This window comes from Streptomyces sp. NPDC001750 (genome assembly GCF_042892615.1).
GTDB lineage: Bacteria > Actinomycetota > Actinomycetes > Streptomycetales > Streptomycetaceae > Streptomyces.
Genome location: NZ_JBIAUE010000026.1, coordinates 1 through 55,443, shown reverse-complemented (window position 1 = coordinate 55,443; position 55,443 = coordinate 1). Strand labels below are relative to the sequence as shown.

Sequence of the window (55,443 nt, the reverse complement as noted above, 5' to 3'; positions counted from 1 at the left end):
CGTCAGCTCGACGTGCCGTCCTTCCGCGACCCGGTGCTCCACCACCGTGTCCTCGTCCGCCCACCTGTCGGACTGCACGCCGACGCCCCACTGGCCGTCGGCGACCATCGCGATGTCACCCACGGTCCACGGCCGCCCGGCAGCGCGGATCTTGCGCTCCAGCCCGGCCCCGTCCCAATGTCTGCCCGACTCCGTCATCTCTGCTCCCTCTTCGACCCCGTACGGCCCGCTGCCGTAACTCGGTTACGACGACCCCGGCCGTCGTTCCATTCCCGTGCCGCCGGCGTTCTGGACGTCTGCCCGTGATCAGTTCGCCCACGGCAGACGGGCATCCCGGGAAACGACTACGGACTTCGGCACACCCCATGTCAACGTACGGGTGTCGGGAAAAACCGCAGGTCAACGAAGGGATCGTCCAACCGTGAACGCCTCTGCCACCCTCCAGCCCGCCGTCGTCGGCCCCTCCGTGGAAGACCGCCACTGGCTGTCCTCGGACCACTGCGCGGGCCCAGTGCTCGAACTCCTCCACGCCCTCGACTGGACAGTCGTCGACACCCCGGAGGCCAACGTCCACGCGACGAGCCCGGACGGCCGCGTCTACGTCGGCTGGCTCCCTGAGGACCCCGCCGCCTGGACACGCGACATCGTCTGGCGGGTCCAGGTGCAGCCCACCGAAGGCGACGCATGGGTCCAGGAGTTCGGTACCCACACCCCCGCCGAGGCGGTAGCCGGGTTCGTCGCCGCCCTCGTCGCGCACTCCCCGCGCTGAATCGGTGAGCGGGCTGCACCACCGGCCCGGCCCGCTCACCGGCACCTGTTCTCGGGTCCCCCTGCAGGCCGACCGGCCCGTCCACGGTCGCTGGCCCAGCAGGAGGTCCGATCGCACGCATGCTCCTGGCCACCCGTCCCGGCTACCGCCGTCAGTGCGCCTTCGCCCGTCGCTGCACCTGCTACTACCTGCCCGGTCAGTACAGCCGCCACGCCAAGCCTCTTCGCCGGCGGGCCGCCCGCCGAGCCGAACGACGCCAGTGGCAGCGCGACCACTCCGAATGACCGAGCCCTCTGACGTTCGCCACCGCGGCCGTTCGAAGGCTCCTCCCCAACACGAGGAACTCGCCGTGCCTTTCCACGCCCCGCTCACCAACCACCACGCCGACGGCACCCTCTGCCCGGCGGACCACACACCAGCTCCGGCAAGCCGCTTCACGCCGACTGTTCGGGGCGCTCGTACACCCAGGCCGTCTGCTCGTGCGGCAACTGGGAGATGAAGCAACGCGGCAAGGGCTACGTCAACGAGTGCCGCAAACGAGTGCCGCAAACGGCACCTCGCCAGCCACATCCCGAGGCCGAAGGTCCTCCGGGACCTGCTCCGTCTCGACGTTTCCTGATGCTCCGACCCGCCCACCCGTACCGCTCTCGGAGGCTTCCTTGCCCCAGTACATGACTGTCGGCCATCTACTCCGCCAGCTCCAGGCCCTTGATCCCACCCTGCCGATCCGCCTCGCCGTCAACCCCGACTTCCCCTTCACTCACTACGTGGGGACCGAGGTCGTCGTCCAGGACGGCAAGGCGTTCATCCCCGACGACGGCCAGGAGGACTACCTCCCCACGTCGGTACGCGACGCCCTCACCTGGTCCTGACCCTTTCCACTTCTCTCCGGAGGCTTCTATCTCGTCGCACACCCTTCCGCTGCACCGCCTCGCCGTACATCCCATGCCGGACGGCGTACGCGGCGCGCTGGTCCAACGCGTCTCCACCCGGCACGACGGCCCACTCGACGTCACGTGGCTCGCCGCCAGAACCCCGAAGCTCCCCCTCGGTCGCATTCGCCTCCACTGGGAGCACGCCTCTCGCTCCGGCTGGAACGTCACCGCCCACCTGGGCCTGGCCACCACCGAGGTACACCTCGCCTCCTGGCCCGCCGCCCCAGACGACTGGCCGCGCCTGGTCCGCCCGACCCTCCACGAAGTGACCGGCCTGTGTGCCGCCCTCGCGTTCGCGACTGACGCCCTCGACCTCTCGAACCGCCTCGCCGAGGTCTGAACCGAGAACCTCAGACGGCCGCCCCTCGCCGATCAGGCAGGGGCGGCTTTGACGTACGCCCGGCCGCATGTGCGTACGCTCTCACCCCCGAGGAGGAGGACACCTTGGCCGACGACCAGCCGCACTGGGGATACCCCGTGCGAAAAGGAGTCGCTCGACTGTCCCGGACCTCTCGCCGTCGGCGATTGCTACTACCTGCACTGACTCTCAAGGCGTCTGCCGGCCGCTGGTGACGGACGACCAACCAGGCGGCCTTCTCCCCCACTGCGCCCCGGCTGTCACCCCCGTCCGGCACCATGGGCGCCATGAAGATGCCCCGCGTCAACTGCCACGACTGCGGCCGGGATGTCGCCGCGATCCCCGCCGGCGTCGGCCTGTGGAAGATCGCCCGGCACGACCACCCCGGGATGCACCGCGATTTCCAGGGCGTCCTCGTGTCGTGCAGCGCCTCGCTCCGGGCCGTGGAGCTGGCGGACATCCACCAGCTCCAGCTTCCCGAGCAGAGCGCCGAGGACGAGCACCCGGCGCTGTTCTAGCGGCGCTGCCCGGCTCGCGCATCAGGTGGCGTCGAACACCCGCAGGATGGTTTCACCCCTGGAGTCCCGTGTGGAGGCGCCGTCTTACTACCCGGCAGCCTCGGGGGCTGGGGTGATGATGACGTCCTTGAACAGGTACCAGGGCTCGTAGCCGCTCCGCGTGCACTTGATCCGAAGTCGGACGGCTTTGCCTTCGTAGTCCTGGCACCAGTGCTGGGCCGCTTGGGGGTAGTCCATCCAGAAGGGCGGCTGGGTATCGCGCATGTCCCGCCGCATGGCGTCGCCCGGCTCCAGCGGGCCATTGCTCCACGCAGTCCGCCCCGGGTCGGCGACGCCATCGATGCCCGGGATGAAGTGCAGCGGGCCCCAGATCTGCTTCGCGATGTCCTGCGCCGTGGGCGGACGCCCAGGCGATGCTGTCCGTAGTAGTCCGTCGTCACGGATGTCCACCGTGATGTCGTCCAGACCCGGCAGACCACTGGGCCCTCTCAAGACGACGAACAGCGACGCTCTGTCGGTACCCGCGCTGGGCCTGCGGATCTCTACCTCCAGCTCAGGGAGCAGCTCCTCATGGCGCCGCTCCCGCTCAACAGCTGCCATCGACTCGGCCGTCGCCTGCGCGGCCACCGCCGCCTCGTACGACCTCTCGGCAGTCTCACGGGACTTCTCCGCCGTCGTGCTCGACCTGTGCGTTGCCTCCCACGACCCGAACGCCGCCACCGCCGCAGCAACCGCAGCGATCGTCGCCGCCCGGTCGTTGTCCAGCCACCCAGACCACGCCAGGACAAGCAAGGCACCCACGACGAACCCGGTGCCAAGCGCCCACCCTTCCGCTTGCCTATCTCATGCATGGCCGGACCCTACCGATTCGGGCGCTTGGCCGACGAAGACGCTGATGCCCCTCTTCGGCGAGGTGCCCGGCCTCGGCTTTCTGTACCCCGCTCGTCTACCCCAGGTAGATGCCGGCGAAAGCACCGTCGAAGCCGAGCGCGATGAGGCCCTGCTCGACGGTGGGGTAGGTCGTGCCGTACGGGCCAGCGATCAGGGCGTCGAAGTCGGCGCGGCTGATCTCGGGTTCGATCCACTGGTTGCTGCACCGGCAGCTGATCCAGACGTTGCGGCCGTGGCTGATGAGCAGCCAGTCGCGTCGGGCTCGGCAGGCCGAGCACATCACGGGGATGCCGCCGAGGGCGAGTTCGTGTGGGTGGCTGACGCAGCGTGTCGCGCCGGGACCGTCGGCAGGCTGCGTCTCGTACCGGAGTTGCAGCAGGGGGTCGGTGCCGGTGGGAAGGACGGGCAGCGCGGGTGCCGGCTCCGTGGTGCGGTCGGTGGTTCTGAGCACGAGCGTCATCTCCCGGTCGAGGGCTTCCTGTTTTCATCCGTAATAGCTGGTGGAACCGGCTGTCCAGAGGGTTTCGTGGAGTCCGGCCGGTCGGTGGCCGACCTTCCGGACGTGCTGATCAGCGGCGCGGTGGGCGGCTGCGCGGGTCATAGACGGCAGGGCGCGGCGCCACTGTGGGTGCGTTCCGTTCACTGGGGCGGTTGGCTGAGCTCTTGGTCGGGCGGATGCCGGCCTGCGGGCGACGGGGAGCTTCGCCCGGGTGGGCGGGGAGCTGGGCGAGGCGGCGCAGGCGCCAGACCAGGACATCGTTCACGTCGTCGGCGGTGTTGAGTTCGCGCATGTTGATGGCCTGTCGCAGGAGGGCTTCGGGGTCGTGGCCTGCCTGCTCGGCCTGGGCGAGGGTGGCGATCAGGGCGTCGGACTTCGTCGGCATGTCGTCTGCTCGTACGCCCTGCTCCGGCAGAGCCGCGCGGAGGGTGGCCTCGTGCGTCCGGCGTTGGGCCTCGGGGAGGACACGGCCCTGATCGTGCAGCACCCGCATCGGCGTGGCAGCGGCCTGACGGTAGGCCGTTCGCAGATGCTCGGCGGCCTGTCGGGAGGCATGAGCCTGCTGGGCGTGACCGCGGGCGGAGTGCCAGCGGGCGGCGGCGAGGGTGACCAGGACCAGGGTGGAGACGAGCATGGCGGTGGTGCCGCCGTCCTCGCCACGGCCGAGAGCGCCGCCGGCCTGAACGATTCCGCGGGCGGCCGAGCGGAGAGCCCGGGTGTCGGCGCGCTCTGCTCGGATGTGGCTGCGGGTCGCCCGCTCGAAGGCTCGGGCAGCTGCAGCCAGCTCTGCGCGGGTGGCGGCCGGGGAGGTCTGGGCGACCGCGTCCAGGAATTCCCCGACGCCGACGAGCTGGGCGGCGGCTTCATCAGCGCCGCCGTCTAGGAGGAGGGCGGCACGCTCGGCGATGCTGGTGGCGCTGCGTCGTTCTCGGGCGGGCGGGGACCAGTCCGCCCTGTCGCCGTCGGCCGAGGGCGTTGTGCGCTCGGCGGTACCGTCGGCCAGCCGGAGACGGATCTTCGGGAGGGACAGGTCGGGGGCCAGCTTGGAGCCGGGGTACCAGACCGGTTCACCGTTGCGGTTGCGGTCGCCGGGCAGGGCCACGTTGTAGCCGAGCGCGTCGCCGGACGGGGCGTGGCGCACTTTTACGCGCAGGCCCGCCTCGTGGAGCCGGGTGAAGAACTCCTTCTCGTCGTCCGCTCCGGCGACGGCCTGGCGGACGGCTTCGCGGAGCGTCTCGCGGGAGGTCTCGGGTCGGCCGGTGCGTTCGGCCTTGAACCTCTCGGCGCTGGTGGGGTTTTTCGCTGCGGTGCCGTCGCCGGCGTTGAGGCGGCGCAGGCCCATCTCCTTCTCGATGCGTCGGCATTCGGCCTGGGCCTTGTTGAAGTCGTAGTTGAGGCGGGGATTGCGCAAGTCGCCGCGGACCAGGGTGGCGACGATGTGGATGTGGTCTTCCGCGTGGCGGACGGCGATCCACCGGCAGCCGTCGGGATCACCGTCCGGGGCGATGCCGGTGGCGTGGACGATGCGCTGGGCGACGGCGTTCCACTCCTCGTCGGAGAGCCGCCGGTCGCCGGGGGCGGTCCGGACCGAGCAGTGCCACACGTGCTTGGCAGGCGCGCGATCGCCAGCCTGCTTGACCCGGAGGTCGAGGGCGGCGGTGAGGCGGGCGAGGGTGACGTGCGGGTCGGTGTCGCGGCCGGGGTCGGGGGCGAAGCCGTCCCAGGAGCCGACGAGGTGCGCGTCGGTGTGCTCCTCGCGCTTGCCGGGGCCGTAGAGGTAGACGAGGAGTCCGTGGGTGCGGGAGCCGCGTCCGATGTCGGGAACCATCACAGCCGCCTGGTCACCAGGTCGTTCGCCGCGTCGTCGATGCGGCCGATGGGCGCCCCCTGGTGCCGGTTGCCCGGCTGGTTCCCGAGCGCCCTCGCTCGGGAACCAGCCGGGCTTCCCCCGCCCTCTGGGGCGGGGGCAAGTGCGTACGACGGGCCGTAGGACCGTCGTACGCGATAGCTTGCTCCGCCAGGAGCCGTCGTGGGGTCACGCTTCTGTCCGGCGGTGGGGACCGCCGGGTCGTTGGTGGTCACCGGCTCGTCTCCGGGTCCTGCTGCTGGATTTCGCGGACGAGTTCCTCGATCCAGTCCATGGCCAGGACCGGGTGGTGCAGGGTCCAGGGGCAATCGTGCTGCTCTCGTTGCACGATCCAGGTGGTGTCGGGGCCGGACTGGGCGCGATGGAGGTGGCCGTGCTGGTGCAGGACGGTCAGCCAGGAGTCGACTTCGGCGGGTGTGGCCGGGCGGGTGCGCATCGGGTGCTCTCCGCTTCTGCTCTGGAGGGATGTGGGGCGAGTGTCCGGGAGCGGGTGACCGGCCGAGGTGACCGGCTCGGTCACCCCCTCCGTGAGGTTCGGTCAGTTCCGGGCGGAGGTGACCGGTTGTCGGTGCTGCTCGCGGAGCTGGGCCATCAGGGCGGTCAGGGTGTCGCTGGACAGCGGGATCTGCTGACCGCGGATCGCCTGGGCGACCACCTTGCGGGTCAGCTTGTCCTCGGCCCTGACCGCTGACCGGGCGATCTCCAGCAGTTCCTCGGTGTCCAGGTCAGGCCGTCGGTCACGGGTTGACCGGGTGTCCCGGTCATTGACCGGGGGTTGGGTGACCGGCCTGGCAGTGACCGGCTGTCGGCTGTCCCGGTCGCCGGCGGCCGGCTCTGTGCCGACCGGGCGGTCAGTTACCTGCGACACGATGTCTGAATGTCCGGGCAGGTCAGCGGCCTTGTGCTCCAAGTCGCGGTGGCCGGTGTCCGGGCCGGTGCTGCCCGCCGACGCGTTGTCCCCGGTCAGTGACCGGGGGCCCGTGCCCTCCTTGTCCAGGGACAGTCTCGGCCGGCCGGTCAGGGCAGTGACCGGCTGTCCGGCGCCGACCTGACCGACCTGCGGCTGCCGCTGACCGGGCCGGTCAGTCCGAGTGACCGGGAGACGTTCCGGGCGGTCGACCTGACCGAGCTGACCGGCCTGACCGAGGTCGTCGCGGTCATCTCGGTCACTGTCCTTGACCGGCCCTCGGGCAATGATGATGTACAGGTGGACTGCGCCGGCCAGGGCAAGCGGGGCGACGGTGGACAGCACCGCGACCACCGTGTCCCCGAGCCTCAGCCCAGTGGCCGGGGCAGCTTCCTCGTTGAGCCTGACCGCGTGCAGCGCGTTGGCCCAGATACTGGCGGCGGTGGCCGTACCGAAGAGCGTCCAGACGTAGAGCCGGGCGCGCAGGGGTGCGTCGCGCAGGACCAGCAGGGCCCGGATGCCGTAGGCGATGAACCCGTCGATCACCAGCGGGAAGAGGTAGGTCAGGAAACCGCGGACGTGGACGGCGATGGCCATCTGCTGGAGGGCGTCGTAGCTCAGGGCGCATCCCGCGCCGCCGAGGGCGATGACAACCGCGCGGTCCCATCCGGTGATGGGCGCCGTCTTGGGCGCATTCGCGATGGTCACGCCGCCGTCCCGAAGTCATCGCGGCCCAAGCGCTCGCCGCCGGACTCGGAGTGCGCGGTGGCCTGCGGCGTTTTCTTCAGGTCTCGGTTGCGAAGGGCTCGGCGGGTCTCGCGGTACAGCTTCTGGGCGTGCTCCTCGGTGACCTTCAGGAGCCAAGCGAGGCGCTGTTCGGACAGACCGTGCTGGTAGGCGGCGTGGACGACCGCGCGGCGCTCGGCCTTGGTGAGGTGGATGTCGCGCCCGGCGATGGTGGCGTTGACGCGGCTGTAGTCGAGGCGGCTGGCGAGCTTCTCGTGCAGCGGTGCGCGCTCCTCCTCCGTCATTCCTCCCCGGATGCCGTGGGTGTCGCCGCCTTCAAGGGCGGTGTCCAGGCAGGTGCGGCGGACCGGGCACTGGCCGCACAGCGACTTCGCTGCGGTGATCTTGGCGGTCTCGTCGGGCTCGGGGAAGAAGATCTCGGGGTCCACCGGGTTGTACCCGGTGCTCTGGCAGACAGCCTCGTCCTGCCAGCTGTGGTCGCCGAGCGGCCGGTGACGGGCAGGGCTGATCGTCGTGGGGTTCACGCGGTTGCTCCGATCACTCTCCGCGCACGGTGGGCGTCGGCGGAGAGGTATTGCTGGGTCGGGAAGTACGTGGGGCGACGCGCTGGGTGCGCGGCCCGGCGTGGCGGCCTGCGGCCGGTCAGGCGGCGTGGGGCTGGCGTCTGCGGTCGACGGGCTCAAAGGTGACCCGGGTGGTCATCTCGGCGAGTCGGGAGGCGACGCGGTCCCCGAGGTGTTCGCGGAGGTCGCGCATGGCGAGGTTGGTGGTGATCAGCGTGGGGAGCATCAGGTTGTACCGGCGGTTGATCAGCCGGTAGGTGATCTCCTCGACCCACTCGGAGATCTTGGCCGCGCCGAGGTCGTCCAGGATCAGCAGCGGGTAGCGGCTGACCGTCTCGAGTTCGCGTTCGGTGTCGCGTCCGGGGCGTGGGCGCAGGTCGGCGTAGAGGTCGGCGGTCGTGGTGGCCCGCCACCGGACGACGATGCCCGCTTCGACGAGGGTTCGGACCGCGCCGTACACCTGGTGGGTCTTGCCCGCGCCGGTGACGCCGGCCAGGAGCAGGCTGGGGCCGGTGGTGATCTGCCGGCGCGCGCCGGGGTTGGGTGCCTCGGCCTGGGCGATCACATCGCGGGTCCAGGTCAGTACCTCGGGGCGGTCGGCGCGGGCGGTCCGGTAGCGCGGGAGCATCCGGGCGTCCAGCAGGCCCAGCGGGGTGTAGGGCTGGTCCTCGTCCGGGGCCTCGGGGAGGTGCTGCGGGTCCATGCCCCGGTCGGTGAGGATCCTCTGCAGTCGCTGGAGGGCTCCAGCGCCGAGGAGCTCGGGCTCGCGGCTCATCACAGCTCCTCCGCGTAGGCGGCGGCCGCGTCGACCGGGTTGGTCCACGCTCGGTGCGTCGCGCCAGGCCGGGATGCCGTCTGGGCAGGGAAGCGGGCATTCATGGCGTCGTTCACCAGGCTCGGCAGCCGAGAGGGATGGCCCTGGATCTCGGCGTAGCGGGCGAGGCCGGCGCGGATGTGGTCGACGTCGATGCCTTCGACGAGCAGCTTCTTCAGCAGGCGACCGAGGTGCCCGAGGACGTCACCGGGCGGGCGCTCGGTGCAGGAGCCCACGTACTCGGCGAGGAGGTTCCCGGCGGTGACCGTGCCATCGGGCGCTGTGCGCCCCGTAGGTGAAGACGATCCAGGATCCATGATCCTGGATCCGGACGTCGAGGCTCCGGCGAGGGTTCGCGGAGGGTTCGTCGAAGCCTCCGCGAACCGGCCTTGACCTGCGGGTTCCCCTCCCGTTGCGGAGGCCGTCCCACTGGTGTCGGGATACGTGTTGTCGCCGGTGCCCGGTGCCATGGTGCGGTCGCTGTGCGGACGCGCGAGCTGTTCGGGGTGCGGGTCGACGGCTCGGCGAGGATTCGTCGAGGGCTCGTCGAGCGCTCCCCGGGTGTTCGCCTCGGCCTCGACGCAGACTCCCTTGCACGGGCCGCACCTCTTGTCGCTACTGTGGGCGACGCAGACCGGGAGACGGGACTGGCTGGGCCGGTCGATCTTCTGGTGCTCGTACCAGCCGGTGATGTGGAGATAGCGCTTGCCGTCGCAGCCGGTGTACCGGCAGATCAATCCGGCGTCGGCAAGCTGCTGGAGGTCCTCCTCCACATGTACGGGAGTGTGCTCGGCGCGCAGCGGCCACAGGAGGCCGGCGATGATCGCCGGGTTGTCCCGGTGCCTCCCGTGGTCGTCGGACTGGGTGAACAGGCCGATGTAGGTAACGACCGCGGAGACCGAGCAGGCCGCGACCCTTTCGTTGACGAACAGGTCGGGCTTGACTGTCCGAATGCGGGCCATCAGCCCTCCCGGCGAGCTCGACGACGCTCGAGCCGCTGGCACCAGCCCCGCGTCGAGGCTGCCGGGATTCCCCTGCTGGGTGGGTGCATGTGATACTCCGTCCTCATGGACGGGGCTGCGCGGTTGTCGCCTGCAAGCTGGCCACGCGGCCCCGGATCATTGGGTGCCCTCGGCGAGGGCAGCCGACGGATGCCCGGGAGTTGCCGCTCCCGGGCATCGTCGTTTGGCCCCACCCCGGCATGGACCGTTTTCATGGGTGGATGGCACGATGATCACACTAGACTGAGATGGGGCGCCGCTGTCAACCGGCGAAAATGAAGACAGGGCGACCATCCACCCCCATGAAGGCGACGCGACCGAAGGACGGCCACGATGGACCACCAGAACAACCCACCTGCGGCACAGGCGGGTGACGGGGCCACACTTGCCGGCCGCCTGGACCGACTGTTCACCACCGTCCACCCGAAGGGCCGCGGCCCGTACAGCTACGAGGAGGTAGCGTCAGGCATCCGCCGGCAAGGCGGTCCGACCATCTCCGCGAGCTACATCTGGCAACTGAGGACCGGCGCCAAGGACAATCCGACCAAGCGCCACCTCGAGGCTCTCTCCACCTTCTTCGGCGTGAAGCCCGCCTACTTCTTCGACGACGACGAATCGGAGAAGATCGCCGCCGAACTCGACGCGCTCGCCGCCATGCGCGATGCGGGCGTGAGATCAGTGGCTCTACGCGCATCTGGACTCTCCGACAAGAGCCTCAAGATCATTACCGAGTTCATCGAACGCGCCCGCGAACTCGAAGGCCTCGGGGTCCCCGACGAGGATTCGATCATCGATATGAATTCCAGTGGCAAACATCACGATGACGTGAAGTGATGCCCCATTAGCAAGGATTCGCCACCCCACTTGCGCATGATTGTCCACATTTTCCCGACGTAATCTACAGCCCTCCAGATGTGCGACCGGAAATGATTCATATACTCACCACGGCATCGCGGCGGTAAGTCGCACGTTCGAGAAGTTCGGAGTCGGAGGGCAGATGAAGTCCGGTCGTTCGGGGCCCTCCCAAGATCAGGGAATCCGACTCGAATCCGTCCTGGACAATCTCGACCTTCCCGACCCTTTCAAGATCGAGGAACTACTCGCCCGCGTATCCAAGAAGCGCGGCCGGCCTATCCACCTGCACACCTTCCCGGCGATCACTGGTGACGAACTGCCCTGCGGAGCCTGGCTCGCCACGGAGAAGGCGGACCACATCCTCGTGGAGGACGCCACCAGCCCTCTCCACCGGGACCACATCGTGCTGCACGAGATCAGCCACATGCTCCTCGGACACACGCCTCGCCAAACCCTCGGCCGCGCCTTCCACCACCTCGACACCGATCTCGTGACGGGTGTCCTTGGCCGCACAAGCTACGAGACCGAGGAGGAGCGGAGCGCGGAGACGCTGGCCGGCCTCATCGCGACCCGTGCCGCTCTGCGTGGAAACGGCGACCGGACCACCCCCAGCACCTTGCGCCGGCTCAATGCCGCGCTCAGCGACTCCTGAGACTCCCTGATAGATGATTGACGCGATACCCGCCGTCCTGCTCTGGGCCGTCACCCTCTGGCGTGCCCGCTCCGCCTTCCGGAGACCCGAACGACTCAGTCTCTGGCTGGCCTTCGCGGCACTCGCTCTGGCCATGACGGTCCGGCCGGTCGCCATCGCGGCGGCGGTCGACGAGCATCTGCACGTCACCAACCTGTCGTTTCTGATCAAACACATCTGCGGGACCGTCGCAGCAGCGTCGGTCCTCACCTTCGTCGCCGACATGGCCGAGTCGAAGACCGGGATCCGCGTATCCAGACTGCACAAGGCCGTGCCTGTCGTCACGGTCGTCCTGCTGGCTGCCTGTTTCTTCGCCACACCCCAGCCTCACGAGGCGGAAGATCTCCTGGCGGACTACGCCGACCACGCCACGATCCTCGCGTACGGCGTCGTCTGGACCTCCTACCTCGGCGCCGCCCTGCTGAGCGCCACGCTGCTCTGCTTCCGCTGGGGGCGCCGCCCCGACAGCGGACTCGTCGGCCGAGGCCTGATACTCATTGGCACCGGTACCGCCGTCGGCCTCATATACGCCCTTCACCGTGTCGCCGTGCTGTTCATCGACTACGTCGGCAGCAGTCCGCTCAATGAGCACGCCAACCACGTGCTCAGCACGGGCCTGCTCTTCCTGGCCCTGCTGCTGATCGTGCTCGGCAGCACCCTCCCGGCCGCCCCACGCATTCACTCCCGCGTCCGGGCCCACTGGCAGCTCGTCAGCCTCTACCCGCTGTGGCGAATCCTCACCGACGCCGTCCCGGAGACCCGGCTCAACACCCCACCAAGCCGCGCCGTCGACGCGACCAACCCACTGCGTACACACGACCGGCTGTACCGGCGCACCATCGAGATCCGCGACTCGGTCCTCACTCTCGCCGACCACGCGTCGGCGGAACTGCGCGGACGCGCCTACGACCACGCCACCTCACTCGGCTTCATCGGCGCCCACGCCGACATCACCGCCGAGGCCTGCTGGCTCGCCGTCGCTCGCGAGGAACGGCTCCGCGGCGCGGTCACCGGCTCCGGCGAGCCCATGCCTCCAGCCAGCGGAGGCCGCGACCTCGCCACCGAGATCCGCGCCCTTACCACCCTCAACACCGCCTACCGCTCCCGCGCCACGCAGGACTTCCTCCGCGCTCACCTTGAGGAGACACCGGCATGACCACCACCACGCAGCTTCCACCCACTGCCGCCGCTCCTGCCGAGCGGCGCTCCGCCCGCCTTATCACCGAGGTCCTGGCACCCGCCAACCTGGTCATCGGCGTCCTGCTGGTCATCGGCTGGCACTCCACCAACTCCCCTGCGGGTGCGGGCTGGGGCCTGCTGGCCGGCGCCTTCTGCGGCGGCCTGCCGATCGCCTACATCGTCGCCGGCGTCCGCCGGGGCCGCTGGAGCGACAAGCACCTCAAGGTCCGCTCCCAGCGGTGGATACCGCTCTTCGTCACCCTGGGTTCCGTCCTCGTCGGCACGGGCCTGCTCCTGGCTCTCGACGCGCCGCGCGAGGTCGTCGCCCTGGTCGCCGCCATGATCGCCGGCCTGCTGCTGACCATGGCAGTCACCGTCTGGTGGAAGGTCAGTGTCCACACCGCCGTCGCCTCCGGCGTCGCCGTCGTCATCACCATCGCCTACGGCTGGTGGGCCGCCCTCCTCTTCCTCGGCGTCGCCGCCGTCGGCTGGTCCCGGGTTTCCCTGCGCGACCACACGACGGCACAGGTGATCGCGGGGACCATCCTGGGGGGCACGGCGGCAGCTGTGGTGTTCGCGGGGCTACGCTGACCCGCCCGCCTCTAGCACACCAAGATCATCGGAGTCGTGATGGCGATCCTCCAAAGCCGACCGGCCGCCGCGAAAGCGAGGGGCGTCTTACCCGCGCAGCTTGATCCGGTGAGCATGAACAACGTGGTGCCAGAGTGCCAACAGCAGGGGATCTTCCACGGACCGGCTTCTCCCACCACATACCTTCGTCTGCTGCCGGCACTCAGCGCGGGCGGCGCTGACAGACGCGCTCCACACGGGAGACGATCGATGAGGCCCCGGACGCATCGCTCGTTCTGCCAGGGGCGCCTGAGCCGGGCTCCGTGGATACGGTCCATGCGTGGATGCGGGGCATACCTGAGATCTCTACCGAATCCGGGGCAGTTCACTCCATCCTCGCCATCACCGACTACAAGCGGGAACCCGGCATGGACCAGTGAAACCAACGGCTACGCACTTGCGCCATGCGCTGATCCCACCATGGTGTGAGGTCCACCCCCATAGCGCCCTCCTCGAACACCTCTTCCCAATCAAGGTACGTGGGCTCGTCTCGGTGCCAGATGTAGATGTCGATCTGGGGGTGCAGGATTCCGGCAAGGCGGCGGAACGCAGCGGGGGTTACACCGCCGAAGACACAGAGGACCCCACGATCGACACGTAGGTCTTGAAGCTTGCCGATGAACTCCTCAACGGTGCCGATGCTCACAGCGCGCTTATAGAGCTTGCACTCGAAGACGATCTGCATGGTCGAGCCGAGGGCCGGCACCGATGCCAGCACGTCAATCTGACGCTCGACCTTGCTGTGAACGCCCATCAGCTTCACGTCATGCTCGACCGTCACGTTGGCATCAAGCTTGCCGACCTGGTCTGCAACCAGCCGCTCGAACGATTGCCAGTTGTCGGCGTCGCTGGCCGAGAACGGCATCCTCAAGTACATGACATTGCCCACGCGGCAAGAGTAAGCGCAGGGTCTGACAGCCATCTCAAGAATGTGCCTGCCCCCATCAAGTCGGCGGGGCAGGTGGTGGATCACTCTCGCTTCCTCATCTCGTCCAGTACCTCGCGGACGGATCGGATTGCAGCAATCGTTTTCTTGGCAGTCGCTCACTCCGTCCCGGTTCTACCGTCTCACCTGAATCAGCGCGTGAGTTCCGCTCGTACGCCAGGCAGCCCGGGACCGTTCGAGGGCGTCCAGCGTTCCCTGCTCCAGGCCGACGATGACGTCGGACTTCAGAGTCCGGAGCGCCGCCACGGCCCCCGGGAAGTAGGCAGTGAGATCGGTGAAGGGCGCCGTGGCGTCCCACAGCTGGTCGCCCACCAGGCGACGGTAGTTGAGGTCGCCCTTCAGGATGGTGAGCGTGGCGCTCGCGAACTCGCCGCGAAGGTCCTCGGGCATCTCCCCGTACGGCAGCGGAGCGCAGAAGAACGGGTGGGTGCGGACCTCCAGGCTTCCTGCCGCCATGGCCTTCCACAGTCGGCCGCCGATCCGGTCGGCTTCGCCGGGCGCCTCGGTGAGGCGACGGAGGCAGTCGACGACGTCAGCCGTCATCGCGTCGGAGACGTAGTAGGGGTAGGGCTTGACGTGGAGCACGACCCGTTCGGCGTGCCGATGTTCGAGGAGGTGGTCGATGAGGATCAGATCCGGGATGAGCTCTCGTCCCGCGTTGTCCGCCACTACGGCGACGGTGGAGGACGCTCCGGCGGGCAGGAGCTGCCACAGCACCGCGCTGTCATCGGCCACCAGCGTGGAGGCAGCGGCGTCACCGACCGCCGGCTCCCCCGCCGCAACGCGGAAGCCGAGATCCGCGCGGTTGCCCCAGAGCGAGGCGTGGAGCAGGGCCGTGGCCCGCTCCTCGGTCGGCGCGTCCGCAAGCGCGTCGAGAGCTCGCAGCTCCTCTTCCACCGCGTCACCGCGCAGTTCGGCCTGCTTGAACGGCGCGAACGGATCAACTCCCTGCCATGGGCCGGTGCCGAAGTACTCGATGGCAGCGAGGAGCCTGCGGTAGAAGTAGCTCTCCGCCCACAGGAACGGGGCGTCGTACCACGAGCGTCCGAAGTGCTCCTGCCCCCAGTCCGCCCAGCGCTCGTGGTCGTGTTCCGCAGGGGCGAGCGGCTCGACCACACTGTTGGTGATCTCCTCCAGCAGGGCGTCGAGGGCCTCGTGCTGTCGGCGGCCGTACGGGAAGGCATCTCGTACCTGCTGGATGAGGGCAGGGTGGCGCTTGGCCAGCACACCCCAGGCGAACGAGCCGGACTCGTTGCTCAGGATGACCGGGGCACCGATGGGGCCGGCGTCGCGAACGGCCTCTTCGCCCGAGGCGCGGGAGGTCTTCTCTGTCATGGTCTCCAAGCCCTTCACTTCTCGCTCATGTGTCAATGATCCCCAGGGCTACGACGCCGGCCGCACTCCCCACCAGCACCTCGCCCGTCGTGGGTTCGAAGGCCGCGCAGTGCAGTGAGGCGTCCACCCGGACCTTGGCGATCTGCCGCTGCTCGCCGAGCGACCACACGCGCACCGTCCCGTCCGCCGCAGCGGACACAAGGCGGTCCTCGTTGCTCATGAAGCCCAGCATGAGGATGCGGCCCGTGTGGCCGGAGAGGTGGGAGGTGAACCGGTCCGTCCCCAGGCGACGTACCGCGATGTCGCCGGTTCCCGCCCCGACCGCCACCCGGTTGCCCGGACCGTCCACGGCGACAGCGCGGGCCCAGCCGCTGGGGCTGCTGAACCGGCTCCTGAACTCCCCTGTGGGGGCGTGCCACACGCGTACCGAGCCGTCACCACCGCAGGCTGCCAAGAGGTCCCCGCTGTCGTCGAAGGAGAGCGACCGCAGCCGACCAGCGTGCACGTCCTGGCTCCACAGCAGCGTCCCGGTGGGCAGATCCCAGCACCGGATGTGTCCATCGCCCGTGCTCGCGGCGACACGAGGTGTCGAACGGGCCATCGCCACGGCCCACGTACGCGGGGTGTCCTGGTTCAGGGTGAGCGACCAAGCGGTGTCGAGCAGCGACCAGACCCTGACCGCCCCGTCGCCGCATGCTGCGGCAACGTGTTTCTCGCCGCAGGCCAGGGACCAGACGCGTCCGTGGGCCGCCGGGAGTCTCCGGCTGACTGTCGCGGTCGTGGTGTCGATGACGCCGACGCCGCCGGCCCCGTCGCCGACCACGGCGGTGCGTCCACCGGCCGCGAACTGTGTGGACCATACGGTGTTCGAGCCGCTGGCCAGGGTCCTGAGCCTGCTCTTCCCCATGGTCCAGATGCGGACAGCGCCGTCCTCGCATCCGGCGATCACGGTGCCGTCGCCCGTTCTGGCGAGTGAGCGCACCCAGTCCACGCCTGGTGGGAGCTGGGTCTCGCCCACGGGGCTCTCCGCCGAGAACGCCTGGATCCTCGGTTCCTCGGTGGCGGAGACGAGGACATTGTCGTGCGGGGACAGAGCGACGGCGCGCACGCGCGCCTTGAGGTCGGTGATCCGGCGGGCGAGCGTGAGTTTTCCGCCGGTCGCGTCCCACACGGCTACGGAACGGTCGCCGGATCCGGAGGCCAGGAGGGAGGAGCCCGGGGCGAAGGCCACGGAGCGGACCCAGTCCCGGTGGGCCGCGCTTTCGTCCAGGAGGCGGCCGGTGCGCAGGTCGAAGAGGCGGACGAACTCGTCCTCGCCGGCCACGGCGACGAGCGAGTCGGAGTCGCCGCCGATCGTCACGGACCAGACGGGGGTGCCGGCCGCCCGCATCGTACGCAGGAGCACAAGGCGCTCCAGGTCCCACACGCATACTGCGCCGTCCTCGGCACCGGAGACCAGGACGCGGTCGACCGAGGAGAAGGCGAGACTGCGGATACGACGATTGTGCCCCGGTAGCACCCCTACAGGTTCGCTGGTGTCCGTGCGCCACAGCCGGATCGCTCCGTCGTCGCCCGCCGAGGCGAGGACCGTCCCATCCGCGGAGAGCGCGGTAGCGAACACCCACCCGGTATGGGCCTCGTGGGCTCGGAGGAGTCGGCCCGTGCCCAGGTCCCACAGTCTGACCACCCCGTCCTCGCCGCCCGACGCCACGAGGTCGCGGACGGCGGCCACGCTGACTACCGCACCGATGTGACCACGCTCCGCCGCCGCGGGGTTCTCCTCCGGGGGCAACAGCCACTTCGGGGCGAGCGTTGTCCCCTCCCCCGCGGCGTTTCCCAGGAACCGGGTGGCATCGGGCAAGGGTGCGCGGCGCAGCACGACCGAGAGCGTCGAGGCGATGTCGGCCGGGCTCTCCAGCCCGCTCAGCAGATACCCGGCGCCGGTCAGGGCACGGGCGGTCGCCCACACCTGGTGCTGCGGGTGGCCCACCTCATGCCGCCCGGGCAGGGCGTCGAGCACGGCGGCGTCCGCCGTCAGCGACTGGTGTCCGACGAGCGCGACCTTGCGCATGACGTACGTCGGCGAGGCCAGCAGGCTGACAAGCTCGGCGTCGAGGCCGGCCTCACACAGGTGGTAGGGAAGGTGGCGCCACAGATACCCTTCGGTCTCCTCCAGGGTCTCCCAGGCGCCGTCCGTGCTCTGCCGGTACGCCTCAATCAGGGACCGATGAAGAGTCGCCCATTGATCGCCGATCAGATGGCGCAGGTAGGACCGGAACACGTCGTGCAGCACGATGGCGTTCCGGTCGGCGAGGTAGGCGCTGATCAGGGACCGGTCGGACAGCACCCTGCAGAACTGCCGCACCACATGCGGATCCCATCCGTTCGCGGTGCCCCACCAGTGGGTGAGTACCGACATGGGGATCGGCACCGACGGAGGGAACACGGCCAGGGAGAGGTACCGGTCTCGCAGGTCCGTACGCCCGGCGATCGAGACGCTCTCCGCGAGGCTGTGGAGGCTGGACTCAAGCGCCTGCCCGATGGCGTTCTTGCGCTGGTCGGAGTCCCAGACGTCGAAAGCCTGAGGGCCGTACGCGCGGATCGTCGCGCTCGTCTCCGTGACGACGCGACCGGCCGGGGCACCGGAGCCGACCTCCTGCGAGACGTTCGCCCCGACGATCGACGCGAGCAGGGGCCACCCTCCGCACACGCCGGCGAGGCGTGCGGCCTCGGCGTCGTCCAGGGCTCCGACGTTGCGGACGAGTAGTTCCCGGATCTCGCCGGGGGCCATGGGCCCCAGGCGCACGACTCGGGCGGAGCTGGGGCACACGCGCACGTTCCTCGTGGTCACGAGCCGTACGCAGTCCTCGCCGCCGAGCAGGAAGGGGCCGAGGTCGGTGGCGGACCAGACGTTGTCGACGACGAGGAGCGCGCGTCGTCCCTGGAGCAGACGGGCGAGGTGGAAGCCGGCCTGCTCCGGGTCCGCGAGGGACGGGCGATTGCCATCGAGGTGGACGCACAGGTCGGAGATCAGCTCGACGACCCTGGCGGCCGTGCAACCCTCGCCGGTCTCCACCCAGAGGATCTCCGAGAAGGAGTCCCGGACGCGGGTGTCGTGACACACCTGGGTGGCCAGCGTCGTCTTACCGAACCCACCAGGGCCGCACAGGGCGACCGTGGCGACGCTGTCGTCCTGCGACGCCTCCCGGAGTACGGATACGAGCCCTTCGAGATCTTCTGACCTGTGCACCAAGCCGGGCTCCGGAACGGGTATCGGAAGGTAGTGGTCCGGCGTCGGCGAGACCGAGGGCGCTGGAACACCGACGGAGTCCCAGAAGCGCTGCCGCACCTCCGCGTCGCTCCGTTCCAACGCCGTGTCGAGTAGCGCCTGGGAGTCCGGTGCGACGACGATCTCCTCGCCCCGGGCCTCCCAGTTGGACACCGTCCGGTCGCTGACGCCGAGGTAGGACGCGAAGCCACGCACGCTCCGACGCGTCGCGAGCCGCAGAGCGCGCGCCTCCCGTCCGGTCCAGCGCTGCACTGTGGCCACCTGAGCTCCTTCGACCGACACCGACGACGGTAACAGGGTAGGGCGGTCTGACCAGCGGCGTAGAGCCTTCGCTGCGACGGGAGTTCAGCACGGATGCAGCACCCGGGCCATTCCGGCCAGGTCTGAGCGAGGTGCACCCGCCGCCCTGGACAGCGGCGGTGCTGCACCGCGAGTGCGACACCACGGCAGCCCGCTGTCCGACGCAGCTCGGCAGTCTGCTCAGCACGGAGCTCCACCGCTCCGCAGGCAGACGAGAGGAGTGGTCACACGATGACCGAAGTGAAGGCACAACAGCACGGTTCGGACGACTGGTCCGAACGGCAGATCGCCTACTACCGCGATCGAGCCGACGAGTACGACGGCACGTACAGCGACCGCATGAGCATGCCGCGGCTCGCAAAGGCCCTTGACGCGCTACCGGTCAGCGGTGACGTCCTGGAACTCGCCTGCGGCACGGGCCAGTGGACCAAGTTGCTCCTCCCCCAGGCCCACAGCCTGACCGCGCTGGACGCGGCACCGGAGATGCTCCGCCGAGCCCGCGACCGCATGCGGGGCGCCGCGACCCGTTTTATCGAAGCGGACATCTTCGGCTGGGAGCCGGACCGCCAGTACGACACGGTGTTCTTCGCCTTCTGGCTCAGCCATGTCCCGCCGGTCGAGATGGAGCCGTTCTGGGACCTGCTTCGGCGGGCGCTGGCGCCGGGCGGCCGCGTGGTGTTCCTCGATGACTCGTCGGTGAAGGCGGAGATCGAGGAACAGGTGGACGAGGCGCCGGTACCGACCGTGCGTCGCACCCTCTCCGACGGTTCCCGCCACGTCGCCGTAAAGGTGCTCCGAGACCCCGCAGACCTCACCTCCCAGCTGGATGGTCTGGGTTGGGATGCCCGCGTCGAGACGATCGACGCGTTCCATCTGTCCGGTGTGGCCCGCCCCAGGGAGGGCGCGTGATCCCGGTCAACGGATACGCGGCCCGGCCCAGCGTCCGCGCCGGCGAGGTGGTGCGCCTGCACATCGCCACCACCGCTCCCCACGTACACGTTGACTTCTACCGCTGGGGAGCCACACCGCAGCATGCGGGACACGGCGAGTGGCCCGGCCGTGCCGCGTCCTCCGGACGTTTCGACGCCGACTGGCGGTGGCCCACGTACGAGTTTCTCGTACCCCCGGAGTGGCGGTCCGGCGTCTACATCGCGGTCTTGGGCACGGAGCGCGCGTCCGGTACTCCGCCGCTGGATGCCAGGGAGGGGCGCATCCTCTTGGTCGTCACTCCCTCCGCGCCCTCCGGCCGCGGGATCCTGTACAAGATCCCGACGTTCACCTACCAGGCGTACAACACGGCGGGCGGCGGCTGCCTCTACAGCGCCTCCCAGGTCACGACGCGCCGTCCCGGGGGCGGTGTCGGCGGGCCGGTGAAGGGCCTGCCGGACGCGTACGACCCGTCGTCCCCCCGGCAGACGTTCGCTCATTGGGACGCCCACTTCATCGCTTGGATGGAACGGAACTGGGTCGAGGCCGACTACTGCACCGACCTGGATCTCCACGAGGGCCTGTTCCTGCGTGACGGCTACCGTCTCCTGGTCTCCGCCGGTCACGACGAATACTGGAGCACCGACCTCCGCCACCACGTGACCGCCTTCCGGGACGCCGGCGGCCACATCGCCAACTTCGGCGCCAACACCTGCTGGTGGCGCGTCGGCGTCACTCCGGACGGGGCGGGGTTGTCCTGTGACAAGTTCCCGCCCGGCGCTCCCGCCGGTACCGATCCGGACAGCTCGTACGGCTGCCCGGACCACTGGTGGGAGTTAGAGCCGGAGAACGCGCTCCTGGGCGTGAGCTACCGCAACGGCGGCGGTCACTGGGACGGCACCCGAGCTTGCCGGGGCTTCATCGTCACGGACCCCGGGCACTGGGTGTTCTCCGGCACAGGGCTGAGTGCCGGAGACAGCCTCGGGCACGACGGGGCGCTGATCGGCTACGAATGCGATGGCGCGGCCTACGAGTACGACGCCGCCGGCCGGCCGCGTCCCACCGGGCAGGACGGAACGCCGAAGGACTTCGAGATCCTCGGCATCGCCGAGCTCCCCCCGGACTGGAACTTCGCCGCCCGTGAGCCGATGTCCAGCCCCCGGGCCGCCACCCTCGGCGTCTTCACAGCGGGCGGCACGGTCTTCACTGCCGCCACCACCGACTGGGCCCGCCTCCTGGCCACAGACCCCCAGGTCTCCGCGGTCACCCACAACGTCATCACCCGGCTCTCCTGACCGAAGAAAAGGAATCCTCATGTCCGGAAACGGCAACGAACAGCCGCTCAACGTGATCATCGGCGTGAACGGCATCGGCATGGGACACACGGTCCGGCAGAGCGCGATCGCCCAGTACCTCCGCGACCGCGGGCACCAGGTTCGGATCATCACCAACGGCTCCGGTCGGATCGCGTACTTCCGGGACCTCGGCTTCCCCGCCTGGGACGGATGGATGCCGACGCTCCTCGCACGCGACGACCGGATCCACGCTCGCGACGCCGTGCGCGCGAACATCCGCCAGGTGCCCGGAGGTCTCCGCCGACACCTCCAGCTGCGTCGGCTCGTCCGAAGCAGCGGTGCTCCGGATGTGTTCATCACCGACTACGAGCCCAACACCCCGCGCCTCGCCTACCACTTCGGCCGACCGCTCATCTCCATCGACCAACAGAGCAAGTACCGGCACCTGGACCTTCCCGTCGTCGACCGGTACGCCCGTACGGCCGAAGAGCAGCGACTGCGGTACTTCGCCCCCCGCGTCGACCGGTCCTTCATCTGCTCCTACATCCCACTGGGCACCGAGGACCAAAGAGTCGAGTTCATCGCCCCGGTCATTCCCGATCTCATCAGATCGGCACCGGTCACCACCGAGCCCCTCGTCACGGCCTACTTCTCCCGCTACTTCGACCACGGCCCGGAGGAATCCGTCCGCGAACTGGCCTCGATCTTCCGCCAGTCCGTACCGGACCGAACGCTGCGGATCTACACGCAGCCGACGGAGTTGAGGTCCCTGCGCGGGTACGCCGACGCCCGTGTGGAGATCCGCGCCTTCGACCGCGAGGCATTCATCGCGGACATGGCTCGCTCCGAGGCCGTGGTCTCCAACGCCGGCTTCAACCTGATCAGCGAGGCACTCGTCCTCGGCAAACCGGTCCACCTCATCCCGTTACCCACCTATGACCAGCACTGGTGCGCGAAGGTCACCGACGAGGCCGGACTGGGAACCGCGGCCCCGCGCATCGAACGGCGGGCTGTCCTCGAATTCCTCGCGCGCGGTCGGGCACTCAGCGACAACGTCGTACGCCACCGGGACCTGTACCTCTCGGCTGACCCCCGGGAGCGGATCGCCTCGTACCTGGAGAGCCTGCCAACGGTCGACCGGCTGATACCCGCTCCGGTCGCGGGGTAGCTGGACATGTCGGCTCCCCTGGCTCCCTCGTACGTGGCGACCGCAACGGTCGTAGCCGCCGTCGTGGCGCGCTACCGCCTCGGTGTCTCCCCGGCTGTACGGGCCCTCGCCCGTCACCCCACGCCCCTGGCCGTGAGCGCGGCCGTCGCGGTCATCGCCCCTCTGGCGCTCCGGACGTCGCCCCTTCCCGGGCCGCTGCGTTGGTTCGTCGTCTTCGTGATCGCCTTACTGACCTGGCGCGGCGTGACAAGCGACTACGACGTCACGCTGCCCATCGGTCCCCAGCGTCGGGACAAGCTGCTCCTCTTGTTCCTCGCCCTCGCCTCGATCGTCTGGGCTGCCACCCTGCCGGCGTGGATCGCCGTGTTCTGCGGCAGGCTGCGCGGGTGGCAGCACCACGCGATGATGCCGGTGCGCCTGCTGAAGGCGTACCTCGCCTGGTTCGTCGTGACCGCGGTCCTCGCCCCTCCTCCCTCCGACTCCACGGCCGGTCTGGTGCTGGTACTCGGCTGCGTCTCGCTGTCGCACTACGTCAAGCCAGCCTGGAGCAAGGCCCGTCTGGGACCGCATCCCTGGTCGTGGGCCCGGGACAATCGCACGCACTACCTCATGGCCTCGGCGTACTCCTGGGGCTGGGCACGCTTCCTCCCGTCCGAGAAGGTGTCTCAGCTCCTGCGCCGGGCGCGGGTCGTGGACCGCCCCGTCAACATCCTCACGATGGTCGTGGAGGCCGCCGGGCTGGTTGCCTTCCTCGACCGCTGGCTGCTGATCGCGGTCCTGGTGGCGACCGCACTCTTCAACCTCGCCGTCGCCCTCGCCTCCGGCATCCTCTTCTGGGAGAACATCGCCGCCAACATCGGACTCGCGACGGTCGTCGGGCTGCTCCCCGACACGGGGTACAACACGGCCTTCGGGTGGCCCGCCGCACTGGTCGCGCTCACCGTGATCCTGCTCAGCACCGCCGACCTGCTGTGGCAGCCCTGGCATCTGGGGTGGTGGGACTCGCCCTTCACCGCCCGGGTCCACTGGCAGGTGGAGACCGTCTCCGGCGCGACGCGAGGTCTCTACAACGACTACATGTGCCCGTACGAGCGCGAGTTCGGTCGCGTCGAGGGCTACTTCCTGACGGACGAGCCCGTCCTCCACGGACACCTCGGAATCGTCTGGGACCGGCGGATTCGCGATCTCCTCGTCCAGGCCGGCCGGGACCCGGACCAGCTGCACGCGCTCAAGCAGACGTACGGCCGAACGCACAAGGACGAGGAACGGTCGGCCGAGCACGTCGCCTTCCTGACCACCATGTTCAACCGGCTCAACGCCGATGCTCGGAAGAGCCCCCTGCCCCGGTGGCTACGTCACCTCAAGGCGCCCGGGGGCCAGCTCTACCGATGGGGCGATCTGCCCGCCTACCGCGGCAAGGAACCCGTCCGCCGCATCACCATCCGCTACGAGGAGCGCTGCTACCTCCCCGAGACCGGCGACTTCGTCCTGCTCGCCGATCGCGTCGTACGGGAGATCGACCTCAGCGCTCCGATGACCGACCTGGAGGACTGACTCTCATGCGCAAGATCTTCGTCGACTGCGGCGCCAACCTCGGAATCGTGCTGAAGCGCTTCATGCACGAGCTCCCGGACCACGACTTCTACGCCTTCGAGCCCAACGCGACCCTGCTCCCCTCCATCACGGCGAACGTGGAGCAGGCCCAGCACGCCGGCCTGGTCGAGGTCTCCCCCAGTGCGGTGTGGACCGAGGACGGCACAATCGACCTCTTCCTCGGCCACCACGAGAGCTCCACAGTGATGCCCGGCAAGCGGGTACCGCCCGTGTACGACCAGCAGATCGACTACAGCTCCCCCGTCGCCGTCCCGGCGGTGGACTTCAGCGCCTGGCTCCGCCAGACCGCCACGCCGGAGGACCACGTCGTCGTGAAGATGGACATCGAGGGCGCCGAGTACCCCGTGCTCAGGAAGCTGCTCGCCGACGGGACGATCGACCTCGTCTCCGTCCTCTACGTCGAGTGGCACCACGACCGCTTCCCTGCCATGAGCCAGGCCGAGCACGACGAGGTCGCCGCCGCCGTCTCCGCACGCGTCGACGTCCGCCACTGGGACTGACCGGAGTGAGGGGACACGACGCCATGAACACCCAGCACATCTACCTGATCAAGCACGGCGAGACGGAGGAGAACCTCCAGGGCATCCACCAGGGCCGCGCGGTCGGCGGCCGGCTCAGCGAGCGCGGGCGCGCCGACATTGGGTGGGTCGGTGCCTGCCTCGCGGCGGCCGGGGTCGCCGTGGATCAGATGCTCGTCAGCCCGATGTCCCGTTGTCGGGAGTCGGCCGAGCTTCTCGCCGCCGCGCTCGCCCCGGCCGATGTCCGCGTCGACGAGCGTCTGGCCGCCAAGGACAGCGGTCACCTCGGGGGCCGGCCCAGGGAACTCGCCGCCGCCGAGGCCGCGCGCCACGGTGTGCCGATCCACCGGCTCCGCACGCCGGGCGGGGAGTCGTCGGAGGACGTCCAGGCCCGCTACGTGGATCTCTGGGACGAGCTCTGCTCCGGGGCGCGGCGAACCACCGTCCTCGTCGGGCACGGTGGCGGCATCGCCTGCCTGCTGCTGTGGCTCACCGGGAACGGCTTCGACCGGTACCTCCAGCACGTGCCCGGGTCCGCCGGGGTCACGTGCGTGGAGATCGGCGGCCCGTCTCCGCGCGTGCGGCTCATGAATGTCTCACCCGCGGACCTACCCGTCCTCCTCAACCCCCGTACCGCCCGATGAAGGTCGGGACGGTACGGGCGCGGGGATGCCCGTCAGGCTTCCGGGGCGCCGCCGAAGCGCTCACGGTAGGACTCCAGGTCCTCCTCCGTGATCTTCGCGAAGAGCACGGGCGGCACGGTGAACGCGGTGCCGGCCGGGACGGTGTCCAGGGACTTGGCCTGCTCGGCGGTCACCCAGGTCGCGGTGTCGTTCTCCAGGGCGAAGGCCCCGCGCATGGCGGCGGCCGTGGCCGGGATGAACGGCTCGGAGACGACCGCATACAGGTGGATCAGGTTCATCGCGGTACGGAGCGTCAGCGCGGCGCCGTCGGCGTCGGTCTTGATCTCCAGCCAGGGGGCCTTCTCCTCCAGGTAGGAGTTGCCCGCGGACCACAGCGCGCGCAGCGCGGCCGCGGCCTTGCGGAACTGGAGCGCCTCCATGTGCTCCTCGTACTCGGCCAGCAGGCGCGCGATCTCCTCGCCCAGCTTCGCCTCCGCCTCGCCGGCCGCGCTCCCGGCCGGGACCTCGTCGCCGAACCGCTTCCGGGAGAAGGACAGCACGCGGTTGACGAAGTTGCCGAGGGTGTCCGCCAGGTCCTTGTTGACCGTGGCTGTGAAGTGCTCCCAGGTGAACGACGAGTCGTCCGACTCGGGGGCGTTAGCGATCAGGAAGTAGCGCCAGTAGTCCCCGGGCAGGATCTCCAGGGCCGCGTCGGTGAAGATGCCTCGCTTCTGAGAGGTGGAGAACTTCCCGCCGTAGTACGTCAGCCAGTTGAAGCCCTTGACGAGGTCGACCTTCTTCCACGGCTCGCGCACGCCGAGCTCGGTGGCCGGGAACATCACCGTGTGGAAGGGGACGTTGTCCTTCGCCATGAACTGCGTGTACCGGACGGTGTCGTCGGCCTCGTACCACCACGACTTCCAGTCACGGGTCTCACCGTCGGAGGCGGCGTCCGCCCACTCCTTCGTCGCACCGATGTACTCGATCGGGGCGTCGAACCAGACGTAGAAGACCTTGCCCTCGGCCGCGAGCTCCGGCCAGGTGTCGGCCGGCACCGGGACACCCCAGTCGAGGTCGCGGGTGATGGCGCGGTCGTTCAGGCCCTCGGTCAGCCACTTGCGGGCGATGGACGTGGACAGGTGCGGCCACTCGCCGCTGACGGTGGCGATCCACTCCTGTACCTCGTGCTGGAGCTTGGACTGCAGCAGGAAGAGGTGCTTGGTCTCGCGGACCTCCAGGTCCGTGGAACCGCTGATCGCCGAGCGCGGGTCGATCAGGTCGGTCGGGTCGAGCACGCGGGTGCAGTTCTCGCACTGGTCGCCACGGGCCTTGTCGTAGCCGCAGTGCGGGCAGGTGCCCTCGACGTACCGGTCCGGCAGGAAGCGGCCGTCGACAGGCGAGTACACCTGGCGGATCGCCCGCTCCTCGATGAAGCCGTTCTCGTTCAGCTTCCGCGCGAAGTGCTGGGTGATCTCGACGTTCTGCTGCGAGGAGCTGCGCCCGAAGTGGTCGAAGGCCAGCTCGAACCCGTCGTACACGGCCTTCTGTGCGTCGTGCGCCTGTGCGCAGAACTCGGCAACCGTCAGCCCGGCCTCCTTGGCGGCCAGCTCGGCCGGCGTGCCGTGCTCGTCTGTGGCGCAGATGTAAAGGACGTCGTGACCGCGCTGGCGGAGGTACCTGGAGTACACGTCCGCCGGAAGCATCGACCCGACCATGTTGCCCAGGTGCTTGATCCCGTTGATGTAGGGAAGCGCGCTGGTTACCAGGTGTCGAGCCATCCTTGGATGCTCCATTTCGTACGTACGGCGCCGGTGGCGATGCCACGGCGGGCCCAGGTCGGGAGGCCGCAGCCGACGCGATCACTCCGATCGCACGCCAGCATCACGCATGGTGACGAAACGGGGCTGCAAGCCACGGCCATCGTATCGAACCGGGGGTTTGGCCAGCCCACGGGTTTTCCGGCCTCCCCGGACTACCCACGAACAGCACTCGGCCGTCCGAGACAGGCGGCCAAGCAAGTCTCGTACGGCCGAGGCGCTCCCCATCTTACGGCCACCGCTGACCGCGAATCCCTCACCACAAGCACGTCCCCGCTCCCCCGAGCCCAGACTTCAGCGAGGTGGACCACATGCTCCGGAATCACGAACCCCATCGACTCCGCGTGGTCGTCGTGGGGCAGGGATACGTCGGCCTCCCGCTGGCCGTGCGAGCCGCCGAGGTAGGGCACCACGTCGTCGGCCTCGACGTGGACGCCGGGCGGATCAAGAGACTCATGCTCGGCGAGTCGCACGTCGAGGACATCTCGGACAGGCGGCTGGCGCCCCTCCTCGCCGCCGGCGTCTACACGCCGACCGTCGACCCGGCCGACTGCGCCGGGTTCGACGTGGCGGTCGTCACCGTCCCGACGCCGCTACGCGACGGCGCGCCGGACCTGTCGCACGTCGAGGACGCGGCGCGGACGCTGGGCCTCCACCTGACCCGCGGAGCGACGGTCGTCCTGGAATCGACCACGTACCCCGGGACGACCGAGGAGGTGTTCCGCCCGCTGCTCGAGCGCGGCTCCGGGCTGACCGCCGGCCGGGACTTCCGCCTCGGCTACAGCCCCGAGCGCATCGACCCCGGGAACCCCAGCTGGAGGCTGGAGAACACGCCCAAGGTCGTCTCGGGCATCATCCCGTCTTCCTTGAAGTCGGTCCGTGACTTCTACGCATCCCTGGTAGACACCGTCGTCCCCGTGGCCAGCTGCAAGGTGGCGGAGCTGACCAAGCTCCTCGAGAACACCTTCCGACACGTGAACATCGCCCTCGCCAACGAGCTGGCAATCTTCGCCCACGACTTGGGCATCGATGTTTGGGCGGCCATCGACGCGGCGTCCACCAAACCGTTCGGGTTCATGCGCTTCACCCCCGGCCCTGGGGTCGGAGGCCACTGCCTGCCCGTCGACCCGTCGTACCTGTCGTGGCGGGTAGAACGGACCCTGGGGCAGAACTTCCGTTTCGTCGAGCTGGCGAACGACGTCAACAACCACATGCCCGACTACGTGGTGCGGCGTCTCGTGGCGGGCCTCAACGAGCGCGGGAAGCCGCTCAAGGGCTCCCGGATCCTGCTGCTCGGTGTGGCGTACAAGGCCAACACCGGGGACGCCCGTGAGACGCCGGCGGCCCGCATCGCCGAACTCCTCACCGGTATGGGCGCCAAGGTCCAGGCCGCCGACCCCCACGTCCTGGACGACGCCCACCCCCGCGCCGCCGGCCTGGAAGGTCTCCAGCGGGTCGACGCAACACCCGGCCGTCTCGCGACGGCCGACGCCGTAGTCCTACTCGCGGACCACGACGCTTTCGACTACCCCCTGATCAGCGCCCACTCCCCGTACATACTCGACTGCCGCCGCCGGCTCTCCGGTGCCCACGTCGACTCTCTCTGAAGGGAAGCAACGTGAAGATAGTGATCACTGGCGGCGCCGGATTCATCGGCGGCAACCTTGCCCGTGCTCTGACCGAGCTGCCTCAGGTCACCCAGCTCCGGGTCGTCGACAACCTCTCCACCGGGGACAAGGCGAACCTCGCCGGCCTCGATGTGGACTTCTTCGAAGGAGACGTCCAGAACGCCGCGCTCCTCGACCAAGCGTTCCGCGGTGCCGACGCCGTCGTCCACCTGGCCGCCCTCCCCTCTGTGCCACGCTCCCTGCGTGACCCCCTGGCCAGCCATCACGCCAACGCGACCGGCACGCTCCAGGTTCTGGAAGCCGCCCGCCGCGCCGGCGGCCCGCACGTGATCGCCGCGTCCTCGTCCTCCGTCTACGGCGCCAACCCCCAGCTGCCGAAGCACGAGAACCTCGTCTCCGCCCCCATGAGCCCGTACGCGGTCACCAAGCTCACGACGGAGGCGTACCTGGGCGCCTACCACCACAGCTTCGACCTGCCGGTCCTCCCCTTCCGCTTCTTCAACGTCTACGGCCCCGGCCAGCGCGCCGACCACGCCTACGCCGCCGTCATCCCAAAGTGGATCAGCGCCACCCTCACCGGCCAGCCGGTGACCATCCACGGCGACGGCACCCAGACACGCGACTTCACGTACGTGGGCACGGTCTGCAACGTCCTCACCGACGCCCTCCTCCGCCGGGTCGTGGACCCCCGCCCAGTGAATCTGGCCTTCGGTAGCCGTACCTCGCTTCTGGACCTGGTCCAGGAGATCGAGGCGGCGACAGGGCTCCCCGCGTGCCGGGAACGCGTGCCGGTCCGTGTCGGCGATGTCCCCCACTCGCAGGCCGACAGCCAGCGGCTGCGAACTCTCTTCCCGGAAGTCGCCTCTGCGACGCTTCAGGAAGGGATACCGGCCACAGTCGAGTGGTTGCGTCGGCGGCCTACCGCGTCATAGCCGTGGGCTGATTCGTAGCGTGCGAGCGAACGTGAAGCCCCGGGTGCGGCCCGGGGCTTCACGTTCGCTCGGAGACATACAGAAGTCAAAGGCGAAGCTGGACGACGCCGGCGATGGCGTCATGCAGCTCCTGTACGTTCTCCAACGTCCAGGCCCTTCGCGGCGGCACTCCTCCAGTCTTGATGGCGAAGGCGGCATGTCGCTGTCTGAGCCTGGCCCAGCCGGTCCCAGGCTCAGGCCGGCCTGGTCGAAGCCGGCGGTCGCCAGGTCCTGCTCGCGTAGCCGCGTGACGTCGACATCCGGTTTCGTCTCGTACCCCTCGGACTGGATGTCGAGCTCCCACCTCCCCCGGACTGTCATGGGTTCCCGAAGCAGCCGGCGACCTGGTGGATGCGGATCAGGCCGCACGTAGAAAGTGCAGCTCGCTCTCGACCTGGCGAACCTTGCCTGAACAGTCTTCGAGCAGCGACGGTGTGCCCGCATGGGCACCATTGTGGCTTTACATCCCAAGGCGACACGGGTCGTCAAATCTTCCCGTGCCCAGGAATTTGGCGCGGCCGGAAACATCGACTACAACACCACCCACACCGAAAACACATGGCCAACGGCCATGGGAGCAGAGATGGGTGAACAGGTTGGCTCAAATAATTGACAACGGCTCTGCCGTGTCCGGCAAGCGTTGGACCGTCCGCTACAGGGAGCCGGGCGGACGCACCGGGCGTCAGCGGGAGAAGTCGTTCTCCCGGAAGAAGGACGCGGTCGACTTCGCCACCAAGGTGGAAGGCGACAAGCGCGAGAACATCTACGTCGACCCCGACGCCGGCAAGGTGTCGCTCCGCCGGTACGCGGACGACTGGCTCGCAAAGAAGACCGCTTCCGCCGGCACCCTCGAGTCGTATGAGCGCATCGTCCGCCTCCACGTGGTCCCTCACCTGGGGAGCAAGATGATCTCGCAGGTCACCGCGGCGGACATCGAGGGCCTGTACGCACGTTGGCGCCGGGATGGGGCGGCCCTCAACACCATCGAGTCCCGGCACATAGCCCTCTCGGCGCTGTTCTCCCACGCTGTGCGCCACAGGCGGATTCCCGTGAATCCCATGACGCAGGCCGAGAAGCTGGAGAACCCTGTCATTCCTGTCGACGACAGGAAGCTTCCCAGCTTTGACGAGATAACCGCCATCGCCAAGGCGATCGGGCCTCGACTGTCTCCGGCGATATGGCTCATGACGTGTTGCGGACTTCGTATAGGGGAATCTCTGGGAGTCTTCCCGGAGGACATGCGCGACGGCACTCTGCGAATCCGGCGGCAGGTGATTCGTTACAAGGGCGCCTCCGGAAAGTACACGCCGAAATACGCCCCGCTGAAGCATCGGAAAGAGGGCGAGTGGCGGGACATACCCGTGCCTTCTTCCCTTGAGCCATTCATCGACCGGCTTCCGATCCGCAATGCGAGCGGCGGAATGCCGTATCCCGATCTTCTGCGCAAGTCGTGGGACCGTGCCATCAGGCGGCTCGATCTGCCCGCATACAACCCGCACGACTTGCGTCACAAATGGACCACCGTGGCCCTGACGAACGGAGTGTCCATTCACGAGGTGTCTCGCTGGCTCGGACATCGTTCGATCAAGGTCACGGTGGACCGGTACGGCCACCTCACGCAGGACGGGCAGGAGCGCTGCCGTCAGGTCGTCGAGACGACCGTCGGGCCGCACATGCTCACACCAGGCCGAGCGACCGCAGTGCGCGGTGCTGACTTGGTGCTGACTTGACCGGCCAGTAGATGTAGCAGACCCCGCCCGAACCACCCCTGACCTTGCCGTTCGCGTCGTAGCGCTTGGTGCGCAGCCAGATGTTCTCCCATTCTCGGCGCCGGTAGACCCGGCGGACGGCCTCGTTGTCCGGTGAGGCCGGGTCGTTGGCGATCACGTCACCGTCCGCGGTGAACCCGATCACGGTCATCAGGTGGCCGGACGTCCCGTATCCGGCGCCGGTCAGTTCCTCCTTGATGAAGGACTGCGACGTGATGACCGGGATGCCCACCCGGATCAGGTCCTCCACGTCCGTGAGCGAACCGAGCCTGGTCACCGCGGCGCCCATGTCGTCGTAGGTCGCGGCGTAGGCGGCGTTGAACGGCCAGTTGCCGCAGCCCTCGTACTGGTAGTCGTACGTGAACCGGGCGGCGTGGCAGACCTGTGGGTCGGCCAGACCGGGCTCGACCCAGGCGAGGTCCTCGGAGGTGGGGCGGCGGCCCCAGTACTCGATGATCATCTGCGAGGACGTGGGGCTGCACCACGCCTCGCCCCCGTTGTCGTACTCCGGGTACTGCCCCGCGTGGATGTTCTGCGAGTAGCGCGGCACCGGCAGTTCCCCGACGAGACCGGGAACGCTGGCGGGCACGGTGAAGCGGTCCGGGACGTCGGACGCCATGGTGCCGAGCCGCCACACGGTGGGCGTTCCGCGGGTGCCCGGAGTGCGGTGGAGGGTCAGCCGCATGCGGTGGGCGGCCAGCCGCAGCCCGCTCGCCGGCTCGTCCACCGAGAAGGTGTCGGTCCAGACGGAACTCCTGCCGTCGCCCTGGTCGTCGACGGAGGTCCTGCGGATGTCGCCGTCGCCGGAGGCCCAGCGACCCATCACGTACCACGGCGTCCAGGTGCCGTCCGAGTAGCGGCCCTGGAGCTCGACCTGGATCCAGGTGCCCTCGGGAGTGTGCGCGTTCCAGGAGGCGATCACCTCGGTCGCCGGGACGGCCGACCGGTGGAGCGGCGAGGTCCAGGTCGCGTACTCCCAGGTGGAGGTCCGCCCGGTGTGCGGGTCGGTGTAGTCGGTGCGCCCCTCGGGGCGGCCGATCACCAGACCGGGGCGGCGGCCCGCGACGGCCCGGGTACCGGCGCAAAAGCCGCCGCGCCAGTCGGTGTACGTGTGCCAGGACTGGTTGTCCACGGAAGAAGCGGCTGCCGAGGGGGTCGAGGGAACGGTGGACGAAGCGGTGGCGGCGTGCGCCGAGGCGGCGGAGGGCACCGTACCGGCGGCGGCCACCGCGAGCGCGGCGGTCAGCACGGTCCTGCGCGAGGTCGGTCTGTTCATGGGCGAGACCCCCGGTCATGAACTCGTGGGCGGAATGCGGTTACGGGTGTGCGACAGTGCGCCAACTATCGCGGTTCGCGGCCGGATCCGGCCAGCGTTACGACACCCCGCCGAGCCACCAATATTGGTCTGAACCACTGGCATGACCTGCGTCGGACCGGGACGCACCCGGCGAACGCCCCGGACCGGCCCGTAGGCTGGAACCCGTGAACGACCTCTCGGCCCCCGCTGCGCGGCTGCGCGCCCTGGCACCGTCCTGCGGACCGGTGCGACTGGTCTCCGTGGACGGTCACGCGGGATCGGGGAAGAGCACCTTCGCGACCCGTCTGGCCGCGGCGCTCGGAGACGCCCCGGTGCTGCGCCTGGACGACCTGGCCACCCACACGTCCTTCTTCACCTGGACGGACAGGCTGCGGGACCAGGTGATCGAGCCGCTGTCGCGCGGGGAGCGCGCCCATTACGCGCCGTACGACTGGACCGCCCGGACGTTCGGGGCGCCGCGCGCCCTCGACCCCGCGCCGGTGGTCCTGATCGAGGGCGTCGGCGCGGGGCGCCGCGCGCTGCGCCCGCACCTGGCACGGTTGCTGTGGATGGACCTGCCCGCCGCGGAGTCCTGGGCGCGGGGCCGGCGCCGGGACGGGCCCGCGCTGTCCGCCTTCTGGGACGGGTGGACGGCCGCCGAGGAGGGGCACTTCTCGGCCGATCCCTCGCGCCCCCACGCGGACACGCTGATACGGCAGTTGCCGGTGGGCTACGCGTGGGTGGAGGGCCCTCGCCCGGCGGCGGGGGCGAACCACTGAGTCACGGACGGTGAGCGGGGCGCGCCCCCGTATCAACTGCTGAGAAATCGGCCCGGATGACCCCAACTCGGCTTGACCGGAGGGCGGTACAGGTCTTACGTTCTCAATGTGCGGCTTTTCGAAGCCCTCACAGACACGAAGCCCCCGGTTGTTCCCCCGTGATCGGGGGCTTCGTTCTGCTCGCGCGCGCCCTCTCCCCCACGCCCCCCGCGCCCTCCGTTCACCCTCGGTCACGGCCTCCCTTCTGCCCGCGGCGCCCTTATTCGAGTACTCCCCGCGCAGGTACGATGCCTCTCGGTGCGGTCAATTCCCGCTCTCGGCACAGCGGTTCGGCGCGCCTCGGCGGGCGGGTCGTGCGGCGGGACATCCTGGGGGCACGGTTTGTGGGGGACCAGATGGACATCGGCACACAGGGCGCACAGACCCCCGCCGACCTGGCTTGGCTGCGCGGCGTGGACGCCTACACGATGGGCGCCTACCCCCAGGCCGAGGAGGAGTTCAGAGCGGCGGTGCGCAGCGACCCCGGCATGGCGGACGGCTGGCTGGGACTCCACGCGCTGAGGGTCGACACCACGACGGCGCTGCTGCGCATGCACCGGCACCGCGAACGCTTCGGCGAGCAGCGCACCCGCCATCGGCGCACCCTCAATTCGTGGTACTGGCTGGGCTGGTGGGTGCAGCCGGTGCTGGAGAGCCCGCGCGACCTGCTCCTCGCGCACGCCTCGCACTGGCTGGACGGGCGGCACGTCGCCGAACTGGACCGTGCCCTGGCCGACCTGCCGCCGGTGGACGCGGACCCGCAGGTGCGCTTCCTGCATGCCTGCCGCGCGTACCTGGTCAAGGACTGGGACCAACTCGTGCGCCACACCGAACAGCTGATCGACGACCCGGTGCTCGGCATCGAGGCGGGGCTGTTCGGCGGGATGGCGCGGGTGCGGCTGGAGATGTACGGGCAGGCCGAGCCGTTGCTCGCCACCGCGCTGATGCGCTGCCGCAGCGAGCAGCCGCAGCGCAAGGAGCTGCGCTACTGGCTGGCCCGGGCGCACGAGGGAACGGGCCGCAGCGCCGCCGCCCTGCCCCTGTACCGGGCGGTGCACCGGATCGACCCGGCGTTCATGGACACCTCGGCCCGGCTCGCCGCCATCGCGGACTACGACGGTCTCGACGGCCCGGACGAGGCGGCCGGCATCACCGCGGTGTCCCTGGCCGGACCGGGCACGGACACCGCGGCCGACCCCCAGCCGGACCCGGACGCGGTACCCGGCAGCGGCCTGGTGGACGGCCGGGAGCCGCGGCCGGGCGACGACGTCCCCGGGCCCGGCGGTCTCCGGGTGCCCCCGCCGTCCGACGGGGTGCGGCACCGGGCCCCGGTGTCCGGATCGCCGCCGTCCCCGTTCCCGGCCGGTCCCAGCGACCCGGTGCTGCTCGTCGAGGCGCTGGCCCAGCTGGAGCGGATGGTCGGCCTGGACCCCGTCAAACGCCAGGTGAAGGCGTTGTCCGCGCAGCTGAACATGGCGCGACTGCGGGCGGGCCAGGGGCTGCCGGTGCAGCCGCCGAAGCGCCATTTCGTCTTCTCGGGCCCGTCCGGCACCGGCAAGACCACGGTGGCCCGCATCCTGGGCCGGGTCTTCTACGCGCTCGGTCTGCTCGGCGGCGACCATCTGGTCGAGGCCCAACGGGCGGACCTGGTCGGCGAGTTCCTCGGACAGACAGCGGTCAAGGCGAACGAGCTGATCGACTCGGCCCTGGGCGGGGTGCTCTTCGTCGACGAGGCGTACAGCCTCTCGAACACCGGCTACAGCAAGGGGGACGCCTACGGCGACGAGGCCCTCCAGGTCCTCCTGAAGCGGGCCGAGGACAACCGGGACCATCTCGTCGTCATCCTCGCGGGCTACCCGGAGGGCATGGACCGTCTGCTGGCCGCCAATCCGGGGCTCTCCTCGCGCTTCACCACCCGGGTGGACTTCCCCAGCTACCGGCCCGGCGAGCTCACCTCGATCGGTGAGGTGCTGGCCGCGGAGAACGGCGACGTGTGGGACGAGGAGGCGCTGGAGGAGCTGCGCTCGATCAGTACGCACGTGGTGGGTCAGGGCTGGATCGACGAACTGGGCAACGGGCGGTTCCTGCGCACCCTGTACGAGAAGAGCTGCGCCTACCGCGATCTGCGGCTCTCCGCATACCCGACGGCGCCGGGCCGGGACGATCTGGCGACGCTGCGGCTGCCCGATCTGATGCAGGCGTACGGCGAGGTGCTGTCCGGCCGGGGGCCGGTCGAGCGGGGGCCGCAGGAGCCGCCGACGCCATGAGGACGCCCGGCCGACGAGCCGGGCACCGGTCTCCGGAAGGCCGGAGAAGCCGGAGAGGCCCCGCGGGCCGGAGAGGCCGGGACGACCGGCCCCTCCGGCATGCGCGGGCGGGGTCCGGTCAGCGGACCGACGCGGTGAGTTCGCCGTAGCCGGTCGTGGTCTCCGCCGCCCGGCGCGGCACCGAGATCCGGTGGGCCGGGTCGCGCACCTCACCGACCAGCATCTCCAGCACGTCCTCCATGGCGACGAGGCCGAGGACCCGACCGGAGGCGTCGGCGACCTGGGCCAGATGCGTCGCGGCGCGCCGCATCACGGTCAGGGCGTCGTCGAGGGGCAGCTCGGCCCGTACGGTCGCCATCGGGCGCCAGATGTGCTGGGGGACGGCCCGGTCGACGTCCTCCAGGTCCAGCACGTCCTTGACGTGCAGATAGCCCATGAACGCGCCGCCGCCCTCCGCGCACACGGGGAAGCGGGAGAAGCCGGTCCGCACGGTCAGCTCCTCGATCCGGCGCGGGGTGACGGACGGGTCCACCGTGACCAGGGACGCCCGCTTCAGCAGCACGTCGGTGACGGGCCTGCTGCCGAGCTCCAGTGCGTCCCCCAGCCGCTCCTGTGCCTCGGGCTCCAGGAGACCGGCCTGACCGGAGTCCTCGACCAGCCGGTTGAGCTGTTCGCTGGTGAAGACCGCCTCGACCTCGTCCTTCGGTTCGACGCCGAAGATCCTCAGCACCAGCCGGGAGCAGGCGCCCAGCGCCGAGGTGACCGGGCGGCAGAGGCGGGCGAAGCCCACGAGACCGGGGCTGAACCACAGCGCGGTCTTCTCCGGTGCCGCCATGGCGAGGTTCTTCGGGACCATCTCGCCGATGACGAGGTGGAGGAAGACCACGGAGGCGAGGGCCAGGACGTAGCCGAGCGGGTGGACGAGTCCCTCGGGCAGCCGGACCGCTTCGAAGACCGGCTCCAGCAGACGGGCGACGGTCGGTTCGGCGACGGCGCCGAGGGTCAGCGAGCAGACGGTGATGCCGAACTGGGCGGCGGCCATCATCTGGGGCAGGTTCTCCAGGCCGTACAGCACCTGGCGGGCGCGGCCCGAACCGGCCGCGGCGAGGGGTTCGATCTGGCTGCGCCGTACGGAGACGAGGGCGAACTCGGCGCCGACGAAGAAGCCGTTCGCCAGCACGAGGAGACCGGCGAACAGCAGGTGGACCAGGCTCATCGCGCGGCCTCCAGGACCGGTCGGTCCACCGGGGCGCCGTCGGAACCGACGGGATCCGCCAGGCGCACGAAGCGGACCTTCTCGGCCCGGTAGTGGCCGACCTGGCGGACGGAGATCCGCCAGCCGGGCAGTTCGGCGCGGTCGCCGGGGGCCGGGATGCGTCCCAGCAGGTCGGCGACGAGTCCGGCGACGGTCTCGTACGGGCCGTCGGGCACGTCGAGACCTATCCGGCGCAGGGTCAGGACCCGGCAACTGCCCTCGGCGTCCCAGGCGGGGCGGCCGTCCTCGGGCGCGGCGGCGGCCAGCTCGGGCCGGTCGGCGCCCTCGGCGTCGTGCTCGTCCCTGACCTCGCCGACGAGCTCCTCGATGATGTCCTCCAGGGTGACCACCCCGGCGGTGCCGCCGTACTCGTCGACCACGACGGCTATCGGCTGCTCCTTGCGGAGCCGCTGGAGCAGCTGCTCGACGGGCAGGGTCTCGGGGACCAGCAGCGGCGGGACGGCGATCCGGCCGGCCGGGGTGCGCAGCCGCTCCTGGGCGGGAACGGCGAGGGCGTCCTTGAGGTGGACCATGCCGACGACCTCGTCGATGCGCTCCCGGTAGACCGGGAAGCGGGACAGGCCGGTGGCCCGGGTCAGGTTGAGGACGTCCTGGGCGGTCGCCGACGTCTGGAGGGCGCTGACCCTGACCCGCGGGGTCATGACGTGCTGCGCGGTGAGTCCGGCGAGCGAAAGGGTCCGTACGAAGAGGTCGGCGGTGTCCTGTTCGAGGGTGCCGGCCTCGGCGGAGTGACGGGCCAGGGAGACCAGTTCGCCGGGGGTGCGGGCGGAGGCCAGTTCGTCGGTGGGTTCGACGCCCAGGAGGCGTACCAGCCGGTTGGCGACCGTGTTCAGCAGACTGATCACCGGCCGGAACGCGGCGGAGAAGCGGTGCTGGGGGCCGGCGACGAACCGGGCGACCTGGAGCGGCCGGGAGACCGCCCAGTTCTTGGGCACGAGTTCGCCGATCACCATCTGGACGGCGGAGGCGAGCAGCATCCCGGTCACCACGCCGATGCCGGACACGGCTCCCTCGGGGAGGCCCATCGCGGTGAGGGGGCCGTCCAGCAGCTGGGCGAGGGCCGGTTCGGCGAGCATGCCCACGACCAGTGAGGTGATGGTGATGCCGAGCTGGGTGCCGGAGAGCTGGAAGGAGAGTTCGCGCAGGGCCCGGACGACGGTGCGGGCCCGTCGGTCGCCCTCGGCCGCGGCGCGCTCGGCGTCCGGCCGCTCCACCGTGACGAGCCCGAATTCGGCCGCCACGAAGAAGCCGTTGGCGAGGATGAGAAGGAATGCCGCGCTCAGAAGCAGCAGGGGGATGGTCATGCCGCCGCCTCCTGGGAGGGGGCGGCGCAGGTACTACCGGACGATCCGTCCATTGCTGGAAGGAGTCACTCCTCGGGTCGCAGGAAAAGCCCCGCCGGTCTCGGGGACCGTTCGTGCGGGGCGGGGCGCACCGGGGCGCCGCCGTTCTCCAGAGTAACGACCCGGGGGCCGATCGCGAGCCCCGCTCCCGATCGGCCCCCGGGTCGTCATCGGGAACGGCCCTGCCGGGAGGGATCAGCCGTCGTCCGCGCCGGTACCGGTGCCGTGGCGTTCGGCGAGGGCGCGGAGCGCGCGGGCGTCCCGGATGGCCCGCTGCCGGCCGATCCCCGGCTGGATGCCGAGCGCGGGCATGCTGGTCCCGTCGCTCAGGTCCAGGAAGACCCAGGGGTCCCCGGGGCGGAGGTTGACGCGGAGGATCTCCGGCCAGGACAGCCGACGCGTCCGGGTGAGGTTGACCACGGTCACGCCGCTCGTGTCCGCGACGACCTTCGGGCGGCTGAGGAGTGCGAGCACGCCGAAGAACAGCAGCGCGGTGAAGACGAAGCTGGACCGCTCCCCCGGGCTCAGCTGTTCGAGGGTCAGGGCGACGACGGTGATGACGACGAACATCGCCGCCCCCACGGTCAGCAGGACCACCCGGGTGCGGGTCGGCCGGAAGGTGACCGGAAGTGCGGGGAGTTCGGACACGGGGGCGGACATGGTGTTCTGCGTCTCCGGGAGGTGGCCCGGCCGTCAGAGGCGGCAGGCGTGGATGGCGGTGGTGAGGATGGCACGGGCGCCGAGGGCGTACAGGTCGTCCATGATCCGCTGCGCCTCGCGGGCGGCGACCATGGAGCGGACGGCGACCCAGCCCTCGTGGTGGAGCGGGGAGATGGTCGGCGACTCCAGGCCCGGGGTGAGGGCGACCGCGCGCTCCAGGTGCTCGACGCGGCAGTCGTAGTCCATCATCACGTAGCTGCGGGCGACCAGGACGCCCTGGAGGCGGCGGAGGAACTGCTGGACCTTGGGGTCGTCGGCCGGGGCTCCGGTGCGGCGGATGACGACGGCCTCCGACGTCATGATCGGCTCGCCGATCACCTCGAGTCCGGCGTTGCGCAGGCTGGTGCCGGTCTCCACGACGTCGGCGATGACCTGGGCGACTCCGAGCTCGATGGCGGTCTCGACCGCGCCGTCGAGGTGGACGACGGAGGCGTTGACGCCGATGTCGGCGAGGTGCTTGGCGACGATGCCCTCGTAGGAGGTGGCGACCGTCTTGCCGTCGAAGTCCTGCGGGCCCTCGGCGATGCCGGGCTTGGTGGCGTAGCGGAAGGTGGAGCGGGCGAAGCCGAGCTGGAGGATCTCCTCGGCGTCGGCGCCCGAGTCCAGCAGCAGGTCGCGGCCGGTGATGCCGATGTCGAGACGGCCGGAGCTGACATAGATCGCGATGTCTCGGGGCCGCAGGTAGAAGAACTCGACCTGGTTCTCGGGGTCGACGAGGACGAGTTCCTTGGACTCCTTGCGCTGCTGGTAGCCGGCCTCATGGAGCATCGCCATCGCAGGCCCGGAGAGTGATCCCTTGTTGGGGACGGCGATGCGCAGCATGAGGTCTGGTTCCTTTGCGAGGAGGGGTCTTGTCCGGAGTATGCGAATGTGCGGGACGCGGGGGTGCGGGGCGGCGCCCCGCTCCTGCTCAGAGGTGGGCGTATACGTCGTCGAGGGAGATCCCGCGGGCGACCATCATCACCTGCACGTGGTACAGGAGCTGGGAGATCTCCTCGGCGGCGGCGTCCTTGCTCTCGTGCTCGGCGGCCATCCAGACCTCGGCGGCCTCCTCGACGACCTTCTTGCCGATGGCATGGACGCCCTTGTCCACCAGCTCGGCGGTGCGGGAGGTGGAGGGGTCGCCGTTGGCGGCCTTGAGCTGGAGCTCGGCGAAGAGCTCTTCAAAGGTTTTGTTCGCCATGATGGTCCTAAGCCTACGGGGTCCGGCCCCCTCGATCAGCGCCAGGGCTCGCTGACGGTGCGCAGCGTGGTGGCGGTGGCGACGGCCGCGGTGACCGCTTCGTGCCCCTTGTCCTCGTTGGAGCCCTCCAGTCCGGCCCGGTCGAGCGCCTGTTCCTCGGTGTCGCAGGTGAGCACGCCGAAGCCGACCGGGACGCCGGTGTCGACGGCCACCTGGGTGAGGCCGTGGGTGACGCCCTGGGACACGTATTCGAAGTGGGGGGTCCCGCCGCGGATGATCACACCCAGGGCGACGACCGCGTCGTAGCCGCGTCCGGCGAGGACCTTGGCGACCACGGGGAGCTCGAAGCTGCCGGGGACCCGGAGCAGGGTCGGTTCGTCGATGCCCAGCTCGTGCAGGGCGCGCAGGGCACCGTCGACGAGTCCGTCCATGACCTTCTCGTGCCACTGCGCGGCGACGACCGCCACACGCAGGTCACCGCAGTTGCGTACGGTCAGTTCGGGTGCGCCCTTGCCGCTCATGTTCTCTCCTGCCGGTCGTTCGGTGTGCTGGTCGTTCCGGTGGTGCAAATCGTTCCGGTCACTGGTTGGCGCAGGTCGACGCCGTGGCGGCGTCGAGCCAGGGCAGGTCGTGCCCCATGCGGTCGCGCTTGGTGCGCAGATAGCGCAGGTTGTGCTCACCGGCCTTGACGGGCATCGGCTCGCGGCCGGTGACGGCCAGGCCGTGCCGCAGGATCGCGGCCGTCTTGTCGGGGTTGTTGGTCATCAGCCGCAGACTGCGGACGCCGAGGTCCTTGAGGATCTGGGCTCCGGCGGCGTAGTCGCGGGCGTCGGCGGGCAGGCCGAGTTCCAGGTTGGCGTCGAGGGTGTCGATGCCGCGTTCCTGGAGTTCGTAGGCGCGCAGCTTGGAGAGCAGACCGATGCCCCGGCCCTCGTGGCCGCGGAGGTAGACGACGACGCCGCGGCCCTCCTCGGTGATGCGGCGCATGGAGGCGTGCAGCTGGGGTCCGCAGTCGCAGCGCTGCGACTGGAAGATGTCGCCGGTCAGGCACTCGGAGTGGACGCGGACGAGGACGTCGTCGCCGTTCCCCAGGTCGCCATGGACGAGGGCGACGTGCTCGACGCCGTCGGTCGTGGAGCGGTATCCGTAGGCGGTGAACGGGCCGAAGCCGGTCGGCAGCCGTACCTCGGCCTCGCGGCGCACGGTCGGCTCGGAGGTGCGGCGATAGGCGATCAGGTCCTCGATGGAGATGATCGTCAGGCCGTGCTTGCGGGCGAACGGGACCAGCTGCGGCAGGCGCAGCATCGTGCCGTCCTCGGCGGCGATCTCGACGATGGCCCCGGCGGGGCGCAGTCCGGCGAGCCGGGCGAGGTCGACGGCGGCCTCGGTGTGGCCGTTGCGGACCAGGACGCCGCCGGAGCGGGCGCGCAGCGGGAAGACGTGGCCGGGCCGGACGAAGTCGCCGGGGCCCGCCTCGCCGGAGGCGAGCATGCGCAGCGTGGTGGCCCGGTCGGCGGCGGAGATGCCGGTGGTCACGCCGTGGGCGGCCGAGGCGTCGACGGAGACGGTGAACGCGGTGCGCATCGACTCGGTGTTGTGGTCGACCATCTGCGGCAGGGCGAGCCGTTCCAGTTCGGCGTGCTCCATGGGGGCGCAGATCAGGCCGCGGCACTCGCTCATCATGAACGCGACGATCTCGGGGGTGGCCTTCTCGGCGGCGACGACGAGGTCGCCCTCGTTCTCGCGGTCCTCGTCGTCGACGACCACGACGGGCCGTCCCGCGGCGATGTCGCGGATGGCCTGCTCGACGGGGTCGAGCGCGAGGTCCTCGGCCACGCTCTCGTCCTCCCGGTGCAGCCAGGCGGGCTGGGCGGTCATGCCGTCGCTCCTTCCAGGGCGGGGGTACGGGAACGCAGCCACCAGTCGCGCATGCCCCACAGGACCAGGGCGCCGTACACGACGTAGATGAGGCCGGAGAAGGCGAGGCCGCTGTGGAAGTTCAGCGGGACGCCGACCAGGTCGACGAGGAGCCAGGCGAACCAGAACTCGACCATGCCCCGGGCCTGGGCGAACATCGCCGCGAGCGTGCCGGCGAAGATGTACGCGTCCGCCCAGGGGCTCCAGGACAGCGAGGGGAAGGCGGTGAACAGGCCGCCGACCACGAGCGTGCCGAGTGCCGCCCCGCCCAGCAGCAGACCGCGCTCGCGCCAGGTGGCGAACCGGACGGCGATCGAGCCGTCCTGCGCCTGCCGCCTGCCGCGGTTCCACTGCTGCCAGCCCCAGACCGCCACGGCGATGACGACGACCTGCTTGCCGACGCTGCCGGCCTGGTGCACGGAGACGTTGGCGGCCACCAGCACGACACCGGACAGGAGCTGGGCGGGCCAGGTCCAGACGGACCGGAGCCAGCCCAGGGCCAGCGCGAGCAGTCCGACCGTGTTGCCGATCATGTCGGACCAGATGATGTGCTGCCCGAAGGCGGTGAACGCCTCCGAGTTCAGCCAGTTCAGCGCGGTCACTTCGCCGGCTCCTCGGGGTCGGACGCGGTGGCGGCGAGCAGCCGCTCGACGTACTTCGCGATGACGTCCACCTCCAGGTTGACCGGGTCGCCGGGCTCCTTGATGCCGAGCGTGGTCAGGGCGAGGGTGGTGGGGATGAGGCTGATGGTGAAGTAGTCGGGGCCGGCGTCGACGACGGTCAGGCTGACGCCGTCGACGGTGATCGACCCCTTCTCCACCACGTAGCGCGTCAGGTGGGCGGGCAGGGAGATCTTCACGATCTCCCAGTGCTCGGACTCCGTTCGCTCGACGATGCGACCGGTGCCGTCGACGTGGCCCTGGACGATGTGGCCGCCGAGCCTGCCGCCGACCGCCATGGGGCGTTCCAGGTTGACCCGGGAGCCCGCCTCCAGGGCGCCGAGACCGGACCGGTTCAGGGTCTCGGCCATCACATCGGCGGTGAACTCGCCGTCGCCGAGGTCGACGACGGTGAGGCAGACGCCGTTGACGGCGATGGAGTCGCCGTGCTTGGCGCCCTCGGTGACCAGCGGACCGCGCAGTCGGAAGCGGGAGGCGTCGCCGAGCTTCTCGACGGCGGTGACCTCACCCAGTTCTTCGACGATTCCGGTGAACATTCAGTCTTCCTTCCGGGCGGTTGCGGGGACGGCGGTGACGCGCAGATCGGGACCGATGCGGACGGCCTCGGTCACATCGAGGCGCAACGCCTCCGAGATGGTGGGGATTCCGGCGTCGGCGAGGGCCGCGGGGCCGGCGCCGAGGAGCACGGGGGCGAGATAGCCGACGACCTTGTCGACGGTTCCCGCGGCGACGAAGGCCCCGGCCAGGGCCGGACCGCCTTCGAGGAGCACGGAGCGGACGCCTCGCGCATGCAGGGCGTCGAGCAGGGCGGGGACGGCGAGGCCGGGGCCGGTGGCGGCACGCGGCAGCCGCAGCACGGCCTCCTCGGGGAGGTGGCGGGCGTCGGCGTCCTCGGCGACGGCGACGAGGGTGGGCGCGGCGTCGTCGAGGACGCGGGCGCCGGGGCGCACGGCGGTGGCGCCGGTGTCCACGACCACCCGCAGGGGCTGTACGGCTCCCTCGACGCCCCGCACCGCGAGATGGGGGTCGTCGGTGCGGGCGGTGCCGGAGCCGACCACGACCGCGTCGGCCTCGGCGCGCAGCCGGTGGACGTCGGCGCGGGACTCGGGCGAGGTGATCCACCGGCTCGTGCCGTCGGCGGCGGCGATCCGGCCGTCGAGGGTCGCCGCGTACTTCCACAGGACGTACGGGCGGCCGAGGCGCACCGAGGTCAGCCAGGCCGCGTTGCCCGCCTCGGCCTCGGCCGCGAGCAGTCCCCGCCCGACCGTGACCCCGGCCGCGCGCAGCGTGTCGGCGCCGCCGGTGGCCTGCGGGGTCGGGTCGGCGACCGCGTAGACGACACGGCCGATCCCGGCCTCGACGAGCGCCCGGGCGCAGGGGCCGGTTCGGCCGGTGTGGTTGCAGGGTTCGAGGGTGACGTAGGCGGTGCCGCCCCGGGCCCGGTCGCCCGCGGCGCGCAGGGCGTGGATCTCGGCATGTGGTCCGCCGGCGCGCCGGTGGTATCCCTCACCGGCCGGGCGGCCCTCGGCGTCGAGGACGACGCAGCCGACCACGGGGTTGGGGCTGGTGGAGCCGAGACCGCGGGCCGCGAGCGAGATCGCGCGGCGCATGGCGGTGGTGTCGGCTGCGGTGTCCACCGGGTCCTCCTGCCTCTTCGGGCACGGACTCCGGGGCCTGTCGACGACGACAGAAGAAGCGGGAACGCGAAAGCGGGACGCCGAATGCCGAGAACACGGACGGCTCGGTTGCCCGAGGACCGTCCGCCGACGGCGGCGTACCCGTGATACGGCCCGCCGCGCACTGCCTCCCATCCGGACTTTAACCGTCGGTCCAGGAATTTCACCTGGTCAACCGGCCGCTGGCTGCGGACGGGTCGCGGACTGTAACCGCCGGTTCGGAATTGCACCGACCCCGGAGTGCGCTGCTACTGGTACAGGCTCAGTGTGCCACGCCGGGATGTCGGCCATGCGGGTGAGTGCTGTGGAGTGGCTCACAGGACCGCGGGGGCCGCGCACCCCGGGAGCTCAAAGGTCCAGACCTATTGACGGAATGGTCTAGTCCTTTTAATCTCTGCGTCACCTCCGAGGAGCCGTCCCGCGGTGTGCGCACGCCCGGGGCATCAACACGACCCACCCCCTTGCCAGTTGTGTTCCGCCGAACCTCCCCAGGAGGAACGAACGTGCTGTCCCCCACCCGCGCGAGAGCCACCCTGCTCGCGACCGGCGCCGCCGTCGCCGGTCTGCTGCTGGGTTCGCTCGGCGCCGCTCCCTCGGCCGCCGCCGACCAGGAGTCCTGTCGCCCCGACGGGCTCTACGAGACCCCGGGCGTCGCCGTCCCCTACTGCTCCGTCTACGACACCGAGGGCCGCGAAAAGATGGGCGCCGACCACCAGCGGCGCGTCATCGGCTACTTCACCGGCTGGCGGACGGGGAAGGACGGCAAGCCCGCCTACCTCGCCTCCGACATCCCCTGGGACAAGGTCACCCATCTGAACTACGCCTTCGCCCATGTCGACGGCGCCAACAAGCTGTCCGTCGGCGCGGACGGGCCGGACAACGCCTCCACCGGCATGACGTGGCCGGGCGTCGCGGGCGCGGAGATGGACCCGGACCTCCCGTACAAGGGCCACTTCAACCTGCTGAACAAGTTCAAGAAGAAGCACCCGAACGTGAAGACCATGGTGTCGGTGGGCGGTTGGGCAGAGACCGGCGGCTACTTCGGCGCCGACGGCGCGCGGGTGGACTCCGGCGGCTTCTACTCGATGGCCACCAACGCCGACGGCTCGGTCAACCAGGCGGGCATCGACACCTTCGCCGACTCCGCCGTCGCCTTCGTCAGGAAGTACGGCTTCAACGGCGTCGACATCGACTACGAGTACCCGACGACCATGAAGGACGCGGGCAACCCGCTGGACCGGACGCTGTCCAACGCGCGCCGGGGCGGCCTGGTCAAGGGCTACGCGGCCCTGATGAAGACGCTGCGCAAGAAGCTGGACCGCGCGTCCGCCGCCGACGGCACCCACTACCTGCTCAGCGTGGCCGCGCCCTCGTCCGGCTATCTGCTGCGCGGCATGGAGACCTTCCAGGTCCAGAAGTACCTGGACTACGTCAACATCATGTCGTACGACCTGCACGGCGCGTGGAACGAGTACGTGGGCCCCAACGCCGCCCTGTACGACGACGGCAAGGACGCCGAACTCGCCCAGGCAAGCGTCTACTCGACCTCCCAGTACGGCGGGATCGGCTATCTCAACACCGACTGGGCGTACCACTACTTCCACGGTTCGATGCCGTCCGGCCGGATCAACATCGGACTGCCGTACTACACCCGCGGCTTCAAGAACGTGCAGGGCGGCACGGACGGGCTGTGGGGCAGGGCTCCCGCCACCGGCTGTCCGGCCGGTGCGGGGCTGACCAAGTGCGGTGACGGCGCCGTCGGCATCGACAACCTCTGGCACGACCTGGACGCCGCGGGCAAGGAGTCGCCCGCCGGATCCAACCCCATGTGGCACGCGAAGAACCTGGAGAAGGGCATCGTCGGCGACTACGTCACCGACTACGGCTTCCCCGCCGACACCCGGCTGACCGGCACCTACGCCCGCAAGTACGACGCGACGCTGGTCGCGCCCTGGCTGTGGAACGCGCAGAAGAAGGTCTTCCTCTCCACCGAGGACGAGCAGTCGGTGGCCGAGAAGGCGAAGTACGTGGTCGACAAGGGCATCGGCGGCACCATGATCTGGGAGCTCGCCGGCGACTACGGCTGGAACGCGGCCGAGGGGCAGTACGAGCCGGGCTCGACGCTCACCTCGACGATGTACGAGGCGTTCAAGTCGGCCGCACCGTACGGCGCGAAGCGGTCCACCATCGACCTGCCCACCGATGCGCTCGACATCGACGTGTCCTTCGGGCAGTTCCCGCTCGGCGACTCCAACTACCCGATCAGCCCCAAGCTGACGATCACCAACAACACGAAGGCCACCCTGCCCGGCGGCACCGAGTTCCAGTTCGACTACGCGACCTCGGCCCCCGCCAACGCCAAGGACCAGTCGGGCTTCGGCACCACGATCGTGCGCAGCGACCACACGGCCGCGAACAACATCGGCGGGCTGAAGGGCGACTACAACCGCGTCTCGCTGAAGCTGCCGGCGTGGCAGAGCCTGGCTTCCGGCGCCTCGGTGCAGCTGGACTTCGTCTACTACCAGCCCACCTCGACGCCGTCGAACTGGACGGTGACCTTCGGCGGGAAGTCGTACGCCCTCGCCGCCGACCTGGCGCGCGGCACCACCGTGGTCGAGCCGGGCACGGGCACCACGCCCACGCCCGACCCGTCGACCACCCCGACCCCGGGCCCCGGCGGCGGCAGCTGCACCGCGCCCACCTGGAGCGCGGCCTCCGAGTACGGCGCCGGTACGACGGTCAGCCACGGCTCGCACCAGTGGAAGGCCAAGTGGTGGACGAAGGGCGAGACTCCCGGATCCACCGGTGACTGGGGCGTCTGGCAGGACCTCGGCACCTGCTGACGCGCCCGTCCTCCCGCTGACCGCCCGGCGGTGACCGGTCGCCCCTGGTCACCGCCGGGCTCCCGGGTACCCGCCCCGAGAGGGGCGGCCTGCGGTCCGGCCCTCGGCCCCGGCCCGGCGCCCCGTTCAGCGCGCCGGGCCGAACAGGTCGTCCTGCGCCGCGTCCCGGGCGGCGAGCAGCGCCCCGCGCAGCACCGCGGCCCCGCCCAGTCGCCCGGCCCTGACCTCGGTCCGCAGCGGGGACATGGCGGCCAGCCGCTCCTCGACCCGCGCCGCCAGCGCCTCGCCGCCCGCGTGGCCGACCTCCCCGGCGAGCACCACGCACCCCGGATCGAGCACCGAGGCGACCGAGGCGGCGCCGAGCGCGAGCCGTTCGGCGAGGGCGTCCAGGAACGCCTCGCTCCCGCCCTCTCCCGCCAGTGCCGCCCGGACCGCGAACGCGGCGCCGGGTTCCTTGTCCCCCTCCCTGGCGTCCGGGGGCACCACGATGCCGTGGGCGGCGGCCAGTTCACAGACCGGGGCGGAACCCACCAGCGAGTGGAAGCCGCCGTCGCAGCTGACGGCCGACGGGACACCGACCGTGCCGGGCACCGGCAGGAAGCCGATCTCGCCCGCGCCGCCGGAGGCCCCGCGCCGGAGCTTCCCGTCCAGCACGACGGCGGCGCCCACGCCGTGCCCGAGCCAGAACAGGACGAAGGTGTCGCGCTCCCGGGCGGCGCCCGCGCGGTGTTCGGCGACGCCGGCCAGATTGGTCTCGTTCTCCACCAGGACGGTCGCGGGCAGCCGCTGCTGGAGCACCCGCACCAGCCGGCGGTGCCAGGCGGGCAGCCCGCTGGTGTCGCGCAGTTCGCCGGTGACCGGGTCGATCAGGCCGGGGGCACCGACGCCGACGCTGTGCAGCGGGGCGGTGCCCGCCTCGCGCACGGTGCGCTCCAGCAGTGCGGCGGCCTGTTCGGCGGCCGTCTCGGTGCCGGTGTCGCCGTCGATGGGCAGCGTCGCCTCGGCGAGCGTGGTGCCGACGAGGTCGGCGACGACCACGGCGACGCTGCCGGTGCGCACGTCGAGCGCGGCGAGGTGGGCACGGTCGGCGGCGATCCCGTACAGCCGGGCGTTGGGGCCCCGGCGCCGGGCCCCCGCCTCACCGACGACCCGGATGAGCCCGGCGTCCTGGAGCCGCTCGACGAGGTCGGCGACGGTGGGGCGGGAGAGCCCGGTCAGGTTCTTCAACTGCGCGGCCGTCAGCGGGCCGTCCTGCTGGAGCAGCCGCAGGGCGAGCCGGTCGTTGATGGCCCGCGCGGTGCTCGGTGATGCGGCCATGCCGGGATCCTTCCAGATCACCATCCCGCGGGACGGGCGGGTGGACTATTTATCAGGCAGGGTTCCTGATAGTTTACGGCCCGCGCCGCGGAGACGACCGCCGGGGTCACCGGCGGCGGGGCGGCCGAGGGAGGGCACGACGGTATGACGACGGATTCCACAGGAACGGCCGGGGCGGCCGGGTCCTCGGGCGCGGCCGGTCCGACGGGGACGGCCTCCGGTACGGAGCGGGTGAGGCGGGCCAGGATCGCCGTCGCCGCCGTCTTCGCCGTGCACGGCGCGGTGACCGGCAGCTTCGCCACCCGGGTCCCGTGGATCCAGGAGCACGCCGGGGTCAGCGCCGGACAGCTCGGTCTCGCTCTCGCCTTCCCGGCGATCGGCGCCTCGCTCGCGATGCCGCTGGCGAGCGCGATCAGCCATCGGTTCGGCGCCAGGGCCGCGCTGCGCGGACTCCTGGCCCTGTGGACGCTGGCGCTGATCCTGCCGTCGCTGGCCCCCGGCCTGCTGACGCTGTGCGCGGCGCTCCTGGTGTACGGGGCCTCGGCCGGCATGTCGGACGTGGCGATGAACGCCCTCGGGGTCGAGGTGGAGAACCGGCTCGGCAAGTCGATCATGTCCGGGCTGCACGGGCTGTGGAGCGTGGGGGCCCTGACCGGTTCGGCGGCGGGCACCGTGGCCGCGCATCTGGGCACCGACGCCCGGCTGCACCACGCCGTCGCCGCGCTCGTCCTCACCGTGCTCGGGCTGTTCGCCTGCCAGGGGGTGCTGGACCTGCGCAGCGCGCCGGACGAGGAGCCGCCGCCGCGCTTCACGCTGCCGCCGAAGTCCGCGCTGATCATCGGGGCGGTGGGGTTCTGCGCGGTGTTCGCGGAGGGGGCCAGCCTGGACTGGTCGGCGGTGTACCTGCGGGACGTCATGGACACCTCCGCCGGGCTCGCCGCCGCGTCCACCACGGCGTTCGCGCTCACCATGGCGGTCGCCCGGATCGCCGGCGACAAGGTCGTCGACCGTTTCGGAGCGGTCCGGACCGTCCGGGTGAGCGGCGCCCTCGCCACGGTCGGCGGGGTGCTCGTGGTCACGTCGCCGAGTGCGGCGGCGGCCATGTGCGGCTTCGGGCTGCTCGGTCTCGGGGTAGCGGTCGTGGTCCCGCTGGCGTTCGCGGCGGCCGGGCGCAGCGGCCCGAACCCGAGCCAGGCGATCGCGGGCGTGGCCACCATCACGTACACCTCGGGGCTGATCGCGCCGTCCGCGATCGGCTCGCTGGCCGAGGCGACCTCGCTGGTCGTGTCGTTCGGCCTGGTCACGGTGCTGGCGTTCGGTCTGGTGGTGGGGGCCGGGGTGCTGCGGGCGGGCGACCGCGGGACGGTTCGGGCCGGCGGCGCCGAGGCTACGGAGACGGCGGCGGCCGAACCACGCCCGTGAGCGGTCCGCCCCGGACGCCGCACGGCCCGGCCCCGTCCGGGCGACGGCGCTCCGACGCGACGGGACCTCGCGGCGGTTCGACGGCGGGGCCCGGTGGCGGCGGCGCCCGGTACGGCCGGCGGACGGGCCCGCCCGGATGCGTCCACGGGCCGAGGCGCAGGTCACAGCGGTACGCCCCGGAAACGAACCGCCGTGATCCGGCATTACCATGGCGCTGTTTCGATTCTGCGGATGTGCGCCATGCCGGGCGAGGTACTGGGCTCCGCACCTACACACAGGGAGCGACCCATGAGCCTCGGCGTGCGCTGGACCTTGCACGGCGACGGGAGAACGCCCGCGCCGGGGGCCGTGGTCCGGCCGGACGAACGGCTCTCCTGGCCCCGTACGTTCGGGCTCGGCGCCCAGCACGTGGTCGCCATGTTCGGCGCGTCCTTCGTCGCCCCGGTGCTCATGGGTCTCGACCCGAACCTGGCGATCATGATGTCGGGTGTCGCGACCGCCATCTTCCTGCTGGCCACGCGCGGCCGGGTGCCCAGCTACCTCGGCTGTTCGCTCTCCTTCGTCGGGGTCGCGGCGACGATCCGCGCGAGCGGCGGCAGCAGCGCCGTGGTCACCGGCGCGGTCTTCGTGGTCGGCGTGGTCCTCTTCCTCGTGGGCCTCGCGGTGCAGCGGTTCGGCGCGCGGATCATCCACGCGGCGATGCCGCCGGTGGTCACCGGCGCCGTGGTCATGCTCATCGGCTTCAACCTGGCGCCGGTGACCGCGTCGACGTACTGGCCCCAGGACCAGTGGACGGCGCTGCTGGTGATGCTGTTCACCGGGCTGGCCGTGGTGTGTCTGCGCGGCTTCCTGTCCCGGATCGCGATCTTCCTGGGCCTGGTCTTCGGGTACGTGCTGTCCTGGGGCCTCGACCGGGTCTTCGGCAAGATCCACTCCCCGGTGGGCGGCGCCGAGGCCGTCGACCACTGGCGGCTCGACCTGTCGGGCGTCTCCAAGGCCGACTGGATCGGCCTCCCGTCCATCCATGCTCCGAGCTTCGAGTGGTCGGCGATACTGGTCGCCCTGCCGGTGGTCATCGCGCTCATCGCCGAGAACGCCGGCCACGTGAAGGCCGTCGGCGAGATGACGGGGTCCTCGCTCGACGACAAGCTGGGCACCGCGATCGCAGCCGACGGCGCCGCGTCGATGCTGTCGACGGCGGTGGGCGGCCCGCCGAACACCACGTACTCGGAGAACATCGGCGTCATGGCGGCGACCCGGGTCTACTCGACCGCCGCGTACTGGGCGGCCGCTTGCTTCGCCCTGCTGTTCGGCCTCTGCCCCAAGTTCGGCGCGGTCGTCGCCGCCATCCCCGGCGGTGTGCTCGGCGGGATCACCGTCATCCTGTACGGCATGATCGGCCTGCTCGGCGCCCAGATCTGGCTGCACGCCAAGGTCGATCTGCGCAATCCGCTGAACCTGGTCCCGGCCGCGGCAGGCATCATCATCGGCGTCGGCGGGGTCAGCCTGAAAATCAGCGACAACTTCGAGCTGAGCGGCATCGCCCTGGGCACGATCGTGGTCATCACCGGCTACCACGTGCTGCGGGCCTTCGCCCCGGCCCACCTCAAGACACAGGAACCCCTCCTGGACTCGGGCACGTCGGCGTACGACGAAGCGGGCGCGAAGGAAAAGTCCTAGTGCCCTGACCGGCAAGGTCTGCCCGGAAGGCGCGTCGTCCGGTGCTTCCCCAAGCTCTCAGCCTTGTTCGAGCAGGGGAGACCCCCATTGATCGCAAGGCGGCCGCGAGCGTGCGTGCCGGACGGTGCGACGGGGCAAGCGTTGCCGGGAGCGGCACTGGTCTCCCGAGTCAGGAGACCAGGTCGCGGCCGTCCACCGGCCCGGCCGTGGCGCTGCCGCACGGCACTCGCCGGTCCGTGCCCCTCGGGACGGCCACCGTCCGAAACCGCCCCTGTTCCGGCCCGCTTCGGCCGGACCAGGGGCGGTTCTCACGCGGTGGACAGGACGCGGCGCAGGACCTCGGCGAGGGCGCCGCGCGAGGAGCCGGAGGCGCGCCAGGCGACATGCCCGTCGGGGCGTACGACGAGGGCGTCGTCCGGCCCCATGGCCCCGCCGATCCTCGCCCACCCGCCCGGGACGGCCTCGCGTCGCGCGCCGTCGCACAGCGCGCGGGCCTCGACCGGGATCCCCGCCCCGGCGGACGCGGCCGCGCTGCGGGGCGTACTGGAGCGGCACGGCGGACCGCCCCTCGCGCTCACCGAGGACACCGCCCGCGAGCCGCGCGACGCCACCGCGTCGCTGATCCGGATCCTGGACCTGGACGACGTGGACGAGGCGGCCGAGGCCATCAACGCGCTGCTCGACCGCCACCCCGCCCGGCCCCGTCTGGTCCGCCTGCCCGGGCGCCCCTGGTCGCTCCACGCCCGGGCGCCGCACGACGCGGACCCGGCCCACTGGCTCCTGTCCACCACCGCCCTCGCCCTCGCGCTCTGGCTCGGCGAACGCGGGTACTGCGCCTGGGGGCGGTGCGCGGCGCCCGGATGCCGACGCTATTTCATCGACACCGGCCGCCGCTCGCCGCAGCGCTACTGCTCATCGCGCTGCGGCACCCGCGTGCGCGTCGCCGCGCACTGCGGCCGGCGGGAGCGGTGAGCCGCGGCCGGTGAGCGACGACCGATGGGCGGGCCCGTCGTTCACGGGCGGTGCTCAGAAGCAGTCGCCGAACCAGTGGACCGCGCCCGGCGCGGTGACGGTGGCCCGCACCGACTCCTCGGTGGCGTGCAGCGGGCGCGCCATGCCCACGTGTTCCGTCACCGTCCGGGCGTCCGCCAGCAGGGCCGGCAGGGCCGCCCGGAGCACCGGCCCGTCGGGAAGCCGGACCCGGGCCCGGTCCAGCCCGGCGGCCCGGCCCCGTTCGCCGACGGCGGCGAGCAGCGCGCCCAGACTCCCGGGTGCGCCCGCGAACTCGTGGACGTCCACGCGTTCCGTCTCCAGGCGGGCCACGATCCAGCCGGCGACCTGCCCCGATCCGGGGTCCTCCGCCACGAGCGAGCCTTCGAGCGGGCCGTACCAGGCGGGCACCCGCACCGCCCAGTCCTGCGGGGTCCGCACCGTGCTGAGCGGCCGGGTCGTGTTGTACGCGTCGTGCAGGGCGGCCACCGCGGGGGCGTCCTGTTCGGCGGCGGCGCGGATCCGGAAGGCCCCGGGATCCGGCGGGGGCGCGAGCGTCCCCTCGGTGTACGTACTGGCGAACTCCCGCCACCCGGAGCCCCGGTAGACGCCCGGCGTCCCGGTGAACAGCAGGGACCAGTCGCACCCCTCGGCCGTCATGACGCGTTCCGCCGCCACCAGCAGCCGCCGCACCAGCCCCTGCCCGCGGGCCTCGGGGCGGGTGGCGACGCTGCCGATGCCGCCCACCCGCCGCGGCACTCCGTGCACATCGCGGATCCGCCTCGGCACGTAGACCACGACGGCGTCGATCCCGCCGTCCGGGTCGTTCTGCGCGACGAAGGTGTGCCGATGGCGGTCGGGGTCGAGGGCGTGCAGGCGGGGAAGGTGCGGGGCGTCGAAGCAGCGCTCCCACAGGGCGGCCAGCGCCGGTTCGTCGGCCGGGGTCGTGGTGCGGACGTGGGCGGTCACAGGATCACGTTCCCGTCCGTGCGCGTCGCGGCACCGTTCTCGGGCATCGCGGTGCGTTTCGTGCCGTCCTCCACGCAGGCGGTGTGCAGGGCGGAGAGCAGGGCCTCCGGGGCGAGGTGGAGGGTGCCGCCGGTGAAGCGGCCGCCGGTCGCCGCGTAGTGGTTGGCGCCGTCGGCGATGCGCACATGGGCGGTGCCGGCTCGGGAGACGGCGCCGGCGAACCCGTTGAGGTCCCAGGTCACCGTGCCCGGTCCGGACGCCCGGCCGAGCAGTGCCCGCGCCTTGTTGGTTCCGGTGAACCGGGCGCCGCCGGTGACGCCGATCCGCTGGTCGCGCACGGCGCTGAGCTCGAAGCCGGTGTTCTCGTACCGGCCGCCGTCGATGTGCAGCGCGGCGGAGCCGACCGAGAGCGGGGCTGCGTCCTCGGCCCCGGTGACGATGCAGTCGGTGAAGTGGACGGGACCGGCACCGCGCAGGATCGCGCCGTCGACCCCCTTGAAGACGCAGCGCACGAAGTGGACGGGCGCGGTGACCGGGGTCTGGACGAGGACGGCGCCCGCGGGCGGCTCGAAGGAGCAGTCGCTGACGGTGGTGGGCCGGGTGGAGCGGGCGGAGCGCTGGGCGACGGCGAAGGTTCTGGCGGTGCAGCCGCGGACCTGCGCGCCGTCGGCGTTGACGGTGAGGGTGCCCGCCTGATCGAAGGTGGGGCGGGCGATCACGGTGACGTCCTCGAGGGTCAGGTCGGTGATCTTGGTGTTGGCGGTGAACCAGGAGCAGACGTGCCGGCGCACCGTGATCCGCTTGGCGGAGATCCCCCACTGCGCCCCGGAGTTGGCGATGTCCATCAGGCCCGAGTTGCCGTCGAAGAGCAGGTCGTGCTCGTACTGCCCGTGGGTGGTGAAGGGGTTGCCGCCCGCGTCGTCGCCGTCGCCGTGGCAGTTGACGACCGCGCAGTACGCGGACGCGGTGAGGTCGTTGAGGTGGCGCACGTTGCTGGTCGTGCAGTCGGCGACGTGCCCGTAGAGGCAGTAGATCTGCTGGGTGAGGTAGCCCGCGCCGCCGTACTCGACGGTGGGCGGGTTCTTCAGCGAGCAGTTCTCGGTACGGAACCGGGTGCACCAGCGCCGCATGATCACCGGCCAGAAGGTACCGGTGGCGTGGATCCCGGAGACGTCGCAGCCGACGGCGTACTCGAAGCTGACGGGGTGGGAACCGGTGTACTCGTCGGAACCGGCGCCCTCGAAGACCATGTTGCGGACGTGTGCGTTCCGCACGGGCTCGACCCGGGTCCAGGTGAGTTCGCGGCCCTTCGCCAGCTCCCAGCCGTTGAGGTAGCCGATCCGGATGTGCGTCGCGTCGACGATCTCGGTGATCTCCACGAGCTTCTGCAGCTCGCGCTCGTCACGGCCGCCGCCCGCGACCGGGGCGACCTGGACCGCCCACCACTGGCCGACCTCGAACGCCTTGGCGTCGGGGACCGGGAAGGTGTCGGTGAGTTCGACGACCGTGCCGGAGAGCGCGTGGCGGACGGTGGTGTCGGTGACGGTGCCGCGGAAGGAGAGGACGGCTCCGAAGGGGTTGTCGTGGGTGTTCTTCTCGATGCCTTCGGTGCGTATGCGGT

54 protein-coding genes and 1 riboswitch (1 of these 55 only partly in view) are annotated in these 55,443 nt (G+C 70.6%); of the genes, 25 read left to right on the top strand and 29 right to left on the bottom strand.

What is annotated here, in order from left to right:
* Positions 1 to 198, bottom strand: partial view of a hypothetical protein gene (locus ACFYY6_RS30710; protein WP_389196687.1) — the 5' portion only. 69 nt of this gene lie to the left of the window's left edge; only the first 198 of its 267 coding nucleotides appear in the window; the start codon lies at positions 196 to 198; its stop codon lies beyond the left edge, outside the window.
* 223 nt (positions 199 to 421) lie between these two features.
* Between ACFYY6_RS30710 and ACFYY6_RS30705 the strand changes: the two genes are divergently transcribed.
* The 5 genes from ACFYY6_RS30705 (at position 422) to ACFYY6_RS30685 (ending at position 2,580) form a co-directional block, all read left to right on the top strand.
* Positions 422 to 769, top strand: coding sequence for a DUF317 domain-containing protein (locus ACFYY6_RS30705; protein WP_389196685.1), 348 nt, complete (start codon positions 422 to 424; stop codon positions 767 to 769).
* Positions 770 to 888: 119 nt separating this feature from the next.
* A complete protein-coding gene (locus ACFYY6_RS30700) occupies positions 889 to 1,053 on the top strand; it encodes a hypothetical protein (protein WP_389196683.1) in 165 nt (54 codons plus the stop codon).
* A gap of 375 nt (positions 1,054 to 1,428) precedes the next feature.
* Positions 1,429 to 1,641, top strand: coding sequence for a hypothetical protein (locus tag ACFYY6_RS30695; protein WP_389196681.1), 213 nt, complete (start codon positions 1,429 to 1,431; stop codon positions 1,639 to 1,641).
* A gap of 73 nt (positions 1,642 to 1,714) precedes the next feature.
* Entirely contained in the window at positions 1,715 to 2,044 is a 330-nt protein-coding gene (locus ACFYY6_RS30690; protein WP_389196679.1) for an esterase, read from the top strand.
* Between the two features lie 305 nt (positions 2,045 to 2,349).
* Positions 2,350 to 2,580, top strand: a complete 231-nt coding sequence (locus ACFYY6_RS30685) for a hypothetical protein (protein ID WP_389196677.1) — start codon at positions 2,350 to 2,352, stop codon at positions 2,578 to 2,580.
* 87 nt (positions 2,581 to 2,667) lie between these two features.
* Here the strand turns inward: ACFYY6_RS30685 and ACFYY6_RS30680 are convergent, their stop codons facing one another.
* From ACFYY6_RS30680 to ACFYY6_RS30640, 9 genes are all read right to left on the bottom strand, one after another.
* The gene (locus tag ACFYY6_RS30680) at positions 2,668 to 3,381 is read right to left on the bottom strand and encodes a hypothetical protein (RefSeq protein WP_389196675.1); all 714 of its coding nucleotides are present in this window, start codon (positions 3,379 to 3,381) and stop codon (positions 2,668 to 2,670) included.
* Positions 3,382 to 3,526: 145 nt separating this feature from the next.
* A complete protein-coding gene (locus tag ACFYY6_RS30675) occupies positions 3,527 to 3,931 on the bottom strand; it encodes a hypothetical protein (RefSeq protein ID WP_389196673.1) in 405 nt (134 codons plus the stop codon).
* Between the two features lie 109 nt (positions 3,932 to 4,040).
* Positions 4,041 to 5,798 (bottom strand): relaxase/mobilization nuclease domain-containing protein, encoded by a 1,758-nt coding sequence (locus ACFYY6_RS30670; RefSeq protein WP_389196671.1) that lies wholly within the window; start codon positions 5,796 to 5,798, stop codon positions 4,041 to 4,043.
* A complete protein-coding gene (locus tag ACFYY6_RS30665; RefSeq protein ID WP_389196669.1) occupies positions 5,798 to 6,052 on the bottom strand; it encodes a hypothetical protein in 255 nt (84 codons plus the stop codon). Before ACFYY6_RS30665 ends, ACFYY6_RS30670 begins: the two co-directional genes overlap by 1 nt.
* Positions 6,049 to 6,273, bottom strand: a complete 225-nt coding sequence (locus tag ACFYY6_RS30660; protein WP_389196667.1) for a hypothetical protein — start codon at positions 6,271 to 6,273, stop codon at positions 6,049 to 6,051. The genes ACFYY6_RS30665 and ACFYY6_RS30660 overlap by 4 nt, the downstream gene beginning before the upstream one ends.
* Positions 6,274 to 6,375: 102 nt before the next feature.
* Complete coding sequence (locus ACFYY6_RS30655) at positions 6,376 to 7,452, bottom strand: DUF2637 domain-containing protein (RefSeq protein WP_389196665.1); 1,077 nt, start codon at positions 7,450 to 7,452, stop codon at positions 6,376 to 6,378.
* Positions 7,449 to 8,015 carry a WhiB family transcriptional regulator gene (locus tag ACFYY6_RS30650; RefSeq protein ID WP_389196663.1) on the bottom strand — a complete coding sequence of 189 codons (567 nt, stop codon included), beginning with the start codon at positions 8,013 to 8,015 and terminating at the stop codon, positions 7,449 to 7,451. The genes ACFYY6_RS30655 and ACFYY6_RS30650 overlap by 4 nt, the downstream gene beginning before the upstream one ends.
* A 118-nt stretch (positions 8,016 to 8,133) precedes the next feature.
* A complete protein-coding gene (locus ACFYY6_RS30645; protein ID WP_389196661.1) occupies positions 8,134 to 8,829 on the bottom strand; it encodes an ATP-binding protein in 696 nt (231 codons plus the stop codon).
* On the bottom strand, positions 8,829 to 9,830 hold the full coding sequence (locus ACFYY6_RS30640; protein WP_389196659.1) for a hypothetical protein: 1,002 nt from the start codon (positions 9,828 to 9,830) through the stop codon (positions 8,829 to 8,831). The genes ACFYY6_RS30645 and ACFYY6_RS30640 overlap by 1 nt, the downstream gene beginning before the upstream one ends.
* A gap of 372 nt (positions 9,831 to 10,202) precedes the next feature.
* Between ACFYY6_RS30640 and ACFYY6_RS30635 the strand changes: the two genes are divergently transcribed.
* From ACFYY6_RS30635 to ACFYY6_RS30620, 4 genes are all read left to right on the top strand, one after another.
* On the top strand, positions 10,203 to 10,703 hold the full coding sequence (locus tag ACFYY6_RS30635) for a helix-turn-helix domain-containing protein (RefSeq protein ID WP_389196657.1): 501 nt from the start codon (positions 10,203 to 10,205) through the stop codon (positions 10,701 to 10,703).
* Between the two features lie 163 nt (positions 10,704 to 10,866).
* Positions 10,867 to 11,376, top strand: coding sequence for a hypothetical protein (locus tag ACFYY6_RS30630; protein WP_389196655.1), 510 nt, complete (start codon positions 10,867 to 10,869; stop codon positions 11,374 to 11,376).
* Between the two features lie 13 nt (positions 11,377 to 11,389).
* Positions 11,390 to 12,571 carry an MAB_1171c family putative transporter gene (locus ACFYY6_RS30625; protein ID WP_389196653.1) on the top strand — a complete coding sequence of 394 codons (1,182 nt, stop codon included), beginning with the start codon at positions 11,390 to 11,392 and terminating at the stop codon, positions 12,569 to 12,571.
* Positions 12,568 to 13,185, top strand: coding sequence for a hypothetical protein (locus tag ACFYY6_RS30620; RefSeq protein ID WP_389196651.1), 618 nt, complete (start codon positions 12,568 to 12,570; stop codon positions 13,183 to 13,185). The genes ACFYY6_RS30625 and ACFYY6_RS30620 overlap by 4 nt, the downstream gene beginning before the upstream one ends.
* A gap of 388 nt (positions 13,186 to 13,573) precedes the next feature.
* Here the strand turns inward: ACFYY6_RS30620 and ACFYY6_RS30615 are convergent, their stop codons facing one another.
* The 3 genes from ACFYY6_RS30615 to ACFYY6_RS30605 all read right to left on the bottom strand — a co-directional run bounded on the left by ACFYY6_RS30615 (position 13,574) and on the right by ACFYY6_RS30605 (position 19,055).
* Positions 13,574 to 14,113, bottom strand: a complete 540-nt coding sequence (locus ACFYY6_RS30615) for a restriction endonuclease (RefSeq protein ID WP_389196649.1) — start codon at positions 14,111 to 14,113, stop codon at positions 13,574 to 13,576.
* A 171-nt stretch (positions 14,114 to 14,284) separates the two neighbouring features.
* Entirely contained in the window at positions 14,285 to 15,505 is a 1,221-nt protein-coding gene (locus ACFYY6_RS30610; protein WP_389196647.1) for a damage-control phosphatase ARMT1 family protein, read from the bottom strand.
* A gap of 25 nt (positions 15,506 to 15,530) precedes the next feature.
* A complete protein-coding gene (locus tag ACFYY6_RS30605) occupies positions 15,531 to 19,055 on the bottom strand; it encodes an NB-ARC domain-containing protein (RefSeq protein ID WP_389196645.1) in 3,525 nt (1,174 codons plus the stop codon).
* 270 nt (positions 19,056 to 19,325) lie between these two features.
* On the opposite strand from ACFYY6_RS30605, the gene ACFYY6_RS30600 reads away from it, so the two are divergent.
* From ACFYY6_RS30600 to ACFYY6_RS30575, 6 genes are read left to right on the top strand one after another with little or no spacing between them, the layout of a single operon-like run.
* Positions 19,326 to 20,003: a class I SAM-dependent methyltransferase gene (locus ACFYY6_RS30600; RefSeq protein ID WP_389196643.1), complete on the top strand. Its 678-nt coding sequence runs from the start codon at positions 19,326 to 19,328 to the stop codon at positions 20,001 to 20,003.
* Positions 20,000 to 21,316 carry a N,N-dimethylformamidase beta subunit family domain-containing protein gene (locus ACFYY6_RS30595; protein ID WP_389196641.1) on the top strand — a complete coding sequence of 439 codons (1,317 nt, stop codon included), beginning with the start codon at positions 20,000 to 20,002 and terminating at the stop codon, positions 21,314 to 21,316. The genes ACFYY6_RS30600 and ACFYY6_RS30595 overlap by 4 nt, the downstream gene beginning before the upstream one ends.
* 19 nt (positions 21,317 to 21,335) lie before the next feature.
* Positions 21,336 to 22,484, top strand: coding sequence for a glycosyltransferase family protein (locus ACFYY6_RS30590; RefSeq protein WP_389196639.1), 1,149 nt, complete (start codon positions 21,336 to 21,338; stop codon positions 22,482 to 22,484).
* Positions 22,485 to 22,490: 6 nt separating this feature from the next.
* Positions 22,491 to 24,038 carry a hypothetical protein gene (locus tag ACFYY6_RS30585; protein ID WP_389196637.1) on the top strand — a complete coding sequence of 516 codons (1,548 nt, stop codon included), beginning with the start codon at positions 22,491 to 22,493 and terminating at the stop codon, positions 24,036 to 24,038.
* A 5-nt stretch (positions 24,039 to 24,043) separates the two neighbouring features.
* Entirely contained in the window at positions 24,044 to 24,598 is a 555-nt protein-coding gene (locus ACFYY6_RS30580) for an FkbM family methyltransferase (RefSeq protein ID WP_389196635.1), read from the top strand.
* A 23-nt stretch (positions 24,599 to 24,621) separates the two neighbouring features.
* Entirely contained in the window at positions 24,622 to 25,260 is a 639-nt protein-coding gene (locus ACFYY6_RS30575) for a histidine phosphatase family protein (RefSeq protein WP_389196633.1), read from the top strand.
* A 32-nt stretch (positions 25,261 to 25,292) separates the two neighbouring features.
* Here ACFYY6_RS30575 and metG read toward each other — a convergent pair whose 3' ends face one another.
* Positions 25,293 to 27,017 (bottom strand): methionine--tRNA ligase, encoded by a 1,725-nt coding sequence (gene metG / locus ACFYY6_RS30570; RefSeq protein ID WP_389196631.1) that lies wholly within the window; start codon positions 27,015 to 27,017, stop codon positions 25,293 to 25,295.
* 350 nt (positions 27,018 to 27,367) lie between these two features.
* On the opposite strand from metG, the gene ACFYY6_RS30565 reads away from it, so the two are divergent.
* The 4 genes from ACFYY6_RS30565 (at position 27,368) to ACFYY6_RS30550 (ending at position 31,385) form a co-directional block, all read left to right on the top strand.
* Positions 27,368 to 28,663 carry a nucleotide sugar dehydrogenase gene (locus ACFYY6_RS30565; RefSeq protein ID WP_389196629.1) on the top strand — a complete coding sequence of 432 codons (1,296 nt, stop codon included), beginning with the start codon at positions 27,368 to 27,370 and terminating at the stop codon, positions 28,661 to 28,663.
* 11 nt (positions 28,664 to 28,674) lie between these two features.
* Positions 28,675 to 29,616 carry an NAD-dependent epimerase/dehydratase family protein gene (locus ACFYY6_RS30560; protein ID WP_389196627.1) on the top strand — a complete coding sequence of 314 codons (942 nt, stop codon included), beginning with the start codon at positions 28,675 to 28,677 and terminating at the stop codon, positions 29,614 to 29,616.
* 481 nt (positions 29,617 to 30,097) lie between these two features.
* Entirely contained in the window at positions 30,098 to 30,268 is a 171-nt protein-coding gene (locus ACFYY6_RS30555) for a hypothetical protein (RefSeq protein ID WP_389196625.1), read from the top strand.
* Positions 30,269 to 30,281: 13 nt separating this feature from the next.
* A complete protein-coding gene (locus ACFYY6_RS30550) occupies positions 30,282 to 31,385 on the top strand; it encodes a tyrosine-type recombinase/integrase (protein ID WP_389196623.1) in 1,104 nt (367 codons plus the stop codon).
* Here the strand turns inward: ACFYY6_RS30550 and ACFYY6_RS30545 are convergent.
* Entirely contained in the window at positions 31,333 to 32,700 is a 1,368-nt protein-coding gene (locus tag ACFYY6_RS30545; protein ID WP_389196621.1) for a peptidase C39 family protein, read from the bottom strand. The genes ACFYY6_RS30550 and ACFYY6_RS30545 overlap by 53 nt on opposite strands.
* 206 nt (positions 32,701 to 32,906) lie before the next feature.
* Between ACFYY6_RS30545 and ACFYY6_RS30540 the strand changes: the two genes are divergently transcribed.
* Positions 32,907 to 33,500, top strand: a complete 594-nt coding sequence (locus ACFYY6_RS30540; RefSeq protein WP_351523931.1) for a hypothetical protein — start codon at positions 32,907 to 32,909, stop codon at positions 33,498 to 33,500.
* A 395-nt stretch (positions 33,501 to 33,895) separates the two neighbouring features.
* Complete coding sequence (locus ACFYY6_RS30535) at positions 33,896 to 35,806, top strand: AAA family ATPase (protein ID WP_389196619.1); 1,911 nt, start codon at positions 33,896 to 33,898, stop codon at positions 35,804 to 35,806.
* Positions 35,807 to 35,924: 118 nt separating this feature from the next.
* Here ACFYY6_RS30535 and ACFYY6_RS30530 read toward each other — a convergent pair whose 3' ends face one another.
* The 10 genes from ACFYY6_RS30530 to ribD all read right to left on the bottom strand — a co-directional run bounded on the left by ACFYY6_RS30530 (position 35,925) and on the right by ribD (position 44,562).
* Positions 35,925 to 37,022: a hemolysin family protein gene (locus tag ACFYY6_RS30530; RefSeq protein ID WP_351523934.1), complete on the bottom strand. Its 1,098-nt coding sequence runs from the start codon at positions 37,020 to 37,022 to the stop codon at positions 35,925 to 35,927.
* A complete protein-coding gene (locus ACFYY6_RS30525) occupies positions 37,019 to 38,386 on the bottom strand; it encodes a hemolysin family protein (RefSeq protein WP_351523936.1) in 1,368 nt (455 codons plus the stop codon). Before ACFYY6_RS30525 ends, ACFYY6_RS30530 begins: the two co-directional genes overlap by 4 nt.
* Before the next feature lie 234 nt (positions 38,387 to 38,620).
* Positions 38,621 to 39,085, bottom strand: a complete 465-nt coding sequence (locus tag ACFYY6_RS30520) for a PH domain-containing protein (RefSeq protein WP_351632245.1) — start codon at positions 39,083 to 39,085, stop codon at positions 38,621 to 38,623.
* 33 nt (positions 39,086 to 39,118) lie between these two features.
* A complete protein-coding gene (hisG, locus tag ACFYY6_RS30515; RefSeq protein WP_073790302.1) occupies positions 39,119 to 39,967 on the bottom strand; it encodes an ATP phosphoribosyltransferase in 849 nt (282 codons plus the stop codon).
* A gap of 88 nt (positions 39,968 to 40,055) precedes the next feature.
* Positions 40,056 to 40,328: a phosphoribosyl-ATP diphosphatase gene (locus tag ACFYY6_RS30510; RefSeq protein ID WP_018524273.1), complete on the bottom strand. Its 273-nt coding sequence runs from the start codon at positions 40,326 to 40,328 to the stop codon at positions 40,056 to 40,058.
* 35 nt (positions 40,329 to 40,363) lie between these two features.
* Positions 40,364 to 40,849 (bottom strand): 6,7-dimethyl-8-ribityllumazine synthase, encoded by a 486-nt coding sequence (ribH, locus tag ACFYY6_RS30505; protein WP_073790303.1) that lies wholly within the window; start codon positions 40,847 to 40,849, stop codon positions 40,364 to 40,366.
* Positions 40,850 to 40,907: 58 nt separating this feature from the next.
* A complete protein-coding gene (locus ACFYY6_RS30500) occupies positions 40,908 to 42,206 on the bottom strand; it encodes a bifunctional 3,4-dihydroxy-2-butanone-4-phosphate synthase/GTP cyclohydrolase II (protein WP_351523941.1) in 1,299 nt (432 codons plus the stop codon).
* Positions 42,203 to 42,847: a nicotinamide mononucleotide transporter family protein gene (locus tag ACFYY6_RS30495; protein ID WP_073790306.1), complete on the bottom strand. Its 645-nt coding sequence runs from the start codon at positions 42,845 to 42,847 to the stop codon at positions 42,203 to 42,205. The genes ACFYY6_RS30500 and ACFYY6_RS30495 overlap by 4 nt, the downstream gene beginning before the upstream one ends.
* Positions 42,844 to 43,461: a riboflavin synthase gene (locus ACFYY6_RS30490; RefSeq protein WP_351632238.1), complete on the bottom strand. Its 618-nt coding sequence runs from the start codon at positions 43,459 to 43,461 to the stop codon at positions 42,844 to 42,846. The genes ACFYY6_RS30495 and ACFYY6_RS30490 overlap by 4 nt, the downstream gene beginning before the upstream one ends.
* Positions 43,462 to 44,562 (bottom strand): bifunctional diaminohydroxyphosphoribosylaminopyrimidine deaminase/5-amino-6-(5-phosphoribosylamino)uracil reductase RibD, encoded by a 1,101-nt coding sequence (ribD, locus tag ACFYY6_RS30485; protein ID WP_351632235.1) that lies wholly within the window; start codon positions 44,560 to 44,562, stop codon positions 43,462 to 43,464.
* Between the two features lie 156 nt (positions 44,563 to 44,718).
* Positions 44,719 to 44,849: riboswitch (FMN riboswitch) on the bottom strand.
* A gap of 255 nt (positions 44,850 to 45,104) precedes the next feature.
* On the opposite strand from ribD, the gene ACFYY6_RS30480 reads away from it, so the two are divergent.
* Complete coding sequence (locus tag ACFYY6_RS30480; RefSeq protein ID WP_389196616.1) at positions 45,105 to 47,444, top strand: chitinase C-terminal domain-containing protein; 2,340 nt, start codon at positions 45,105 to 45,107, stop codon at positions 47,442 to 47,444.
* A 126-nt stretch (positions 47,445 to 47,570) separates the two neighbouring features.
* On the opposite strand, the gene ACFYY6_RS30475 is transcribed toward ACFYY6_RS30480, so the two are convergent.
* Positions 47,571 to 48,761, bottom strand: coding sequence for an ROK family transcriptional regulator (locus ACFYY6_RS30475; RefSeq protein ID WP_351523949.1), 1,191 nt, complete (start codon positions 48,759 to 48,761; stop codon positions 47,571 to 47,573).
* Positions 48,762 to 48,905: 144 nt separating this feature from the next.
* On the opposite strand from ACFYY6_RS30475, the gene ACFYY6_RS30470 reads away from it, so the two are divergent.
* Together ACFYY6_RS30470 and ACFYY6_RS30465 are read left to right on the top strand one after the other, a co-directional pair.
* Positions 48,906 to 50,183, top strand: a complete 1,278-nt coding sequence (locus tag ACFYY6_RS30470; protein WP_351523951.1) for an MFS transporter — start codon at positions 48,906 to 48,908, stop codon at positions 50,181 to 50,183.
* 288 nt (positions 50,184 to 50,471) lie between these two features.
* A complete protein-coding gene (locus ACFYY6_RS30465; RefSeq protein ID WP_351632225.1) occupies positions 50,472 to 51,863 on the top strand; it encodes a solute carrier family 23 protein in 1,392 nt (463 codons plus the stop codon).
* Positions 51,864 to 52,171: 308 nt separating this feature from the next.
* Here ACFYY6_RS30465 and ACFYY6_RS30460 read toward each other — a convergent pair whose 3' ends face one another.
* Entirely contained in the window at positions 52,172 to 52,288 is a 117-nt protein-coding gene (locus tag ACFYY6_RS30460) for a hypothetical protein (protein ID WP_351523955.1), read from the bottom strand.
* Here ACFYY6_RS30460 and ACFYY6_RS30455 point away from each other — a divergent pair.
* The gene (locus ACFYY6_RS30455; protein WP_389196613.1) at positions 52,287 to 52,835 is read left to right on the top strand and encodes a CGNR zinc finger domain-containing protein; all 549 of its coding nucleotides are present in this window, start codon (positions 52,287 to 52,289) and stop codon (positions 52,833 to 52,835) included. The genes ACFYY6_RS30460 and ACFYY6_RS30455 overlap by 2 nt on opposite strands.
* A 54-nt stretch (positions 52,836 to 52,889) precedes the next feature.
* Here the strand turns inward: ACFYY6_RS30455 and ACFYY6_RS30450 are convergent, their stop codons facing one another.
* On the bottom strand, positions 52,890 to 53,822 hold the full coding sequence (locus ACFYY6_RS30450; RefSeq protein ID WP_389196611.1) for a GNAT family N-acetyltransferase: 933 nt from the start codon (positions 53,820 to 53,822) through the stop codon (positions 52,890 to 52,892).
* Positions 53,819 to 55,443: peptidase C14 (locus tag ACFYY6_RS30445; RefSeq protein WP_351523961.1), on the bottom strand; the 1,625-nt coding region annotated here is incomplete at its 5' end. The genes ACFYY6_RS30445 and ACFYY6_RS30450, both read right to left, overlap by 4 nt.

What these genes read in the sequence shown, in the direction of transcription:
- ACFYY6_RS30460 (WP_351523955.1), bottom strand. Translation starts at nt 52,288, where the DNA reads ATGGGGCCGGACGACGCCCTCGTCGTACGCCCCGACGGGCATGTCGCC.
- ACFYY6_RS30575 (WP_389196633.1), top strand. Translation starts at nt 24,622, where the DNA reads ATGAACACCCAGCACATCTACCTGATCAAGCACGGCGAGACGGAGGAG.
- ACFYY6_RS30670 (WP_389196671.1), bottom strand. Translation starts at nt 5,798, where the DNA reads ATGGTTCCCGACATCGGACGCGGCTCCCGCACCCACGGACTCCTCGTC.
- ACFYY6_RS30535 (WP_389196619.1), top strand. Translation starts at nt 33,896, where the DNA reads ATGGACATCGGCACACAGGGCGCACAGACCCCCGCCGACCTGGCTTGG.
- ACFYY6_RS30585 (WP_389196637.1), top strand. Translation starts at nt 22,491, where the DNA reads ATGTCGGCTCCCCTGGCTCCCTCGTACGTGGCGACCGCAACGGTCGTA.
- hisG (WP_073790302.1), bottom strand. Translation starts at nt 39,967, where the DNA reads ATGCTGCGCATCGCCGTCCCCAACAAGGGATCACTCTCCGGGCCTGCG.
- ribH (WP_073790303.1), bottom strand. Translation starts at nt 40,849, where the DNA reads ATGAGCGGCAAGGGCGCACCCGAACTGACCGTACGCAACTGCGGTGAC.
- ACFYY6_RS30645 (WP_389196661.1), bottom strand. Translation starts at nt 8,829, where the DNA reads ATGAGCCGCGAGCCCGAGCTCCTCGGCGCTGGAGCCCTCCAGCGACTG.
- ACFYY6_RS30620 (WP_389196651.1), top strand. Translation starts at nt 12,568, where the DNA reads ATGACCACCACCACGCAGCTTCCACCCACTGCCGCCGCTCCTGCCGAG.
- ACFYY6_RS30510 (WP_018524273.1), bottom strand. Translation starts at nt 40,328, where the DNA reads ATGGCGAACAAAACCTTTGAAGAGCTCTTCGCCGAGCTCCAGCTCAAG.
- ACFYY6_RS30700 (WP_389196683.1), top strand. Translation starts at nt 889, where the DNA reads ATGCTCCTGGCCACCCGTCCCGGCTACCGCCGTCAGTGCGCCTTCGCC.
- ACFYY6_RS30630 (WP_389196655.1), top strand. Translation starts at nt 10,867, where the DNA reads ATGAAGTCCGGTCGTTCGGGGCCCTCCCAAGATCAGGGAATCCGACTC.
- ACFYY6_RS30500 (WP_351523941.1), bottom strand. Translation starts at nt 42,206, where the DNA reads ATGACCGCCCAGCCCGCCTGGCTGCACCGGGAGGACGAGAGCGTGGCC.
- ACFYY6_RS30475 (WP_351523949.1), bottom strand. Translation starts at nt 48,761, where the DNA reads ATGGCCGCATCACCGAGCACCGCGCGGGCCATCAACGACCGGCTCGCC.
- ACFYY6_RS30555 (WP_389196625.1), top strand. Translation starts at nt 30,098, where the DNA reads ATGGGCACCATTGTGGCTTTACATCCCAAGGCGACACGGGTCGTCAAA.
- ACFYY6_RS30580 (WP_389196635.1), top strand. Translation starts at nt 24,044, where the DNA reads ATGCGCAAGATCTTCGTCGACTGCGGCGCCAACCTCGGAATCGTGCTG.
- ACFYY6_RS30590 (WP_389196639.1), top strand. Translation starts at nt 21,336, where the DNA reads ATGTCCGGAAACGGCAACGAACAGCCGCTCAACGTGATCATCGGCGTG.
- ACFYY6_RS30610 (WP_389196647.1), bottom strand. Translation starts at nt 15,505, where the DNA reads ATGACAGAGAAGACCTCCCGCGCCTCGGGCGAAGAGGCCGTTCGCGAC.
- ACFYY6_RS30640 (WP_389196659.1), bottom strand. Translation starts at nt 9,830, where the DNA reads ATGGCCCGCATTCGGACAGTCAAGCCCGACCTGTTCGTCAACGAAAGG.
- ACFYY6_RS30520 (WP_351632245.1), bottom strand. Translation starts at nt 39,085, where the DNA reads ATGTCCGCCCCCGTGTCCGAACTCCCCGCACTTCCGGTCACCTTCCGG.
- ACFYY6_RS30470 (WP_351523951.1), top strand. Translation starts at nt 48,906, where the DNA reads ATGACGACGGATTCCACAGGAACGGCCGGGGCGGCCGGGTCCTCGGGC.
- ACFYY6_RS30565 (WP_389196629.1), top strand. Translation starts at nt 27,368, where the DNA reads ATGCTCCGGAATCACGAACCCCATCGACTCCGCGTGGTCGTCGTGGGG.
- ACFYY6_RS30465 (WP_351632225.1), top strand. Translation starts at nt 50,472, where the DNA reads ATGAGCCTCGGCGTGCGCTGGACCTTGCACGGCGACGGGAGAACGCCC.
- ACFYY6_RS30455 (WP_389196613.1), top strand. Translation starts at nt 52,287, where the DNA reads ATGGCCCCGCCGATCCTCGCCCACCCGCCCGGGACGGCCTCGCGTCGC.
- ACFYY6_RS30490 (WP_351632238.1), bottom strand. Translation starts at nt 43,461, where the DNA reads ATGTTCACCGGAATCGTCGAAGAACTGGGTGAGGTCACCGCCGTCGAG.
- ACFYY6_RS30600 (WP_389196643.1), top strand. Translation starts at nt 19,326, where the DNA reads ATGACCGAAGTGAAGGCACAACAGCACGGTTCGGACGACTGGTCCGAA.
- ACFYY6_RS30685 (WP_389196677.1), top strand. Translation starts at nt 2,350, where the DNA reads ATGAAGATGCCCCGCGTCAACTGCCACGACTGCGGCCGGGATGTCGCC.
- ACFYY6_RS30530 (WP_351523934.1), bottom strand. Translation starts at nt 37,022, where the DNA reads ATGAGCCTGGTCCACCTGCTGTTCGCCGGTCTCCTCGTGCTGGCGAAC.
- metG (WP_389196631.1), bottom strand. Translation starts at nt 27,017, where the DNA reads ATGGCTCGACACCTGGTAACCAGCGCGCTTCCCTACATCAACGGGATC.
- ACFYY6_RS30675 (WP_389196673.1), bottom strand. Translation starts at nt 3,931, where the DNA reads ATGACGCTCGTGCTCAGAACCACCGACCGCACCACGGAGCCGGCACCC.
- ACFYY6_RS30635 (WP_389196657.1), top strand. Translation starts at nt 10,203, where the DNA reads ATGGACCACCAGAACAACCCACCTGCGGCACAGGCGGGTGACGGGGCC.
- ACFYY6_RS30545 (WP_389196621.1), bottom strand. Translation starts at nt 32,700, where the DNA reads ATGAACAGACCGACCTCGCGCAGGACCGTGCTGACCGCCGCGCTCGCG.
- ACFYY6_RS30525 (WP_351523936.1), bottom strand. Translation starts at nt 38,386, where the DNA reads ATGACCATCCCCCTGCTGCTTCTGAGCGCGGCATTCCTTCTCATCCTC.
- ACFYY6_RS30625 (WP_389196653.1), top strand. Translation starts at nt 11,390, where the DNA reads ATGATTGACGCGATACCCGCCGTCCTGCTCTGGGCCGTCACCCTCTGG.
- ACFYY6_RS30690 (WP_389196679.1), top strand. Translation starts at nt 1,715, where the DNA reads ATGCCGGACGGCGTACGCGGCGCGCTGGTCCAACGCGTCTCCACCCGG.
- ACFYY6_RS30660 (WP_389196667.1), bottom strand. Translation starts at nt 6,273, where the DNA reads ATGCGCACCCGCCCGGCCACACCCGCCGAAGTCGACTCCTGGCTGACC.